53 protein-coding genes and 2 pseudogenes (2 of these 55 cut by a window edge) are annotated in these 57671 nt (G+C 50.9%); 13 read left to right on the top strand and 42 right to left on the bottom strand.

Features of this window, described 5'->3' with window-relative positions; genetic code table 11:
• From QNH46_RS08475 to QNH46_RS08430, 10 genes are all read right to left on the bottom strand, one after another.
• Positions 1 to 241, bottom strand: the start of a protein-coding gene (locus QNH46_RS08475) for a response regulator transcription factor (protein ID WP_283928388.1). Its footprint begins 470 nt before the window's first position; only the first 241 of its 711 coding nucleotides appear in the window; its start codon is at positions 239 to 241; its stop codon lies off the left edge, out of view.
• Positions 242 to 907: 666 nt separating this feature from the next.
• Positions 908 to 1108 carry a hypothetical protein gene (locus QNH46_RS08470; protein ID WP_283927706.1) on the bottom strand — a complete coding sequence of 67 codons (201 nt, stop codon included), beginning with the start codon at positions 1106 to 1108 and terminating at the stop codon, positions 908 to 910.
• Between the two features lie 36 nt (positions 1109 to 1144).
• Positions 1145 to 1714, bottom strand: a complete 570-nt coding sequence (locus tag QNH46_RS08465; protein WP_283928387.1) for a manganese catalase family protein — start codon at positions 1712 to 1714, stop codon at positions 1145 to 1147.
• Positions 1715 to 1769: 55 nt separating this feature from the next.
• Positions 1770 to 2039 (bottom strand): spore coat protein CotJB, encoded by a 270-nt coding sequence (locus QNH46_RS08460; RefSeq protein WP_155609277.1) that lies wholly within the window; start codon positions 2037 to 2039, stop codon positions 1770 to 1772.
• Positions 2040 to 2043: 4 nt separating this feature from the next.
• Entirely contained in the window at positions 2044 to 2274 is a 231-nt protein-coding gene (locus tag QNH46_RS08455; RefSeq protein ID WP_283927705.1) for a spore coat associated protein CotJA, read from the bottom strand.
• Positions 2275 to 2706: 432 nt separating this feature from the next.
• Complete coding sequence (locus QNH46_RS08450; protein WP_283927704.1) at positions 2707 to 4113, bottom strand: hemolysin family protein; 1407 nt, start codon at positions 4111 to 4113, stop codon at positions 2707 to 2709.
• An 18-nt stretch (positions 4114 to 4131) separates the two neighbouring features.
• A complete protein-coding gene (yfkAB, locus tag QNH46_RS08445; RefSeq protein WP_283927703.1) occupies positions 4132 to 5268 on the bottom strand; it encodes a radical SAM/CxCxxxxC motif protein YfkAB in 1137 nt (378 codons plus the stop codon).
• Between the two features lie 110 nt (positions 5269 to 5378).
• Positions 5379 to 6473 carry an HD-GYP domain-containing protein gene (locus QNH46_RS08440; protein WP_283927702.1) on the bottom strand — a complete coding sequence of 365 codons (1095 nt, stop codon included), beginning with the start codon at positions 6471 to 6473 and terminating at the stop codon, positions 5379 to 5381.
• A 95-nt stretch (positions 6474 to 6568) separates the two neighbouring features.
• The gene (locus QNH46_RS08435; protein WP_283927701.1) at positions 6569 to 7399 is read right to left on the bottom strand and encodes an undecaprenyl-diphosphate phosphatase; all 831 of its coding nucleotides are present in this window, start codon (positions 7397 to 7399) and stop codon (positions 6569 to 6571) included.
• A 41-nt stretch (positions 7400 to 7440) separates the two neighbouring features.
• Entirely contained in the window at positions 7441 to 8883 is a 1443-nt protein-coding gene (locus QNH46_RS08430) for a bifunctional metallophosphatase/5'-nucleotidase (RefSeq protein WP_430691927.1), read from the bottom strand.
• A 147-nt stretch (positions 8884 to 9030) separates the two neighbouring features.
• Between QNH46_RS08430 and QNH46_RS08425 the strand changes: the two genes are divergently transcribed.
• Both QNH46_RS08425 and QNH46_RS08420 read left to right on the top strand, forming a co-directional pair.
• On the top strand, positions 9031 to 9771 hold the full coding sequence (locus QNH46_RS08425) for a molybdenum cofactor biosynthesis protein MoaE (protein ID WP_283927699.1): 741 nt from the start codon (positions 9031 to 9033) through the stop codon (positions 9769 to 9771).
• 86 nt (positions 9772 to 9857) lie between these two features.
• Positions 9858 to 10904 (top strand): HD-GYP domain-containing protein, encoded by a 1047-nt coding sequence (locus tag QNH46_RS08420; protein ID WP_283927698.1) that lies wholly within the window; start codon positions 9858 to 9860, stop codon positions 10902 to 10904.
• 69 nt (positions 10905 to 10973) lie between these two features.
• Here the strand turns inward: QNH46_RS08420 and QNH46_RS08415 are convergent.
• From QNH46_RS08415 to QNH46_RS08330, 18 genes and pseudogenes are all read right to left on the bottom strand, one after another.
• Positions 10974 to 11427, bottom strand: a pseudogene (locus QNH46_RS08415) (spore coat protein).
• A gap of 214 nt (positions 11428 to 11641) precedes the next feature.
• On the bottom strand, positions 11642 to 13039 hold the full coding sequence (sufB, locus tag QNH46_RS08410) for a Fe-S cluster assembly protein SufB (protein ID WP_055108885.1): 1398 nt from the start codon (positions 13037 to 13039) through the stop codon (positions 11642 to 11644).
• 21 nt (positions 13040 to 13060) lie between these two features.
• Positions 13061 to 13480, bottom strand: a complete 420-nt coding sequence (gene sufU / locus QNH46_RS08405; RefSeq protein ID WP_055108886.1) for a Fe-S cluster assembly sulfur transfer protein SufU — start codon at positions 13478 to 13480, stop codon at positions 13061 to 13063.
• Positions 13480 to 14694, bottom strand: a complete 1215-nt coding sequence (locus tag QNH46_RS08400; RefSeq protein ID WP_283927697.1) for a cysteine desulfurase — start codon at positions 14692 to 14694, stop codon at positions 13480 to 13482. The genes sufU and QNH46_RS08400 overlap by 1 nt, the downstream gene beginning before the upstream one ends.
• A complete protein-coding gene (gene sufD / locus QNH46_RS08395) occupies positions 14691 to 15992 on the bottom strand; it encodes a Fe-S cluster assembly protein SufD (protein WP_283927696.1) in 1302 nt (433 codons plus the stop codon). Before sufD ends, QNH46_RS08400 begins: the two co-directional genes overlap by 4 nt.
• A 24-nt stretch (positions 15993 to 16016) precedes the next feature.
• Positions 16017 to 16799, bottom strand: coding sequence for a Fe-S cluster assembly ATPase SufC (sufC, locus tag QNH46_RS08390; RefSeq protein WP_283927695.1), 783 nt, complete (start codon positions 16797 to 16799; stop codon positions 16017 to 16019).
• A 368-nt stretch (positions 16800 to 17167) separates the two neighbouring features.
• A complete protein-coding gene (locus tag QNH46_RS08385; protein ID WP_283927694.1) occupies positions 17168 to 18403 on the bottom strand; it encodes an MFS transporter in 1236 nt (411 codons plus the stop codon).
• A 13-nt stretch (positions 18404 to 18416) separates the two neighbouring features.
• Entirely contained in the window at positions 18417 to 19607 is a 1191-nt protein-coding gene (locus tag QNH46_RS08380; RefSeq protein WP_283927693.1) for an ATP-grasp domain-containing protein, read from the bottom strand.
• 24 nt (positions 19608 to 19631) lie between these two features.
• Positions 19632 to 20300 carry an RraA family protein gene (locus tag QNH46_RS08375; RefSeq protein WP_283927692.1) on the bottom strand — a complete coding sequence of 223 codons (669 nt, stop codon included), beginning with the start codon at positions 20298 to 20300 and terminating at the stop codon, positions 19632 to 19634.
• Positions 20301 to 20353: 53 nt separating this feature from the next.
• Positions 20354 to 21793: a circularly permuted type 2 ATP-grasp protein gene (locus QNH46_RS08370; protein ID WP_283927691.1), complete on the bottom strand. Its 1440-nt coding sequence runs from the start codon at positions 21791 to 21793 to the stop codon at positions 20354 to 20356.
• Entirely contained in the window at positions 21774 to 22724 is a 951-nt protein-coding gene (gene ilvE, locus QNH46_RS08365; protein WP_283927690.1) for a branched-chain-amino-acid transaminase, read from the bottom strand. The genes QNH46_RS08370 and ilvE overlap by 20 nt, the downstream gene beginning before the upstream one ends.
• Positions 22721 to 23752, bottom strand: a complete 1032-nt coding sequence (locus tag QNH46_RS08360) for a C45 family autoproteolytic acyltransferase/hydrolase (protein ID WP_283928386.1) — start codon at positions 23750 to 23752, stop codon at positions 22721 to 22723. Before QNH46_RS08360 ends, ilvE begins: the two co-directional genes overlap by 4 nt.
• Positions 23753 to 23784: 32 nt before the next feature.
• Positions 23785 to 24804, bottom strand: coding sequence for a hydroxymethylglutaryl-CoA lyase-like TIM-barrel protein (locus QNH46_RS08355; protein WP_283927689.1), 1020 nt, complete (start codon positions 24802 to 24804; stop codon positions 23785 to 23787).
• Positions 24805 to 24897: 93 nt separating this feature from the next.
• On the bottom strand, positions 24898 to 25638 hold the full coding sequence (locus QNH46_RS08350) for an iron-containing redox enzyme family protein (RefSeq protein WP_155609296.1): 741 nt from the start codon (positions 25636 to 25638) through the stop codon (positions 24898 to 24900).
• A 55-nt stretch (positions 25639 to 25693) separates the two neighbouring features.
• Positions 25694 to 26566 (bottom strand): ATP-grasp domain-containing protein, encoded by an 873-nt coding sequence (locus QNH46_RS08345; protein WP_283927688.1) that lies wholly within the window; start codon positions 26564 to 26566, stop codon positions 25694 to 25696.
• The gene (locus QNH46_RS08340; RefSeq protein ID WP_283927687.1) at positions 26538 to 27875 is read right to left on the bottom strand and encodes a hypothetical protein; all 1338 of its coding nucleotides are present in this window, start codon (positions 27873 to 27875) and stop codon (positions 26538 to 26540) included. Before QNH46_RS08340 ends, QNH46_RS08345 begins: the two co-directional genes overlap by 29 nt.
• Positions 27876 to 28104: 229 nt before the next feature.
• Complete coding sequence (locus QNH46_RS08335) at positions 28105 to 28950, bottom strand: PhzF family phenazine biosynthesis protein (protein WP_283927686.1); 846 nt, start codon at positions 28948 to 28950, stop codon at positions 28105 to 28107.
• Between the two features lie 198 nt (positions 28951 to 29148).
• Complete coding sequence (locus QNH46_RS08330) at positions 29149 to 29622, bottom strand: Dps family protein (protein WP_283927685.1); 474 nt, start codon at positions 29620 to 29622, stop codon at positions 29149 to 29151.
• A gap of 287 nt (positions 29623 to 29909) precedes the next feature.
• Between QNH46_RS08330 and mtnK the strand changes: the two genes are divergently transcribed.
• The 3 genes from mtnK to QNH46_RS08315 all read left to right on the top strand — a co-directional run bounded on the left by mtnK (position 29910) and on the right by QNH46_RS08315 (position 33082).
• Positions 29910 to 31133, top strand: a complete 1224-nt coding sequence (gene mtnK, locus QNH46_RS08325; RefSeq protein WP_283927684.1) for an S-methyl-5-thioribose kinase — start codon at positions 29910 to 29912, stop codon at positions 31131 to 31133.
• Between the two features lie 98 nt (positions 31134 to 31231).
• Positions 31232 to 32239, top strand: coding sequence for an S-methyl-5-thioribose-1-phosphate isomerase (gene mtnA, locus QNH46_RS08320; RefSeq protein ID WP_430691926.1), 1008 nt, complete (start codon positions 31232 to 31234; stop codon positions 32237 to 32239).
• Positions 32240 to 32551: 312 nt separating this feature from the next.
• Entirely contained in the window at positions 32552 to 33082 is a 531-nt protein-coding gene (locus tag QNH46_RS08315; RefSeq protein WP_283927682.1) for a hypothetical protein, read from the top strand.
• An 84-nt stretch (positions 33083 to 33166) separates the two neighbouring features.
• Here the strand turns inward: QNH46_RS08315 and QNH46_RS08310 are convergent, their stop codons facing one another.
• Entirely contained in the window at positions 33167 to 33556 is a 390-nt protein-coding gene (locus tag QNH46_RS08310; protein ID WP_283927681.1) for a DUF423 domain-containing protein, read from the bottom strand.
• Between the two features lie 180 nt (positions 33557 to 33736).
• Here QNH46_RS08310 and QNH46_RS08305 point away from each other — a divergent pair, with 180 nt between their 5' ends.
• From QNH46_RS08305 to QNH46_RS08295, 3 genes are all read left to right on the top strand, one after another.
• Entirely contained in the window at positions 33737 to 34150 is a 414-nt protein-coding gene (locus QNH46_RS08305; RefSeq protein WP_283927680.1) for a hypothetical protein, read from the top strand.
• A gap of 124 nt (positions 34151 to 34274) precedes the next feature.
• Positions 34275 to 35144: a DegV family protein gene (locus QNH46_RS08300; RefSeq protein WP_283927679.1), complete on the top strand. Its 870-nt coding sequence runs from the start codon at positions 34275 to 34277 to the stop codon at positions 35142 to 35144.
• Between the two features lie 26 nt (positions 35145 to 35170).
• A complete protein-coding gene (locus tag QNH46_RS08295) occupies positions 35171 to 36025 on the top strand; it encodes a DegV family protein (protein ID WP_283927678.1) in 855 nt (284 codons plus the stop codon).
• 50 nt (positions 36026 to 36075) lie between these two features.
• Here QNH46_RS08295 and QNH46_RS08290 read toward each other — a convergent pair whose 3' ends face one another.
• The gene (locus QNH46_RS08290; protein WP_283927677.1) at positions 36076 to 39708 is read right to left on the bottom strand and encodes a PAS domain S-box protein; all 3633 of its coding nucleotides are present in this window, start codon (positions 39706 to 39708) and stop codon (positions 36076 to 36078) included.
• 220 nt (positions 39709 to 39928) lie between these two features.
• Here QNH46_RS08290 and yhbH point away from each other — a divergent pair, with 220 nt between their 5' ends.
• Together yhbH and QNH46_RS08280 are read left to right on the top strand one after the other, a co-directional pair.
• Entirely contained in the window at positions 39929 to 41092 is a 1164-nt protein-coding gene (gene yhbH, locus QNH46_RS08285; protein WP_283927676.1) for a sporulation protein YhbH, read from the top strand.
• Positions 41089 to 42522: a SpoVR family protein gene (locus QNH46_RS08280; protein WP_283927675.1), complete on the top strand. Its 1434-nt coding sequence runs from the start codon at positions 41089 to 41091 to the stop codon at positions 42520 to 42522. The genes yhbH and QNH46_RS08280 overlap by 4 nt, the downstream gene beginning before the upstream one ends.
• A gap of 56 nt (positions 42523 to 42578) precedes the next feature.
• On the opposite strand, the gene QNH46_RS08275 is transcribed toward QNH46_RS08280, so the two are convergent.
• Both QNH46_RS08275 and QNH46_RS08270 read right to left on the bottom strand, forming a co-directional pair.
• Positions 42579 to 43598 (bottom strand): globin-coupled sensor protein, encoded by a 1020-nt coding sequence (locus QNH46_RS08275; protein ID WP_283927674.1) that lies wholly within the window; start codon positions 43596 to 43598, stop codon positions 42579 to 42581.
• A gap of 209 nt (positions 43599 to 43807) precedes the next feature.
• Positions 43808 to 45703 carry a PrkA family serine protein kinase gene (locus QNH46_RS08270; protein ID WP_283927673.1) on the bottom strand — a complete coding sequence of 632 codons (1896 nt, stop codon included), beginning with the start codon at positions 45701 to 45703 and terminating at the stop codon, positions 43808 to 43810.
• A 368-nt stretch (positions 45704 to 46071) separates the two neighbouring features.
• Between QNH46_RS08270 and QNH46_RS08265 the strand changes: the two genes are divergently transcribed.
• Positions 46072 to 46839 (top strand): DUF2161 domain-containing phosphodiesterase, encoded by a 768-nt coding sequence (locus QNH46_RS08265; RefSeq protein ID WP_283927672.1) that lies wholly within the window; start codon positions 46072 to 46074, stop codon positions 46837 to 46839.
• Between the two features lie 67 nt (positions 46840 to 46906).
• On the opposite strand, the gene QNH46_RS08260 is transcribed toward QNH46_RS08265, so the two are convergent.
• Positions 46907 to 48208 carry an aminotransferase class I/II-fold pyridoxal phosphate-dependent enzyme gene (locus QNH46_RS08260; protein ID WP_283927671.1) on the bottom strand — a complete coding sequence of 434 codons (1302 nt, stop codon included), beginning with the start codon at positions 48206 to 48208 and terminating at the stop codon, positions 46907 to 46909.
• 175 nt (positions 48209 to 48383) lie between these two features.
• Between QNH46_RS08260 and QNH46_RS08255 the strand changes: the two genes are divergently transcribed.
• Both QNH46_RS08255 and QNH46_RS08250 read left to right on the top strand, forming a co-directional pair.
• Positions 48384 to 48773 (top strand): hypothetical protein, encoded by a 390-nt coding sequence (locus tag QNH46_RS08255; RefSeq protein ID WP_244996346.1) that lies wholly within the window; start codon positions 48384 to 48386, stop codon positions 48771 to 48773.
• Entirely contained in the window at positions 48770 to 49840 is a 1071-nt protein-coding gene (locus tag QNH46_RS08250) for a phosphodiester glycosidase family protein (protein WP_283928385.1), read from the top strand. The genes QNH46_RS08255 and QNH46_RS08250 overlap by 4 nt, the downstream gene beginning before the upstream one ends.
• Positions 49841 to 50158: 318 nt before the next feature.
• Here QNH46_RS08250 and QNH46_RS08245 read toward each other — a convergent pair whose 3' ends face one another.
• From QNH46_RS08245 to QNH46_RS08210, 9 genes and pseudogenes are all read right to left on the bottom strand, one after another.
• The gene (locus tag QNH46_RS08245) at positions 50159 to 50404 is read right to left on the bottom strand and encodes an AbrB/MazE/SpoVT family DNA-binding domain-containing protein (RefSeq protein ID WP_055108985.1); all 246 of its coding nucleotides are present in this window, start codon (positions 50402 to 50404) and stop codon (positions 50159 to 50161) included.
• A 111-nt stretch (positions 50405 to 50515) separates the two neighbouring features.
• Positions 50516 to 50665 (bottom strand): annotated as a pseudogene (locus QNH46_RS24575) (DapH/DapD/GlmU-related protein); the annotation flags it as partial.
• 46 nt (positions 50666 to 50711) lie between these two features.
• Positions 50712 to 51029, bottom strand: a complete 318-nt coding sequence (locus QNH46_RS24570; protein WP_430691895.1) for a maltose acetyltransferase domain-containing protein — start codon at positions 51027 to 51029, stop codon at positions 50712 to 50714.
• 63 nt (positions 51030 to 51092) lie between these two features.
• Positions 51093 to 51557, bottom strand: a complete 465-nt coding sequence (trmL, locus tag QNH46_RS08235; RefSeq protein ID WP_213589050.1) for a tRNA (uridine(34)/cytosine(34)/5-carboxymethylaminomethyluridine(34)-2'-O)-methyltransferase TrmL — start codon at positions 51555 to 51557, stop codon at positions 51093 to 51095.
• Positions 51558 to 51767: 210 nt separating this feature from the next.
• Positions 51768 to 52856: a 3-phosphoserine/phosphohydroxythreonine transaminase gene (gene serC, locus QNH46_RS08230; RefSeq protein ID WP_283927670.1), complete on the bottom strand. Its 1089-nt coding sequence runs from the start codon at positions 52854 to 52856 to the stop codon at positions 51768 to 51770.
• Positions 52857 to 53014: 158 nt separating this feature from the next.
• Complete coding sequence (locus QNH46_RS08225) at positions 53015 to 53902, bottom strand: hypothetical protein (RefSeq protein WP_283927669.1); 888 nt, start codon at positions 53900 to 53902, stop codon at positions 53015 to 53017.
• 112 nt (positions 53903 to 54014) lie between these two features.
• On the bottom strand, positions 54015 to 56744 hold the full coding sequence (locus QNH46_RS08220; protein WP_283927668.1) for a GH36-type glycosyl hydrolase domain-containing protein: 2730 nt from the start codon (positions 56742 to 56744) through the stop codon (positions 54015 to 54017).
• Between the two features lie 80 nt (positions 56745 to 56824).
• Positions 56825 to 57661 (bottom strand): carbohydrate ABC transporter permease, encoded by an 837-nt coding sequence (locus QNH46_RS08215; protein WP_213589054.1) that lies wholly within the window; start codon positions 57659 to 57661, stop codon positions 56825 to 56827.
• A 2-nt stretch (positions 57662 to 57663) separates the two neighbouring features.
• Positions 57664 to 57671: the final stretch of a carbohydrate ABC transporter permease gene (locus QNH46_RS08210; protein WP_155609322.1), read on the bottom strand. It continues 886 nt past the right edge of the window; the window shows 8 of its 894 coding nt (coding positions 887–894); its start codon lies off the right edge, out of view — the gene reads right to left on this strand; it ends in the stop codon at positions 57664 to 57666.

Here is a 57671-nt window from a genome sequence, read left to right as displayed (position 1 = left end):
ACAGCATAATGATCGGCGTGTTCCTTTGCTCTCTGATCTTCATGCAGGCCTCTATGCCATCCATCTCAGGCATCATAATATCTAGAATGATAAGATCTATATCGTGAATTTGCAGAATACGAAGAGCCTCCAAGCCGTTGGAAGCTTTGAAAAGGGTATATCCCTCATTCTTCAGATAGATCTCCATCAATTCAATAATTTCCTTCTCATCATCAACGAGTAGAATCGACTCTCTGGACATGATCGGCACCCCTGCTTTGTTCTGTGTCATTGTTACAACTAACCATGTTGTAAATATACCATACCCCTAGAGATCCCTGCCCGGTATCTCCAGCGGGTGACCTTATTATAATCGTCAGATCTTAACAAGGTTGAACGCAAATGCTTAAGTTTTTCTTAATTTCAGCACAAATCGCTACAGCAGATGAAGCTTTTATCTCTTTTTAGTTTTCCAATAGAGAACAAATATTAGAGTAAGCATCTTTATTAATTAAATACCTGAATAAAAAAATCCCGCCATATAGTACAGCCCCAACAATACAGACATGCAGCAAATGATCAATCTTTCTCATATCGCTATACCTCATTCATAGAAAGATACGTATATCCAGCACATACTTAGCTTTCTTATCATAAATTCCAGATACCTGGAAAGCAATCTTCTCGCTTCCACTGTTTCCATAGGCACATGCGAAGTCTTCTATGAATCCACTGGGATTCTACAAGATTAGGCCCTTGGATAACGGTAGGCGATGGCCAGCCCCCGTTCATGACTCTCACCCTAGAGATGACACCCATGCTAGGCGTAAAATAATAAAAAGACAGCCAAAGACTGTCTTTTAATCGTTTCTTTGAGGGCATAAACAATGCCTATTTGCTCGTTAGAATAAATTTTGCGCTCCCCCTACTACACACCAAGCGCCCCAGCTACAGCGTCGATCTTTTCCTGAGAAGCATGGAAGCAGCGTTTGCACACTTTCAAGACCTGCTCGGAGCCGCTTTTTCTCGTGTACAGCAATTTGATGCGCGTGCTTCTGCATACCGGGCAGGTGCCGCGGCCTCTGGAAGGAAGCGTCCACAACGCTTTCCCGCGTTTCGACTTGGACATCGGATACCACCTTTTATATCCATATTAGAGCGTGACTCAAAAAATCTTCTTCTTACCCCGGTCATCCTTCAAAATTTCCACCGCTTCGCGGAAGCGCAGCGAATGGATAATCTCCCGCTCCCGCAGAAATTTGAGGCTGTCCTGTAAATCGCAGTCATCGGTCATATCGATAAGCCATTGGTATGTAGCCCGCGCCTTCTCCTCTGCCGCGATGTCCTCGTACAGATCGGCGATTGGATCGCCCTTGGCTTGAATATAGGCGGCCGTAAACGGCACGCCGGAAGCATTCTCATAGAACAGTGCGCTGTCGTGCGCAACGTAATGCGGAGCCAGTCCGGCAGCGTCAAGCTCTTCTACCGTCGCATCCTTCGTCAGCTTGTATACCATGGTGGCAATCATTTCCAAGTGGGCAAATTCTTCTGTACCAATATCGTTGAGCAAACCGATAACTTTGTCCGGAATCGTGTATCTCTGGTTCAAATATCGCAGCGCAGCCGCCAATTCCCCATCGGCTCCGCCGTATTGTTCGAGCAGCAGCTTAGCCATCCGCAGATCACATTTTCCTACTCGTACGGGATACTGAAGCTTTTTCTCATAGACCCACATATTTTGCATTTCCCTCCTTAATCAGCAATTTCAGCAGACTTCCGCGGGGCAGGCATTACACCTGCCAAGGCCACGGTACCTTCGACCATTCCCATGGAAATTTCGAATAAGAATGGCCAAAGTTCATCAGGGGACCATAGAGCTGCTGAAAATGGTTGGCAAGCTGAGTGCGTTCCTGGACAAGCTGATTGTATTGCTGAATCGAAGCTAAATCGTCGGGGTGTGTATCGAGGAAGAGGTTTAATTCGACAAGCACGAAATCGAGCGCCTGCAGCTTTTCGAGCATCTCATAAAATTGCGGGTCCAAATTGCCTTTGTGTGACATTATTTCACCTTCCTTTTCCCCACTTGGATTCATAGGGACTGTAGAGTGCAGGCCACAACGTTCCGTGCCTTAAGGCGTCTTTCGGACTGAACTGGGGAAGATTCAGCGGTTGAAAGTGCATAAACAGCTGTGGCGGCGTACTGTACGTCTTGCACAATATCGGCGGACAGGGGTCAAAAGGGCCGACAAAGGGGGCCCAGGCTACCTCTTGGGGATGACTTAACGAATGATTCAATGATCGTTCCTCCTTCTGTCATTCATTGTTCGGCTTTCCAGGGAGACAAGACACCGCTCCCGATCCTCACCATTAACATATGACGTTCGCCCAGAATATGAACCACCAATCGCAGCAATACAGCAAAAAAACAAAAAAAACTCCTGCCAAAGCGATGAAGTGCACCCCTTAGAATGGACATTGGAAAAACCCCCTTGGTTTAACCGATGAATTCTAGGGGGTGCATTTTTAATGGCGATTAAAGGTCAAAAGTTTAAATCTTATTCAGAGGAACTCAAGATGGAGGCCATACCGACGGCGACCACAGCGCAAATTAAATAAACTGACGCCGATAGAGTATCGGCGCCAGTTTACAGCCTAGGTGTTTTTTTCAATGTCCACAAAATTGGGGCTTGACCACGATTCCCTCGCCTTGATAGGAGTTTTTTATTTTTAAACACCGGGCTCGTATTCTTTGGATTTCTCATTCGATTCTGCATCCGTAGCATCGGCAGCTGATTCCTGCGTCCCGTCCTGATCTTCGAGCTGCTTGATATTCACCCGCATGATGCGAAGCGGTTCGGCTTCGGCCACCTCAAAGAGCAAATTCTCGATCCGAATAACTTTCCCCACAGTAGGTGCTCCATCCAACTCTTTAAATAGCCATCCCCCGATGGAATCCACTTTATCGTGTTCGATCGTGACCCCTGTCAAATCATTGACGTCTTCGATGAGCATCCGGCCGTCAACTGAAAAGGTGCCGTCGCTGAGCTTCTCAACTTCAGGTCGATCTATGTCGAACTCATCGTAAAGATCGCCGACGATTTCCTCCATAATTCGCTCCGCTGTGAGCAATCCAGCCGTGCCCCCATATTCATCTACCACGACGGTAAGTTGGGAATGCTTCTTCTGCATAAGACGCAGGACATGGCTGACTTCCATGGATTCAGGCACATTCAGGATCGGCCGCACGATGGCAGCAATATTCTTAGAGCTGCCTCCGTCGGGCAGGAACAGATCGGCCAGATGTACAAATCCGATGATCTGATCCTTGTCCTCTACGGCAACCGGATATCGGGAATGCTTCGTTTCCTCCACGATCCTCATATTTTCTTCCCAAGTGAGATTCGTGTACAAGCAGTCCATATCGGTTCTCGGCAGCATGACCTCCCGCGCCAGCAAGTCTGAGAAATCAAACAGATTGTCCATCAGCTTCATCTCGTCTTGGTCGATGACACCGCTCTTCGCGCTCTGATCCATCAGAATGCGGATTTCCTCCTCCGAATGGGCAGCCTCGCCCTCGCCTGCCGGCTCGATGCCGATCAGCCTGAGCAAACCATTCGCCGCCGAATTCAACAGCCAGATGACTGGCAGGAATACTCGATAAAAGAATAGGAGCGGAGCAGAAAGCCATAACGAAGTCGACTCCGATTTCTGGATCGCAAGCGATTTCGGAGCGAGCTCCCCGATAACGATATGCAAAAAAGTGATGATCGCAAAACCTACTGCAACCGAAACGGTAGCAATCAGCGTCGAATCCGTTACGCCAATTTTATGCATCAACGGCTCGATCAGCAATTCGGATATGGCCGGCTCACCGACCCAGCCCAGTCCAAGTGAGGCCAACGTAATTCCCAATTGTGTGGCTGATAGATAGGCATCCAGTTTTTTATTTACTTTGAGCGCATAGGTTGCACGCTTGTTGCCTTCGCTGACGAGTTGGGTCAGCCTGGACTGACGCACCTTAACGAGCGAAAACTCCGCTGCAACGAAAAATCCATTCAAAAGCACTAAAATAATGACTAGAAACAAATTGAATATCAGCTTGCCAATCTCAAACTCCGTATGTCCATCGGGCATAGGTACAGCGCCTCTTTTCTAAAATGTGATTGCTTTGCGGGATTTGAAGTCGGTGTCCTTATAATACATGTCTGCAACGAGCAGGTTTGGACCGCAGCAGCTGGCCGCCTCGCAATAACAATTTACTTTCTGATTGAGCGGATGTTCGTTCAGCCATTTGGCAAAAATAACATCCAGTCGTTCCTCATGCACGCTGCCGAAAGAAGGTATGTCTGCAAAATCCGTTACGAACACTTCCCCCGTAAACATATTCACGTTCACCCGGTTTCTGCCGTCCGGATCATTCCGTACCGTGACCATCGGTTCCTCGCGCAGCCGCTTCAGCAACGCGGCATCGGCCTCACTGTTATTGCAGGCATAAAATGGGAGGGTCCCAAACAGCATCCATATCTCTTTATTACGCTCATCGAGCAAGGAATGAATCGCCTGGCGCATTTCATCGAGCGATAACACCGGCAGCCCTTTGGCGAAATTGGATGCATACATCGGATGAACCTCATGCCGGCGGCAGCCCATGTCCGTAATCAGCTTATGAATTGCCGGCAGCTTGTCGTGAGTGCGGTAATTGATCATCGATTCGGCCGAAATGTACATCCCCGCCTCGCTCAATTTCCGCGAATTCTCCATCATCGTGTGATACAGCTTGTAGGCGACTTCTTTCTTCACAGGATGCCCGCTATTGGCAAAGCCTATCTCATAGAAATCCTGTTCATTCGTATAGTTGAACGAGATATGCATCACATCCAGATAGGGAATCAGTTTCACATACCGCTCATAATCCAGGGTCAGGTTGGAATTGATCTGCGAACGGATCCCGCGCTCCTTCGCATATTTCAAAATCGGCAGAATCTTCTCGTCCACCATCTGCTTGCGGAAGGTCGGCTCACCTCCGGTAATGCTGATCGTCCGCAAATGCTCCACTTCATCCAGGCGCCGCAGCATCAGATCCAGCGGTATTTGCTCTGGCTCCTTCAGCACCAGGCTGTCCCCGACAGCACAGTGCTCGCAGCGCATATTGCACAAGTTCGTAACCGTCATTTCCACGCTGGTCAGCACATGGCGTCCGAACTCCCGCAGGGAAACGATCGGATCCCAGGGATCATCCTTTGGATTCACCGGTGCTGTCATCGCAGAGTTATGCTTAAGTATTTTCATTATTGGCCCACCTTATTTCTTTTATTAACCTAAAAAAGAAAAGAGTGCTCTAATCCGGCACATCTTCCCTCAAAAGACCTTATTACGCCTAAAGATTCCACCTCAATATGTTAACCAATTTGATTCATTCCGTCTACTTCCGTAATCACCACGGATAATTGCTGCGACAAATCCACATCGTAAGGCACCTTTAGATCCTCCCCGTCCGGGTCGGTCAATACGCGAACGACGGGGCGCTGCGGGAAGATGCCATGAATTTTGGCGACGATGCCTTTTTCTCCCGTGCTGAGCCTGACCGCCATGCCTAGCGGATAGATAGCGACCCGGTCGCGAAATACCTCCAGCTTGGATTTCTCGTACAAATGGCCGCAGCCTGTATATAACACCTCAAGCGCCTGATGAGGCAGCATCGCAGAGCGATACACCCGGTGTGTTGTCATAGCATCGTATGAGTCCGTAATGGCGATCCAGCGGGCAAACTCACTGATTTCCTCTCCCTTGAGTCCCCGGGGGTAGCCGCTTCCGTTCAAACGCTCATGATGCTGGTAAGCGCAGTGCGCGGAAACTAAGGGAATGCCCGGCTCATCCTTAAGCATTTTAAACCCGAACTCGGCATGCTGCTTGACCTGCTCGTACTCCGCATCCGTCAGCTTGCCTGCCTTGGTCAGCAGCTGTAGCGGAAGCTTCGTTTTTCCAATATCATGCAGCAGGGCGCCAAGGCCAAGGAGCGTCAGATCGCTCTTGGAGTATCCATGGATTTGACCTAACAGAATCGTATAAATACACACATTAAGAGAATGCCGATATAAATATTGATCCATGCTGTTGATGTTCATCATCATGATCATGGCATCCTCCCTCGCACCGAGCTCATCCATAATTTCCTCAACGAGGCCGGAGAACGTCTTGCCCAGATAAGGATAGACCAGGCCTTTAACCGCTGGACCAGTCATTTTCCGGAAGTTCGTTCGAATCTCCTTCAATGCCCTGCGCCGTGTCTCTTCCTCGATCATGTCGACGGGAACGACGTCCTCTGTTCGCGGATCGGCCACATACACGAAATTCAGGCCATGACGGCGCAGACGTCGGATGACGGCCTCGGTAAGCTCTGCATTTTCGGATAAAAGAATGATGCCGTCCTCGTTATATATTTTCTTCCCCAATTTCATCCCGGGCTGGAGTGAGTTGATTGGTATTAATCGCATGATAAATCCACTTCCGTCTCTATGGTTAGGTTAGTAATGTATGTCATTGCGAAAAGCGGCTTTATAATGTGATATGACTGGCTTGTCGCCCGAATCTATTGCATGATGAAAGTCCAAAATAAAGCAGCAAGAAGGAAACGATAATATGCGAAATGCCTGAGCTGAATTTTCTGAATGGATTTTAAGAAGACCATGACCACGATATAAGCCACAATAAACGAAACGATAAAACCGACAGCAAATAATCCTATAGTATCTATAGTAAAATATCGGTAGGAATCCAGCATTTCATAACCCGAAACGGCAAACATGATCGGTATCGCGATCAGGAAAGAGAAGTCAGCGGAAGCCTTATAGCTTGCCCCGCTAAACATGCCGCCCGCGATGGTCGAGCCGGAGCGGGAGAAGCCCGGCCACAACACGGAAATGCATTGATACAGCCCGATCAACAACGCCTGCTTATGGGTGAGCTGGTCGATATCTTTGGCAGTTACCCGGGCCTTGTTCTTCGAGTACCACTCGGCAGCGATCATGAATATCCCGCCTACGAGCAGTGCCCAAAGGACGGTTTGGGGACTGAACAGACTTTTGATGAAATCCCTGAAGAAGAAACCGACGGCAAGAGCCGGTACAATGCCCAAAATGACATGCAGGAGATCAAGACGTCTTGCAGGTATTTGGTTCCGAAATACAGGCACAGGTTTCTTGCTCAACCCTAGCAAACGAATAATCCGTTCCCTGTATACCCATGAAATAGCCAAAATTGCCCCCAGCTGAATCACAATCATGAAAGTTTTCATCTCGGGAGTAGAGTCGTCATAACCCAACAGCTTGGCTGTCAATATCATGTGGCCTGTCGAAGATACCGGGATAAATTCGGTCAAACCCTCTACAATCCCCAAAATAACCGCGACAATAAAATTCATGGCCTCCTCCTCTTCATCAAGCGGCCTGGCCGCTTTTCAATTCAGCCCACGGTTCGGCTTTTCCAGCGGCGATAGAAGCAGCTCTCAACGGCGCCTGCCGTCTGAAGCTCCATCCGCAGCAGATCCCTTAAGAACTCCGGCAGCAGAAATTCCTGCTCGCTGCCCTGCTTCAGGCATTCATAGCCGATGCCAAACGTAAACATGTCAAGCGTGCCCACCGAATAAATGCCTTCTGGAACAATCGGAACGCCCTGTACGCTCGCTTCGATGACTTTATGAAATGGCTCGCCTTCCGGGTCATAGATGATTTCCATGCCATCAACACAGATGCCGCCGAGCTGCTTGCCGCGAAAGCCAAACCCGAAGATCGCCTTGTCCGTAAAATCAGCTAGCAGCGATTCCTCCAGGCTGTACAATATATGCTTGCCCAGCAAATTCATGCGGCAAGGATTGATGGGCGAGGGACAGCGCTCATGAAGCATGCCTTCGCTAATTTCTCCAGCAGGCAGTCCGGTGAGCAGTTGGCCGCTATTGACGATCGACAAGTCGCTTCCCGTAAATCGCCTTACCGCTTGCGCCAGCAAATTGCCAAACGGAGATTCGGCATCGTAACGAATTGGCAATTCCTCTTCGATTACCGCTACCGTTCGAGCCATTCGCTCTACAGCCCGGTGCTTATGTATTTCCAGCGCTTTAGCTACCATTGGATCTTCCGATCCGCTCTCGGTTGGCAGGCAGATGCCAGAGATGACCTTCGCTGCCCCGGTAAGTTCGTCCCGTCCAATTGTAATTTGCCCGAGATGCCGCCCGAATTTCCCAGCCGCCGCAATCGCCGTCTGCCTGATCCACAGCGGCTCCTCCAGCAGATGATGGGTATGGCCGCCAAGAATCAGGTCGATCCCGGGAACCTGCTCTGCAAGCTGGCGATCAAAGGACAGGCCTAGATGCGACATCACTACGACGAGATCAACTTCGCTGCGCAATTCATTGACCGATTTCGCTATCGAATCTAGCGGATCGAGCACAGTCAAGCCCAGCAGCTTGTAAAACTCGGCATAGGCTGCCGTTGCGCCGACCAAACCGATTTTGAAGCCTCCCCGCTCAAGCACAGTTTGCTTCTTCATCCATACAGGCGGTTTGCCTGTCCCGGCATCCAGCATGTTCGCACATACAACCTCGCACGCCAATCCTGCATAAGCCTGCCCCAGTTGATCCGGTGTAAAGGTCAGTCCCTCGTTATTGCCTATCGTGACGGCGTCATACCTCATCAGGTTCAGAACATCCACGTTGGCTTGTCCCATCGTGCCTTCTGTCTCGGGAGCAGCCCGGTCCATATGATCGCCGATATCCAGCAGCAGCAGGGCCCCATTTTCCTGCTCGCGAAAGCCGTTCACTATTGAGGCAATCCGCTTCATGGCACCGAAATGGCTGTGCAAATCGTTGGTATACAGTATCGTTAAAATATCCTGGTTCGTATCCGGCAGCATGATTGTCCCCCCTCGGTCTCTGCCTGTTCAGCCGTTCTGGTAAAACGATTAGATGTAAAATATTATATACCTCAAATTTAATCATTGTCTCCCTAAATATGATATATTATAAGGGTTTATTAAGTATTACGAGGTGAGATAGAAATGATGCTGACAATTTTTCTATTCGCGGGGCTCGCTGATCGTATCGGCGCTTCGCAAATCGAAATCACATATCCTCAGAACGCTATAACCGCTGACCGTTTAAAACAGGAAATCGCCAATCAATATCCGGAGGCCGCGTCTTTGGTAAGCCTGTCTTTTCTGGCCGTCAATCAAGAATATGCGCCAGGCGAGCTCCTCATTACCGAGCAGGACGAAATTGCTCTCATCCCTCCCGTGTCCGGAGGCCTAGAGGATCAGGAGCAGGACTTCCTCGGCCCCGAAGACCAGATGTACGAAATTAGTTCGCAGCCCCTCTCGGTTAGCGCAGTGACCCAAAAAGTTAACACGGCTAACCATGGCGCATCGCTAGTCTTTGTCGGAACGACGCGGGAAATGACCGGCGACCAGCGGACGATCCATCTGGAATACGAAGCCTATATTCCTATGGCCCTGTCCAAAATGAAGCAGATCGGCGAAGAAATCGCTGCAAAGTGGCCGGGCACCCTTTGCGCCATCAGCCATCGGATCGGGAAAGTCGATATCGCCGAAAACAGCGTCATCATCGCCGTTTCCACACCTCACCGCGATGATAGCTATGCTGCAAGCCGTTATGCCATCGAAAGACTGAAGCAAATCGTTCCTATTTGGAAGAAGGAAGTCTGGGAGGACGGCACAGAATGGAAGGGCCATGGACAGGGTCCATGGAATCCAGCAGCGCCAGGACAAATATCGCAGCTATAGCATCCAAAGACCTATAATTTCATTGCCAATCCAATTATTCCCTGCTATCATTAAGAAAAACTGCGGATTAAGAGGTGTCATCGTTCTTGAAATTACATGTGATCGAAATCAGCCCCGGCGACCGTCTTAAGCATGATATTTTCAATCAATTCGGCGTATTAATTCTGCATAAAGGAACAGAACTGACCAATGATGCGATCGTGAAGCTAATGCAGCACGGAATCGACTACATCGACATTGAACCTCGCACCATAGACATCGAACGTACTACAAACAACGCCCACCAGGATCCCGTCATGAAAGTTGCACCGCTATTCAACGAAGCTGTTGATGGTTACGAAGACATTTTTCTGGAAGCGCTATCCAGCGGTACCTTCGATGAATCCAAAGTCGATAAACTGCTTCAGCCCCTGGTAGATGAACTGGTCGGCCAGAAGGATGTCGTTTCCCTCTTACTGATGCTGAATAACGGTGATAATTATACATATAATCATTCCATGCAAGTCGGAATGCTATCTTATTATATCGCAACTTGGCTTGGTTATCCTAAAGAACAGGCTTATCAAGTCGGCAAGGCCGGCTATTTGATCGATATCGGCAAATGCATGATTTCCCAAGACATTCTCGGCAAGCCCGGCAAGCTGACGCCAGAGGAATTTGATGAGGTCAAGCGTCATACATTGTATGGCTCGGAAATCATTCTGAATTCTACGGGAGACAAAATCTCTGCAATGGTTGCCCTGCAGCATCATGAACGGGAAGATGGAAGCGGATACCCTAAGGGGCTGCGCAAGGATGAGATTCATCCTTATGCCAAAATAGCGGCAGTAGCGGATGTCTATACGGCCATGACCTCCAACCGCGTCTACCAATCCAAGCAGGAGCTGCTCACTGTTTTGCGGGAATTGAATTCCCTTAGCTTTGGCAAATTGAGTCCTGAGCCGACCCAAGCCCTAATCAGTCACCTGCTGCCGAACTTTATCGGCAAGAAAGTGCTGCTGAATTCAGGGGAAGTTGGTTCAATCGTGATGACGAACCAGACAGATTTCTTCCGCCCGCTCGTTCAGACAGATGACAGGTTCGTAGACTTGTCCAAAGAACGGGAGCTGTCGATTACTGAGGTTTATATTTAACAGAACATTTTCCCGACATACATATCCGACCCTTCCGCATGAGTGCGGAAGGTTTTTTCGTAATTTCGTTTACAAAGCTAGTACCCGATTGGCATTGGCAACATCGTTCGCCAGCAGCTTCGGCAAATCATAGGCTGGATAATATCCTTTTTCTAGCATGAAATTAAATGTCTTCGCATCCAGTTGGATTGCGGCATTCAATTGCTTCGTAAAGGCCTCTCTCAGCTGAGGTGTAGCTGTCTCCGTAATCGAAGCCGCGTAAGTACGCACCGCTGTCTTGGCGAACCCGAGCAGCTGCCCCGCATAAAATGGCGTTAAATCCATGCCCGGATTTTTACCATGTCTCGTTCCCTGCGGCCATTGCGGCGCTTTCGGGTAAAATTGCAGCAGCTCCTTCAAATTGTGCTCAAGGCACTTGATCGCTTCTAAAGTATAGGGCTCTAAGCTGAGGGTTCGCAACGTCGTCCACCACCATCTTGAAATTCTCGAGCTGGTTAGTTTGAGACGCTGTTAATTCATGCAGCTCCCTAGTCTCATGCCGCGCTAAATGCGGTGTTGATACATTTGGTTATTTTTAGACAATTCGAAATCCCTTCTAGGCGGTATGCTATAGCCTATTCAGCAGCCGCCCAAAGAGTGACGCCAACACAGGAGCAATCCTTGGACAAAAAAACACCGCGGGCTTATCACCCGCGATGTTTGTAAAGGTTATTCCATGTGAGATCAAAGATCTACGATTAACCGATCGAGCCTTCCATCTCGAACTTGATCAATCTATTCATCTCAACCGCATATTCCATCGGCAGTTCCTTCGTGAACGGCTCGATGAAGCCCATAACGATCATTTGCGTCGCTTCGTCCTCGGTCAAGCCGCGACTCATCAAATAGAAGAGCTGATCCTCGGATACCTTCGATACTGTTGCCTCATGCTCCAGAACGATGTTATCGTTCATAATTTCGTTATAAGGAATCGTATCGGAGGTCGACTCGTTATCCAAAATAAGCGTATCGCATTTGACGTTCGATTTAGCGCCCTCTGCCTGACGGCCAAAGGATGCCAGACCGCGGTAAGTTACTTTTCCGCCGTGCTTACTGATCGACTTGGAGACAATCGTGGACGTTGTGTCCGGAGCCAAATGGATCATCTTCGCGCCGGAATCCTGGTGCTGGTTCTTGCCGGCTACAGCGATCGACAGCACGCTGCCTTTCGCGCCGCGGCCTTTCAGTACGACTGCTGGGTATTTCATCGTCAGCTTCGAACCGATATTGCCGTCAACCCATTCCATATTCGCATTCTCTTCAGCTACAGCCCGCTTGGTAACAAGGTTGTAGATGTTCGGAGCCCAGTTCTGTATCGTCGTGTAACGAACGCGCGCGTTCTTCTTACAGATGATTTCAACAACCGCGCTATGCAGAGAATTCGTGCTGTATACAGGAGCCGTACAACCCTCAACATAATGCACGAAGCTGTCTTCATCGGCAATGATCAGCGTTCTTTCGAACTGCCCCATGTTTTCGGAGTTAATCCGGAAATATGCCTGCAAAGGAATTTCACATTTAACGCCCTTAGGAACGTAAATAAAGCTTCCTCCCGACCACACCGCACTGTTCAATGCTGCAAACTTGTTATCCGTCGGCGGAACGATCGTACCGAAATACTCCCGGAAAATTTCCGGATGCTCACGCAGCGCTGTATCCGTATCGCTAAAGATAACGCCCTGCTCTTCCAATTCCTTCTGCATGCTGTGGTATACAACCTCAGATTCGTACTGGGCGGATACGCCGGCCAGGAACTTCTGTTCCGCTTCCGGAATGCCGAGCTTATCGAAGGTTTCTTTGATTTCTGCCGGAACCTCTTCCCATGTCTTTCCTTGCTTCTCCGACGGTCTTACGTAGTACTGGATATCGTCGAAATCAAGCTCATCCAGATCGCCGCCCCAACGCGGCATCGGCATTTTCTCGAACTGCTCGAGCGATTTCAGGCGGAAATCAAGCATCCACTGCGGTTCGTTCTTAATTTTCGAAATTTCCTCAACGATTTCTCGAGTCAAGCCTTTGCCTGACTGGAAAATAGATTTATGCTCGTCGCGGAAACCATATTTGTATTCCCCTATATCGGGAGCCTTCTTAGCCATGGTGGATTACCTCCTTGTAATTTATGACTCTTGAATCCCTTTCTTCAATGCGTTCCAAGCCAGTGTCGCGCATTTGATCCGGGCAGGGAATTTATTGACCCCGGATAGAGCTTCGATATCTTCCAGTTCGTCAAATTGGACGTCCTCGCCCTTCATCAGCGAAGAGAAACGGTCGGCTAGTTGGAGGGCATGCTCGAAGGTAAGGCCTTTAACGGCCTCCGTCATCATCGATGCCGATGACATGCTGATCGAGCAGCCTTCCCCCGTAAACCGCGCATCCTTTACGATCCCGTCCTCGACGATAAGCTGAAGAGATATGCGATCCCCGCATGTCGGATTGTTCAGATCCACTGTCAAGACGTCATTGTCAAACTTCCCGCGGTTGCGCGGGTTTTTATAATGATCCATAATAACGCGCCGATATAAGTCGTCAAGTTGCATTACTTGAAATACTCCTTTGCTTGGATTAAAGCGTCGGCCAAACGGTCGATGTCTTCTTCCGTATTGTACAAGTAGAAGCTTGCTCTCGCCGTTGCACTCGCTTCAAGCCAGCGCATGAGCGGTTGGCAGCAATGATGTCCCGCCCGGATTGCAATCCCCGATGCATCAAGCACCGTGGCTACGTCATGAGGATGAACATCATCCAGATTGAACGTAATCAATCCGACTTCTCTTTCCCGTGGTCCGTAGATCGTTACGCCATCGATTTCCGACAGGCGCTGAATCGAGTATGCCGCGAGCTTCGTCTCATGGCGATGGATTTCATCCATCCCGATCTCCTCGAGGAAATCAATAGCTGCCGCCAATCCTACCGCCCCGGCAATAATCGGTGTGCCGCCTTCGAATTTATAAGGAAGCTCCTTCCAGGTGGACTCGAACATCCCTACATCATCGATCATTTCTCCGCCGTATTCGATCGGTTCCATGGCTTCAAGTAGACGCTTCTTACCATATAGTACCCCAATCCCCGTCGGAGCGCACATTTTATGACCGGAGAAAGCGTAAAAATCGCAGTCCAGGTCTTGGACATCGATCTTCATATGCGGCGTGCTCTGAGCTCCATCAACGACCATGACGGCTCCATGGCGATGAGCGATTTCGGCGATCTGTTTTACGGGATTCACCACGCCCAGTACGTTCGAAACGTACGCCATAGCAACGATCTTGGTCTTAGGAGTTACAGTCTTCTCCACATCATCCAACAAGACGCTGCCGTCGGGTTGAAGCGGAATATATTTCAAGACAGCTCCGGTCTTCAAGGCCAGTTGCTGCCAGGGTATGAGATTGCTGTGATGCTCCATCGGCGTAATGACGATTTCATCGCCCTCGCCGAGCACGGAATGCCCGTAGGAGGAGGCGACGAGATTCAATGCCGTCGTCGTCCCCCGGGTGAAAATAATTTCTTCCGTATGCTGCGCATTGATAAAACGGGCTACCCTTTCGCGTGCGGATTCATAATCATCCGTTGCGCGACTGCCCAGCGTATGAACGCCTCGATGCACGTTGGCATTATCCCATTCATAATAATGCTTCAGCGCATCCAGCACCTTGCGGGGCTTCTGAGAGCTGGCGGCACTATCAAGATAGACGAGCGGATGCCCGTTGATCTCCTGATTCAGAATCGGGAACTGCTCTTTGATCAGCGCCGGGTTCATTGTCCTAGCTTCCTTTCAACCAGTGCCTGCAATTGCTGCTGCAGCTGCTCCAGCGGAATATCCGCAACGACAGGAGCAAGGAAGCCGTAAATAATGAGGCGTTCCGCATCCTCTTTACGAATGCCGCGAGAAGTCAGGTAGTAAATATGCTCAGGATTTACTTGGCCTACAGAAGCCGCGTGACCCGCTGTAACATCGTCCTCATCGATGAGAAGGATAGGGTTTGCGTCTCCACGCGCTTTCGGGCTGAGCATAAGCACTTTCTCAGTTTGCTCGCCGTTCGCCTTCGTAGCGCCATGCTCGATCTTAGTTACGCCGTTGATGATCGCCGTAGCCTGCTCACGCATAACCGCACGCGTAATCATTTGGCTGTCCGAGCTCTTTCCAAAATGAACGGCTTTCGTCGTATAGTTCATTTTCTGGGAGCCGGAACCGATGGCGATGACTTTGGCATCCGATGAAGACCCGTTACCTTTCAGCACGGACAACGTTTCGCTCATCGTATCGCCAGAGCTCATCTCGCCGACGATCCACTCGATCCGCCCGTCATTTTCGATCACAGCGCGGCGGTACGTCAAGTCCGTCGTCTTCTCGCTCAAATTATGCACGGACGCAAATTGAACCTTTGCCCCCGCTTGAACGAACACTTCAGCCACCCCGTTATGCACGATAGGGTCAGCGAGGTCGCCGGAGATATAGTTATCCACGTAGGTAACGCGGCTGTTGGCTTCAGCAACGATCAGCACGTGCGGCGCAAATACCGTCTTGCTGTCATCCACAAGATAGATGCTTTGCAGCGGAACCTCGATTTCTACGTTCTTCGGAACATAGAGGAAGATGCCGCCGCTCCACAGAGCGGAATGAAGCGACGTAAGCAGGTTCTCATCACTCTTCACGGCATTATGCAGATATTTCTGCACCAGGTCGCCATGCTCGCGGGCTGCCGTTTCCAGGTCCGTAAAAATAACGCCCTTCGCAGCCAAATCTGCGGATAGTTTCGTAAATACGCTCGCCGAGTTCCGCTGAACGATCAAATTGCTCTGATCATTCAAATCGACCAGACCGGACACAGTCTCAGGAATCTCCTGAGCTGCAACGGCTTGCCCTTGGCGCAGCGTTCCGTAGTTTTGCAAATTCCAACGGTCGATTCTCGTCTTCTCCAGCTTCGGCAGTTCAAGCTCTGCCGCAAGCTTCAATGCATTCATGCGACTTTCCGTCAACCAAGCCGGTTCTCCGTTGCTCACGGAAGCGGTCTTCAATACATCCGGTTCTACCGGTAGAACGGTTTGTGTAGTCATCTTAGCTCCTCCTTCCTCCTTCCGTTAAACTTGCTCTCCCACTGTCTCGTCAACGATGCCAAGCTCATCTTTAATCCAATCGTATCCGTCCTTCTCCAGGCGCTCTGCCAGCTCAGGGCCGCCGGATTTCACAATGCGCCCTTGCATCATGACATGGACGAAATCTGGCTTGATGTAATCCAGAAGACGCTGGTAGTGAGTGATGATCAAGAATCCGCGATCTTCGCTGCGCATGGAGTTTACACCCTCGGCAACAATGCGCAATGCGTCAATGTCAAGTCCGGAGTCGACCTCGTCAAGAATAACGATTTTCGGGTCAAGCAGCATCATTTGCAAAATTTCGTTCCGCTTCTTCTCACCGCCGGAGAAGCCTTCATTCAAGTAACGGTGCGCAAATTCAGGATTCATTTCAAGCTCCTTCATTTTGCTCTCCATTTGACGAATAAATTTAATAAGGGATACCTCGTTGCCTTCACCACGGCGGGCGTTGATCGCGCTCCGCAGGAAGTCCGAGTTGGTCACACCGCTGATTTCACTCGGATATTGCATGGCAAGGAACAGGCCTGCGCGAGCGCGCTCATCCACTTCCATTTCCAGCACATCTTCTCCGTCAAGCAGCACCTTGCCGTCGGTAACTTCATATTTGGGATGACCCATCAGCGCGGAAGCGAGCGTACTTTTCCCCGTACCGTTCGGTCCCATGATGGCGTGGACTTCCCCACCCTTTATTTCAATGTCGATTCCCTTGAGAATCTCTTTGTCCTCGATTGTCGCTTTAAGTCCTTCAATAACGAAATGTGTAGCCATGTTTACTGCTCCCTCCATTAAGTCGTTAAAATCATAACGTATATTATAAAGGGACGCCTCCCTTTGCTCCCTGCATTATAGCACAATAATTCTCACTTTAGAATTATTCTAAGTGATTCTCACTGATTCTCATTTTATTCTAACCTACTTCGGATGCTTAAGCAACGTGCCACGGCTGGATAGAAGGCTAATCTCCTGCCCAAATCCTCAGCCTGCCAAATTCAATGCAGCATTCAAAATTCGACATAACCCCAACACAGTGATTCCTTTTCGACAAAAATGAAGACTAAAAAACCTCTTACACGGGCGCCTTAATTCTAGCCTGCCCGCAAGTAAGAGGTTCTTATTTATCATTCGAATATATAAATTCAGTGGAGACCTGATTGACTTTGTTCCTTGGCTTGATTTGCATCCTTGAAGCCATGCCAGGACAGCAGCGCGGCCGCTGCGCCGATTCCCGCCACCGCAAGATATATGGCCTGGTAGCTCAATACACTGGCGGATACGCCTATGAGGAGGCCAGCCAATAAAATCATGAGGGAGTTCATCATATTTACAACGCTCTGAATTCGCCCGCCGAACACGTCCTCCGTTTCCTCCATAATCTTGGTGTTGATCCAGCTTCGCGACATCACCACAAAAAAACCTACTAAAAATACGGCCGAAGCCGAAGCCGAAATATGATATGTATTCCCGAACCATCCCTGCGCGGCGGACAGCAGCAGCAAGGCGGCAAAAATTGTTTTGCGTCCCGTACCGATCTTTTTTGCAGATACCAGGAGTACCCCGGACAGCATCGCTCCTGCTGAATACATGATACTGACCAGGCTGAAGCTATCCGCGCCAAGATGAAGGATATCTTTGACATATGCCCCGATAAGAATATTATTGACCTGTACCACGAGTGAGGGAATCAATATAAACAAAATAGCGGTTAACAGCGCTCTGCGCTCCCAGATATACCTAGCCGTTATGGAAAGATTCCTTCGGCCGGGGCGTTCACGTGAAGCATGCTGGTCAACATGCTGCTGCCCTTTCATGCAAATGACTAACACAGCGGACAACAAGAAGGCGCCTGCCCCGATAGCCAGCGTATTGGCCGCGTTCACAAGAGCAACCAGGATGCCGCCCAGTCCGGTGCCAATAATATTCCCCGCCTGGGATGTAGTTTCATGAAGGGAATTTGCCTTCATGAAATAAGGAGCTTCAATCATTCCCTGCATATACGCCCGGATGGCGGGCACAAAAAACGTGTTTCCGACCGATAGAAACAGCGTAATGGCATAAACGAACACATATCCCACAGCATCTTGTCCAATTAAATAGGATATAATCAGCATCGGCACAGCCTGCAGCAGATTCATATAAAAACAGATCCTGCGCCGGTCGTAACGGTCAGCCCAGTCTCCGGCCAGCCCCACCAGAAAAATACCGGGCAGCGCCCGGATACAGAGCATGATTCCCACCGAAAGGGCTCCTCCGGACTGTTCGAGGAGCAGCCAAGGAATAGCAATTCCCTGAATTCCTATCCCCATGAAAAACATGGTATTCACTGCCAAATAAATAACAAACGGCGCGGAGAACAATGGCTTATTCTGGCTCATACGTGCACACCCTTCATGCTTCAACCTGAATTCGATCTCTGAACCATTGATCCAGTTCCGTGATGCGCGCCTCAACCTCCCGTTCATCAGCGCCTTCCACGACGAAGCTCGCCATATGGTCTACGCTCGAAACTGCTCCTCTCATTTGCTCGCCCTTCTGCAAAGCAGGTACATAACTGACCACCCATTCAAATGGCGTAGTTTCCGGAATCGAGCGAAGGACCCCCTGTCCCGGCGGAACGATCAGCCAACCTGCCGTGCGTCCGGTATTTCCGCTAGTAATTCCTATATCGGCGTCCAAACCGCATTGCAGACGAATCCACTCCCGGTTCAAATGGATGCCGAACGCCGCTTCGTTGGCGTCCACTACGCGAGCGCCGCCCGTCCGGCTCGCAATCTCACATAGCAGAATGCGATTGTCCTCCGTTAAGAAGTACTCCGCATGAAAAGCGATCACCGGAGCGGCAGGCAGCGCATGCAGCGTACGTTCCGCTTCGCGACGCAGCCTTTGGATGCGGGAGGAATCCGAGTTCAATATGACGCTGCCAAGGCTCGTGCCCGAATGAAAGGAAAGGCATCCGTTCATATAACGGGAGACACTGGAGAACAGCATTTCCCCCTGGTGCATTAATCCGTCGACATGATACATTTCGCCTTCAACAAACGATTCGATCATCATTCCTTGAGGTACGCCTTTTTCCAGAAATGACCGGCATTCCCCGCTGTCCCGCAGTACGGCGGTATGGCGGGAGCCGCCCCCGTCGACCGGCTTGATAACCACCGGATATCCATATTGGCGAATAAATGCGGCAATGTCGGCAGGGGTCGTGATCTCCAGGTAATGAGCAACTTCGATGCCCGCCTTCCTGGCCCAGTCCTTCATGATCACCTTGTTGCGGTAGGCGAGGGCGCTTTCTGCATTTTGTCCGGGCAAACAGAAGTACTCGCGCAATTTGGCGGCACGGAGGAGGTCATATTCCGAGTGACATACGACAGCTTTTACAGGGTGCCGTTCGCTTAGCTCGATCAATTCCCATTCCATGAGCGCATCCTTGTCCAAGGCTTCTTTTTTGAATACAAAATCATATCCGTCCGCTCCGGGTATATCAAGCTGTGTAAACAGCGTCAGCTTCTCAGTGATTTCAGGAATCCAGCTTTTGAACGGAAATGATTTGCTCCGGTTCAGAAATACGATTTGTCCCATGGCGCAGCTCCCTCCGACCTAAAGTTAAACGTTGACCCGCAGCGCGTACTGATTATAGCGATGCTTGATTCTCGCCTCTTTCATCGGCATGCCGTTTTGCAAATCAAGAAGAATCCGCTCCTCCATCGCTTCAATTTCCTTGACCCGGCGGTATGCCTGCTCCGCCACATCCTTAGGAATCACGATCACGCCAGAGTCATCCGCAGCTACAATATCGCCAGGGCAGACGACAGTACTGCCAATTGTTACCGGTACCTGCCTGGCTGCAAGTCTGACCCTGTTCTTCCCTGATTTCATATAGCTTCCGAGCGAAAATAACGGATAACCAGTTTGCAGGATCGCTGTTGCATCCCGGCAGCAGCCGTCGATAACAGTTCCTCGCAGCCCCCTGATCTTCGCAGCATACGTCAGCAGATCTCCCCACACAGTACAGTACTGCCTGCCGCCATTAGCAATCACAACGACGTGTCCCTCCGGCACCTCGTCAATAAACTCGCCCGCCTGAGCCGCCTCTCCTTCCGGGACCGGTTCATACTGCAGCGTATACGCAGGTCCCGCAAGAGCCATGCCGGGGCCCAAAGCCTTCAGTCCCTCCAGCCCCCCGTTGATCCCGAAGGTGTCCAGGGCATCGGAAATACATGCCGTCGGTATTCCTTTGAAGGCTTCAGATCCCGGATAATGGGATGCACTCATCAACAATCCCTCCTAATGATTTTTTTGCAGCCAAAATACTAGATTTATAACGATCAAGAGCACCGTTCGCCGGTATTTGTACAGTTGCGGCAGGAGGTGCAAGCTGTCTGCTCGCTCCCTCGCGATTCAGCAGCGCTGTTATCCACGGAGAAGATCGCCTGCTTGCTCCCTCCCTGAAAGACGTTCACCTTCAGCTCATCGCTCAATTTCGAGCCAAAGCCTTGAAATGATCCGCCAAACATGAACAGATCCGCGCTGAATTTTTTGTGGACCAGGGAGTGATCCGGGCCGGTAGGAACCGGGATTTCCGGTGCGGCTACCAGTTCCTGTACGATAAAAGGTTTGTTCCAGCATTGATCGATCAGTTCTTCCCATTGCTCCTGCGAGGTGGACAGACCAATGACGACCCCTTCACCTCTAATGTCATAGGCGGTCTTTAACACCAGTTTCTTCCGGCGAAGCTTGAACAGCTTGCGCATACCCTGCCCTTCATGATCTTCAGGGGACACGGCCGATAGCTTGCGTGCCCAGGGGATATGCTTATCGAGTATTTTGCATTCTTCATCCGTGAAATGCTTGCGGAAGGCTGGATCCGAAAGATAGGCCAAGCATAGCTTGCTCTCTGTAATGAAGCGGGCTTGAAAAGAATTGACATGGCAGACGGCCAGGTCGTCGCATGCCCATATCAGGTCGGACAGCGCTGCGGAATCGTCAAGAAGAGGGATAAAATCGGCGGTGTTTATTTTATTCCAGATGAGCTCTATGCGCTGATTTCCGGCATAAAGCTTGCCTTCCCGATAAGAAAGCTGCCGGGGATCCGTGACGACGGCTTCGACTCCTGATTTGCGGAGAAGTTCAACCATCTCCTTCACCTCTAGGCTGACCCGGTTTTCCAGCTGAAGGATCGCCATGCTGCGAAGCCTTGAACCGGGAGAGAACTCGGCGAAGACAGAGACTAATTCATTGATAAAAGCATCGGGCTTGTGGATACCTTCTTCGTATAGCGGAGGGATATTCTCCAAATAGGTGGAGAGTGACGGAATTTGCCTGAGCACCTTATTGACGCGCCCTGTAAAGATGACACCGGCCGGGCAATCTGTATTGTTTTCCAAAACCTTAAAGCTCTCATTACCCGGCACAAGATAGGTATCGAACCGGGAAATACGGATTTTGCGCTGATATCCAGGATCTATCCGTACCAGGCGGGAAGCGGCTTCATCCAGCATAAAATACTGCCTGGTGGCCGGATCTTCTTCATAAAGACGGATCACCTTCTCCAGTATGTCGATCAGCTGCTCGGCTTCTCTTCGGATCCATTCGCGGTCGGAGGAAGAAAGAATGACGACTCTCGGGTAAAGCTGAAACGGCTTGTTCCGGTACACATAACCATCGTTCTCCAGCCGGCCTTCCAGCTCCTTGATCTCCTCGTCCAGCCGATTCCCGGAGCTGGCAACCATCCGGCGATAATCCTGTTCATATAGGAAGCGCTGCATTTTCGATCTCCTCCTTCGGATAAGTAACAATATCCTCCAAATTGGGTTCCAGGCCTTCTTCTTTGGCATATGCCGTATTGAAGTATTTATTCATCAGCAGCGCCGTGACCGGCCCGATACTCCCGCCGCCAAGCTTGTAGCGGTCAACACTAATTACAGGGAGAATCTCCGCCCCCGTACCGCAGAGGAAGGCTTCATCGGCCAAATAACACTCCGTGCGATCGAGCTCTCGCTCTTCGGCAGTCAGGCCCATTTCCTTGGCCCAACTCAGGATATGCCTGCGGGTGATGCTTTCCAGTATGCCGGACGTGACGGAAGGGGTGATCAGCCTGCCGTTTTTTACGATAAAAAAAGCCGCTGTCGGAGCTTCCGCGATTTTGCCGTGCTGATTCAGCAGAAGAGTATTGTCATAGCCGTCCGATTTGGCCTGCAGCATCGCCAAGCGGCCGTTCTGGTAGTTGGCGATGCACTTGATCCTTGGCGGCATCATTTGGTCGGAAATACGCTGCCAGGAAGAGACCGATATATGAATGCCCCGATCAGAATGCGGCTTGCGCTGCTGCGGAAAAGCAGCCACGCTGAGCAGAACGGGCCCTCTCGCCTCCAATGAACCGTCTGCTTCCACGGAAGCGGCGACGCGGACATAACAGTCCTCCTGCAATTGATTGACGAGGATAATATTGCGGATATTCCCAATCACCCGCTTTTTATTCCAGGAATGCTCCATCCCCATAATTTTCATGGAATCCAAAAGACGGTCCACATGCTCGGATAAGGAAAATAAGTGCATTCGATGCCGATCAGCATCCCAATAGCCGCGGATCCCTTCAAATACGGACGCTCCGTATTTCATCGCTGCCGATCCTACATGGATCGTCGCCTCTTCATAGGGAACGGCCCTATCATTTAATTGAATGAAACATTCCTTCATGCCATACAACTCCTTTCCAGCCGGTAGTCATGGAATGGCTCTGTGCAAGGATAGCCTTTGCAGGCCCTCAGCCTCCCTTCGGACGGCTCCATAATTACAGAAGCGACGGTGGCGACTTTGCGCGGGTCCCCGTCTTGATGAACACAGAGGCTTCCCGCACCATTTTCGTGGTAGCCGAGCAGTTCCTCCATCTGCTTCACCGAAGGCCTTCTGCCGTAGTGCCGCAGCCTTTCATGGGTCCGTTCAAGACGGGGATACGTTGAGGTGCCGGGCTTAACCAGGTCACAGTTTATGAAATCCTTATGCAAATAATGGTTGGTATGCACCAGAAGGTCATTTTCGATTAAACGCGCTTTATCCACGGTCATTTCTACATTGATCAGCCGAATGCCGTCCGTCATCAGCAAGTTTCTGGAGGATGCTCGGCGAATTCGCCCGATTTCAAGTAAGCATCGCTCCAGCGTTCGCTGATGAAGCAGGTGGCGGATTAGCAAATACGGGGGGACACCGGCACGCCATCCTGAACTAAGCACCATATTCAACCCAACGCCAAGTCCATAGCTGTTGATGCCCAAATATCCGATTAGTCCTACATGCGTATACATCAGCAAATCAGGAGCATTCTCAGGCGTGCGGACTTCCAGTATAATTCCCAAGTCCGTTAACTGGCCCGCCAAATCGATATTTTGCGCAATGACGGCACGGCCTTCTTGGTTAAAGCAGGCAAATGCAGTGCATTCAAGCCCAGCAGCGATAATCTCACGCCGAAGCTGAAGCAGCATGCCCTCCCGGTAGCTGATTCCGGCCCCTTGCGCCAACCCTTTGATCTCCTCGGCGAGTTCGGGAGTGCAAGCTTCAATATGCGGAATGTAGCTGTCGGTCATGCTTAACGCTTCTTTCAAGGTTAATGGCTGGCATCTGACGCTGTTGATCCGTGCGATATTATCATCCAAAAAATCTCTGATTTCTCGCCGGAACTCCTCCCCGTATTGCGCTCCCCGCTGGAGCGGCTGGCCGCTGACAACCATATGCTTCAAGAGGCTACTCACCTGGAATCACCTCACAGATGCTGCAGCTCCCGATTGTTTTTTTTGATTCGGGAAGCAATAAAAGCAATATCCTCGCCCGTGATTTTATCCGGGGGGTATGTGCCGAGCCCATATGCAAGCTCCTTCCAGTACACGTTGTGCTGTAGAGCTGCATCCATAATCAACTGTTTTAAATCTGTCGAGAAGTTCATCATGCCAAACAAAATATCTTTGGTCATCGGTGTCATATATTGTTCAGACAGAAGGATTTCTTCCTGTACAAATTCCGCAGTGTCCATCATTTCAATCAGCTTATAGCGGGCGGCTCCGAAGCAGCGCTCCATATAGGCGGCAAACACTTCTGTAGCCAGGTTCCCGCCGCTTCGCCCCATGCCGCGCAAGGAGCTGTCTACCCAATCCACGCCACACTCCAGCGCTGCTACCGTATTGGCCAGACCCATGGACAGGTTGTTGTGCGCATGGAAGCCAACCGGAATCGTCAACGTGGACTTCAGGACATCGGCAATCGATTTCACCTGATCTGGTACCAAGTGCCCATTGGAATCGGCAAAGTAGACGATGTCTGCTCCGGCTGCCTCCGCTTTCAGCGTCATTTGCTTTATTTCTTGGCTCGTAAAATAAGTGATTCGCACAAAATTCGCCGAGGTAGACAGCCCTATCCTTGTGCATTCCCGAATCGTATCCAGCCCCTCTTCTAAGAGGTCCTGCCTAAGGCATACGCGCACGAGCGACACGCCCAGCGATTTCATAGACCGAAGATCTTCGGCTTGAATGTTGTGCGGATGAAGCATGACGACCAGGTTGGCGAGCGGCGCAAACTCCTTTAATGCCGCTATATAATCATCATTCGTAGCTGCCGTCATGCCCAGTCCCGCCGTTCCCTTGGCCGGGCCGTTCCTGTAGCCGATCTCGATCCAGTCCACACCCGCCTTTTGCAGCCCGCTTACAATGTGTTTTGCAGCCTCTAACGAAAAATCAAAACCGTTAACGTATCCGCCGTCTCGCAAGGTTACATCTATCAGCTGGGCCATAAAATCCTCCTTCGTATATGAGGGATTCCTTAGATAAATCAGTTAATAGGAAACCCTTATCGCAAGGACTTCCTATTAACTGTCTGGAACGGTCTATCCAAGAACGGGCTCTGCTTCCGCTTCAATTCCGGTTACGCGAAGGATCGCACTAAAATGCTTCATACGTACTTCAATCGATTTATACAGGGCTGCGATTGCCTTCTCCTGCAGCTCCTCGGTTATTGCATATTTGCGGAGAATATTGTATCCGGCTTCCGCATGATCCTCCTCCACCTCCATATCATTGGAGCTGTGGATCGTAAAATACTGCACGCCTTCCTGGTTCAGGTTATAAAAATGCTTCATCGCTTCATTCATCGTTCGTCCATCCCAAGTAACTGGCGGCTGTCCTTCCATATATACGATCAATGCAGCTACAGCCTCTACCAAATGATGATCCGGCCCGCAAACCTTATTGTTCCATTCAATGACTGCCTCGGATTCGGGGAGAATATCGCAGTTTTCAATGTCCTCCCACGTCAGGCCGAATTGCTCGCCGATTTTGAAGAACAGTTCAAGATGCCGCATCGTTCCAGTAAGCTGGCCGGTCTCCTCCTCGTAAATGTTCTCGGCGAGCTCCTTGCGTACTTCGACATCTGGAGTTTTTGAATGAATCGCCGAAATATTGCGGGTCCAGAAGCTTTTGATATGATAGCGGTGCAACACAAAGTTTTTCAAAAGCTCCGGTGTTGCTTCCCCTTTCATAATAATCTGATAAAGCGGATGGGTAATTTTCTTGTTTTCCTCGACAATAGTTTTGAGCTTCTCCACAAACTGATCCGGACTTAGTACCACTTCAATCACTCCTCATCACGAAATTTTAAATTTATGATGAACTACCATCCCGGACCTAGCGCCCGAATGATAAGTGCACCCTCTGTTCGATTAAATCAGCCACATGTCTGACGGTTTCCATGTGCGGCCAAGTAATCGCGGGCGTGGTGTTCACTTCAATGACAACATAATCGTCATCGTCCACTTCCAGTAAATCGACACCTGCCACGGGTGCCTGAAATATGCGGGAACACAATTCGGCCAGCTCGATCATCCTCGGTGTAAGAGGACAAGCCTCCCAGGTTCCCCCGCTGGACAAATTCGTCAAAAAGCCCCCATCGACTGCATAGCGAAAAAAAGCAAATTCTGCTCTGTAATCCACAACTCTGACACGAATATCCCTGCCCGGCTTGTCCAGGCACGCCTGGACGTATAGCGCCTTATGATCCCGCAGGTAATAAGGGGCCAGGTTTCTCAGACTGTTTATATCATCAACTCGCACCACCTGCTCGCCTTTTGCACCAATTACAGGTTTCAGTACGAGGGGAAATTCTAATATTTCCGCTGTTTCCTCCAATTGCTCACAAGAGCCGATAAACCGGGTGGGGATATGCGGAATTTGATGCACTGTAAGCAAAACCGAGTTCAGGAACTTATTTTGGCCGCTGCCGAGAACATCTGAGCCGTTAATTACCGGGATCCCGCATATTTCAAAAGCCTTCAGCAGCCACAGCCCATACTCGCGCTGAGACAGCGACACCCAGCCCAGCACGCAAGCCAGATTCAGCGTCTGGTCATTGAATTTAAAGCGGGTGCCTGACATATCCATGTCTACCGTAATTTCATAGGGCCTTGCGCAAATCGTATCAAGTCCCCTTCCATTTAAAGCGGCGGCCAGTTCAGTGACATCCGGCGTTTCTTCACGGCATAAAATCAGTATCGATTGCACGGGCATCCGTCCTTTCCTTCTCTTCGCTGTAAAAGACCGGACCTATCGCTGCTCCGTTCGCGTAATTGATCACAGAACTCTCCTTGATCTCTTTTGTCCGTAAAACATGCCCGATATGCCGGTTTCCAAACAGATAGCATCCCCATAAAAAACTAGCCTGTTCCTGATAAACGGCACCTCCCGGCTTCGCTATAACAACGGGACCGGTAGAAGGCGCAATTCTTTCCTGGACGACGGCCCTTGCTACCTGAGATGCCGAGGACAAATAGGAATCAATACGGGTGCCCCACTCGGCTTCAGACGCCTCCCAGCCGCAGATGATGCCTGCCCCACCGTATCCGTCTGCAGGTTTGATGAGCAATCGTTCCCTCTCGCGCAGAGCATAAGCTCTATTCCTAGTGGTTAGCAGTCTGGTTTCGGGTATATGCCGTCTGACCCATTTGGTGTCTTCCACTGAAAGGCCTGTCTGATATGCAGGATCGGACAGAAGGGCAAACAATGCCTTGCTGCCGGCAATCCGGCAGGAGAAACCCATCGGCATTTCTACGAGGCGATCCTCCAGCGCGTCAAGTATATGTTCAAACTCAGAGGGGGACCGCTGCAAATCCTCCAGTTCGAATAGTCGGTAAATGACATCTACCTTCTCGCCCCTGGCATAAAGTCCATCCTTCCGGCGCTCAAGCTCCTTCGGCGTGCATACCGTTACCCGTGTCTTGGTGATCTCATGAAACCGGTCAGCGATGTGCTTCAGCGTCGCCTGCATGGCGGGCATCGAGAAGTCACTTTCGACAAAAGCCATCAGCGGATTTGCGTGATGCGAGAGAAACGACCCTACCACATGCCAGGCCCATTCGCTTAGCGTCTGCAACCATTCAGCCTCCTGCTTGCGAACGGCCTCACGAACCGATGGCAGCTTAAGCAGGATTGAATGAAAGGAAGCTTCCAGCAGCCCGCCTACACTGCTTCCCAAGTTTAATTCCAGCAATTTGGGCTCACCGTGATCGTCATATATGTCACTGCGGACCAGTACATGCCGTCTGTCCAGGCGCGGACTGGCTTGAACCCAGCGCAGCACCGTATCCGAATAGCCTAGCCAGCGGGCTACCCGCACCATATCCCCGCCGAACAATCGCTCGATCGTTAACTCTATCAGATCCAGCAGCTTCTCCGTCGCAGCGGCGTCCTGCTTCATCTTTGCGGCGCTCCGGATTTGCGGCGATACGATGATTCTTGGCCTGGCGGCTAGAACTTGTCCTGCTTGGCTAAACATATCGTCTACTTCATTTGACGTTGGAAGAATCGTATTCATCTGTTTCCCCCGATCCATTTTTAGCCATATTATCTATTTCTTGTATTTAATATATCATATTTTATTGTAAAATGTTGTTATTTTTTGAATTATTTAAAATCTAATTTATATATTTATAGATAAAAATAGAATTAAACAAAGAAAAACAGTGCTTTTGAAAGAATAAAGATTTCCCTTTCGAAAACACTGTTTTTATATATCGCTAACTATCACCTAGTAAGCCGTTATACTATAATTTCAGCACAGAGCCGCCAATTTCCACACTTTCGGCCGCGACCATGACGCGGATTTCGCTTTCGGCGCCAACATGCTTGCCCTGTACGAAAACATATTTTGACGGCCCTCCCTCCTGAAACAAAAGATCGCCAAGCGCCCCGGCTGCTACGCCAGTGGCAGCATCCTCCGGAATGCCAAACAACGGATTAAAGCCGCGGGCGTGGACATACAGAGCCCCCGCGTCCTTCGCCTCCTCTTTCGTTTGCTGAAAGGCATATGCATAGACTCCGTTTACACGGTGCTTCCGGCTCCATTCCTTGATCTCCTCGAACTTAGGGGCCATTGCATCCAGATCCGTTAAATGACAAAGCGGAACCAGCAATTTGGGAGAGCCGATGCTGGCGGCACCAAAAGGCGCATGATCAGAAATAATAACGCCAGGTTCCACCCCAAGCATATGAGCTATTTCGATCCGGTCCGGTATCATATCCAGACGGCGTACCCGTTCAGTCTTAAAATAATAATGGCCCTGGGGAGATTTTGTTATGACGATAGGCGTCCCCGACCCGGTAATGACTTGCAAACGATCAAATTGGCATTGCTGCATCATATAGGCGCCGGCTGCCAGTGTCCCGTGTCCGCAAAACGTCATTTCCTTCTCAGTGGAAAAATACCGCAAGACAGCGTCCCGCTCCTGGGCGCTGCCAAACTGCACGAACACCGTAACAGGCGCACCGGAACGCCTCGCTAATTCAAGTAGTTCTGCATCCGACCAGCCATCGTACTCGATAACGGCAGCCGCATTTCCCTGGCTGGCATCATCAGTAAATACCCTGTATGTATGGACATCCTGCGCCATATCGATCCGCCCTCTCCTTTCACGCTACAAACAATCGTAGTTCAATACTACCTTTTCTTCATAATCTGTCAACCTTATTTTTCAATTTTTAGATCATTATGGGCTGTATATTCGCAGGGGAAATGCCTGTTGGACGATCAAATCAAACAGGGCTGGATCGCTAATCGATCCAGCCCTGCTTTGTACCCCATCGTGCAATTATCCTAAATACGTGCGAAGCATCCACATCTGCTTCTCCAAATCGCCTTTGAAGCCGGTCAGCAAATCAGCTGTCGCTTCATCGCCTTCTTTGTCGGCCAGTTCAATGCCTTCCTGGAACGACTCGGACAAGGTAGCGAAGTCCTCAACCAGTGCCTGAACCATGGCGCGTTCGTCTTCCTTGCCGGAAGCCTCTTGAATCGTGGCAATTTCCAGATACTCCTTCATTGTTGCAGCCGGGCTACCTTTAATCGTCAGCAGGCGCTCGGCTATGGCGTCCATTTTTTCCGTAACGTCATTGTAGAGCTCCTCGAATTTGACATGCAGCGTGAAGAAGTTTTCCCCCTTCACATACCAATGATAGTTGTGTATCTTAACATACAGCACGTTCAGGTTGGCGACCTGCTCGTTTAAAACCTGCTCCAAACTTGTTTTGCTCGCCTTGCTTGCAGACTTGGAATCAGCTTTAGCCATAATACAGTCCCTCATTTCTTTCGTGATTGTTTATATATTCACCCTAGAGCATGCAAATCATGCCTGAAGTGAATGTAAGTTACATACCAGGCTTCCAGGTACCATATAAGTATCATACCCGACCCTGGCTTAGGCGAAACAATTTAAATCACACCTCTTTGAAAAAAAGAATGATAATATCACACTTTTCCGATATACTAACTTTAAACTAAGTTTAATGATATTTTCTATAATTAAATATAGAAACAATTTAAAAACATATTTTTATCATCTGGAGGTGCTTTACCATGTCCTCATACCGTCCCTTTTCCCTAGAAGATGCCACTGCCTATGCCAAGTCGATTCCTGGCTTTTTCGCGGCTGATGCCGCGCTGTCCTGCGAGGAAATCGGTGATGGCAACTTGAATCTGGTATTCAGAGTTGCCGACCCGCAGCAAAACAAGAGCCTGATTATAAAACAAGCCCTGCCTTATGCCAAGGTGGTTGGCGAATCCTGGCCGCTCAGCCTTGATCGAGCCCGCATCGAACGCAATGCGCTGGAAATTCAGCACCGGTTGTGCCCGGATCTCGTTCCGGCGATTTATGGAGGCGATGACGAGCTGGCCATCACGGTTATGGAAGACTTGTCCGGTTATACGATTATGCGTCAAGGTCTGATCGCCGGAAACACCTATGACCGTTTTGCGGAGCATATCGGCCGATTTATTGCCACAACCCTGTTCTACACCTCCGACCTCGGCATGAACCAACAGGAAAAGAAGCTTCAATCCGCAAGGTTCATCAATCCGGATTTATGCAAAATTACCGAGGACTTGATCTTCGAGGATCCATACAGGGATGCCGCAAATAACAGCTTTACCGAAGACATTCGGGCAGAAGCCGAGAAGCTGTGGCAGGATCATGCTCTGCACCTTGAAGTAGCCCTGCTCAGAGAGAAGTTTCTTACGCATGGTCAAGCGCTGCTGCATGGTGATCTGCATACCGGCAGCATCTTCATAACGCCCGAAGCAACCAAGGTCATTGACCCTGAATTCGCCTATTACGGTCCAATTGGCTTCGATATCGGCGCAGTCATCGCCAATCTATTGCTGAATTATGCAGCGCAGCCCGGCTGGAGCAGCAATGACGAAGTATTGCAGGAGCGCCGTTCTTGGCTTCTCACGACAATTGTCGGCGTGTGGAATCATTTCGAACTTAACTTCCGCAAGTTTTGGGATGCGGACGGCATAGATATCATGTCCAAGACACCTGGCTATCAGGATCTCTACATCGACCAAATCCGCAAGGACGCTATCGGATTTGCGGGCTGTAAGGTAATCCGCCGAATCGTCGGATTATCCCATGTGGCGGACATTGACACGATCGAAGACGAGTTCTCCCGCCGTCAGGCCAAGGTTACAGCCTTGGAAATCGGCAAACGGCTAATCAAAGGCAGCAGATCAGCAGCTTCCATCACCGAAGTGATCGAATGGGCTAAAGCAGCCGCAGCCAAGGAGGGCGCTAACGTATGACCACCGGACAGCATAGTGGAATATCGAATTCCAGCCCGGCAGCCCGGCAAAGCCGAGAGCCGCTGCTTAGTCTCCGCTGGAAAGACGGCAAGCTCCTGATGCTTGACCAGCGGCTGCTTCCTGAAGAAATCGTGTTCTTGGAGCTGACAACGCCAGAGGAGGTATGGGACGGCATCCATGCCATGAAGGTGCGTGGAGCACCGGCGATCGGCATTGCAGCAGCCTATGGCGTAGTCTTAGGAGCAAATGCCTGCCAGGGAGACAGCGACAATTGGCTCGGGCATGTAACGGCAGTAGCTGAACATTTGGCCACCTCGCGGCCAACCGCAGTCAACCTGTTCTGGGCGCTTGACCGGATGAAGGCTCGGGCAGCGCAGCTCGCAGCCCAACATGCCGATCAGGCCAAGCGCAATGAAGGGTTGCTGGCCGAGGCGATAGCGATTCACCGGGAAGATGAGGAAGTATGCCGGAAAATCGGAGAGCATGCGCTGCCGCTTTTTGCTTCTGGAATGGGCGTCCTCACCCACTGCAATGCCGGAGGACTGGCGACTGCCAAATACGGTACGGCTCTTGCCCCGTTCTATCTCGCCCAGGAGCAGGGCATTGATCTGAAAATCTATGCCGACGAGACTAGACCTGTTCTTCAAGGCGCAAGACTGACCGCATTCGAGCTGCAGCAGGCGGGAATCGATGTTACCCTGCTCTGCGACAACATGGCTGGACTCGTGATGTCCAAAGGCTGGATTGATGCCGTCATCGTCGGAACCGACAGAATCGCCGCCAACGGAGACGTTGCCAACAAAATCGGAACATACAGCCTTGCCGTCCTGGCCAAGGCACACAACATTCCTTTCTATGTCGCATCACCGTTGTCAACGATTGACCTTGAAACGGAAAGCGGCCAGCTGATTCCGATTGAGGAACGGCCTGAGTACGAGGTGACGGAAGGGTTCGGCAAACGCACAGCTCCATCTGGCGTCAAAGTGTTTAATCCTTCATTTGACGTTACTCCGCATCATCTGATCACAGCGATCATAACGGAAAAGGGAATCGTCAAACCGCCGTTTAAAGACAATTTAGCCGCCCTTTTTGAAAAGGCCGATTAAGAATTTTCACAGTTTTTCAGAAAACGCATGTTCTCTAGCGGGGAAGACCACTATTCATAGTGGTTTTTCTTGCCTTATCCGTAAGCAGAACTCATTTCAGTTTTTTATCTTTCTGATATTTTCATAAAAAAAGTTTCATTTTGATTCTTTAGGACTATTATTGTCCTGCGAGCGATGCTATGATTAATGGGTAATTTTTATTATCTTGTAGCTAGGAGTGAACGAGACTTAACATGTCTATCTGGGGGAACTATGGACAATAATAATAATGATCATGAACAATTGGGATATTTATTCAATGTGGAAATCCTAGTGAAAAGTAAATCCAATGCCGTTGCACTCCAATCGCTGCTGCAGATCCTTAACGGCGGAGAAGAAATTATCGATTATCGGATCAATTCGGGGATAGAGCTTGGGGAAATCATCGAGTCCCTGCTCGCTGCCAAAAAGCAGTCCTTCATCTCCAAAACATACAAACGGCTTGGAACGAATACGCCAGACAAGCAAGGTGCGGCCGACAACAAATCATCCGGTCAACAACCTGATAAGGCGAAGCCTGCCGAGAAATCAAAAGCTGCAGATAAACCAAAAATAGCACCGACCGCCAAAGACAGCTTCGCAGCCGTGGCTTTGAGCGGGGATTTTGGGGATTGGATCCAGAAATATATTTCAGAGAATCGGCTGGTGCGCATATTGGTCAATCGCAATGGGGAACGGATGAGCATCCCCTGCCGCATACTGAATTTCCAATCAGAGAACTATGCCATCAACGTATATCATGTGGACGAGAAACAAGTATATACGTTCATGCTCAGCGAAGTCATTGATTTCATGGAAACGTAGAATAAAGGCCTTTTTTCTAATTAAATGCCCAATCATAATGAATGCTGCGCCGTCCTGACAACGGCGCAGCATTTTGCATTCATGCTATTTGCTGATTTGAGCACTGGATTGTTCCCAGGCGGACAACGCAAGCATAAGCCACCCTGCAATAAAAGATACCCCTCCAAGCGGAGTAATCGGACCAAGCCATTTCCATCCCGTTACCGCCAGCAAATAGAGACTGCCTGAAAATAAGATAATCCCGAGCAGAAATAATCGAGCAGACCAGCGCAGCTTGCGGCTGTCACCCCATAATCCGGCCGCCAGAGCAGCGAGGATCATTCCCAATCCATGAATCATATGATATTGGACCCCTGTCTTGTACGTATCCATCGAATCTGCAATGATCGGCTCCAGCACATGAGCGCCAAAGGCACCGAGGGCTACAGCAAGTAACATGATGATTGCCCCGATTCCGGCCATTCTTCGCTGCATATCCTTACCCCTCCCCACATAAAAATAAGCGATTCAGTACTCGCTTACCTATCATAACCCAGTCCGCTGCCCGATTGCCAGAACTGGGACGATCATGAATTTTTTTCTTGATTCTTTGCCGAATCTATGGAAGATTATACGTTAACATAACCAAATTTCTACAAAGGAGCTTGATTATTAATGAATTATCAACCCGGGGCACAACCTGGCCCTAATTATGAGCATCCGGCGGCGGCTCAGCCCCTGGCCCCTCTGAAGCATTCCGGCCTCGGCATCGCCTCATTCATTATGAGTATTCTTGCACTGCTCGGTTATTTCGCAGCTTTCTTTCTAATTATCGCGGCCATTGGCCAGGCTATTGATAATCCGGCTAACATCGAGGAGGCTTTGATGGATAGCTCGGCAGCGATTCTTGGCATCATTGCCATCTTCGGGGCAGGAATCATTAATTTAATCGCCCTCATTCTCGGTATCGTAGGACTCGTCCTCAAAAACCGCAAAAAAGTATTCGCCATCATCGGAACGGTGCTATCCTCACTATCTGTGGTGATGATCATCTTCTTTTATATCGTCGTTACTTTGCAGCAGGTTTAAGTTATAACACAGCTTGCCCCCACGGTAATCTTCCAAGTTATCGCGGGGGCAATTTATTGGAGATGTTAAACGTGCAAGCTTTTTGTTAAAATAAAGCTGGACTATCTGAAATAAGGGGATACTTATGGCACAAGTTAAAATTTTTGCGGACAGCACGTCCGACCTGCCGGCGTCTTGGATCGATGAATACGGCATCGGCATTATTCCGCTATATGTCGTTTTTAATGACAAGACGTACCGCGACGGCATCGACATTACACCGGTCGGCATTTACGAAAGAGTCGCAGCCGCAGGGAATCTGCCGAAGACGACGGCTCCCTCTCCCAAAGACTTTATGGATGCGTTTGCTCCATATGTCGAGCAAGGGCAGGATATTGTCTATATCAGCATTTCCTCCAGCCTGTCATCAACGTATCAGAACGCGCTTATTGCCGCAGGCGAATTTCCTGAAGGACGGATCCATGTCGTAGACTCGCTTAATTTGTGCAGCGGGATTGGCCTGCTCGTGATGAAAGCGGTCAGGGCTGCCCAGCAGGGCTACAGCGGTCCAGAAATTGTAGCTTTGCTTGAAAGTTCCAGAACGTTGGTCAACACGGAGTTCGTCATCGATACGCTGGAGTACCTGTACAAAGGCGGCCGGTGCTCGGGCATGCAGAACTTTATCGGCAGCCTGCTCCAGATTCGTCCCGTGCTGAGAGTCGTAGACGGGAGCATTATTCCAGCTTACAGAGTCCGCGGCAGAAAAGAGAAGGCTGTTCAGCAAATGCTCGATAACGCCCTTGCCAAAAAGGAGCAGATGGACGATGATTTAATTATCGTGGCCCATACCCTTGCCGAGGAAGAGGCTCGCCGGCTCGCCGCCATTCTCAGGGAACAGACCCCGGTACGGGAAGTAGCGATTGCCGAAGCAGGCTGCGTCATTTCCAGCCACTGCGGTCCTCATACCGTGGCGATCATGTATATGCACAAGGGCTCCGAAGACCGGATCGGATAATCCGAAATTCATTTGGAGGGATCACTTTGCGAACCATTAGAATATTTGCGGACAGTACCTGCGATCTGCCTGCAGCATGGGTCCAAGAGTACGGGATCGGGATCGTTCCGCTGTATGTTACGTTTGACGACGAGATGTACAGGGACGGGCTTGACCTGACGACCCCCGAGCTATATAACAAAGTTGCGAAAAGCGGGCGCTTGCCGAAGACGGCGGCTCCATCTCCAGCTGACTTTATTCAGGCTTTCACTCCTGCGGTTAAGGAGGGTCAGCAAATTATATACATAAGCCTGTCGTCCGAATTATCTTCCACTTACCAAAACGCCTTGATTGCTGCCGCAGAGTTCGAAGAGGATCAAGTCACAGTATTCGACTCGCGCAACCTGTCGACCGGAATCGGTCTGCTTGTCATGAAGGCGGTGAAAGCCGCTGACGAAGGGCGCAGCGTAGCTGAAATCATTGACCTGCTGGAGAAAACAAGACCCCTGGTGGAAACGGAATTCGTCATCGACTCGCTGGACTACTTATATAAGGGCGGGCGATGCTCGGGCATGCAGAACCTTGTGGGAAGCCTGCTGAAAATCCGGCCGGTTATCAAGGTCATCGATGGTAAGATGACTCCTGCCTCCAAAATCCGCGGCAGCCGGGAGAAGGTGCTCGATCAGCTGCTGAACAATGCGCTGGCACAAGTCGATGCCATGGATAAAGACATTATCTTCATTACTCATTCTTTGGCCGAGGATGACGCCATTCACCTGCAGCAAATATTAAAGTCGAAGACGAAAGCCCGGGAAGTGGCTATTTCGGATGCAGGCTGTGTTATTTCCAGCCACTGCGGCGCCAAGACGATTGGCATTTTATATACGAAATCGATACAATAACCAACAGCAAACAAGCCGGCGACCCATCATCCGATCGCCGGCTTGTTCCTCTATTCCTTTAATTCAGGGCATGCTTTACCAAGCCTTCTGCTCCATTCCAGGAGCAGAAGGGCAACCTCGTGATCGCAAAGCGGCTTCTGCAAGAGGTTCGCCATACCGCTGGCCAGACAACGCTCGCGCTGCTGCTCAATGACTTCACTGCTGCTCATGCCTACGATGACCGGCATTTGATCCACCGGCAGCCACTGCCTGATCAGACGGGCCGCCTTGATCCCATCCATCACCGGCATTTCGATGTCCATAAATATGAGATCATAGGGTCTTGAGGATAGAGCCTCCATGGCTTCAACGCCGTTATGGGCTACATCAGGCGCAAGCCCAAGCTTCTCAAGCATGTGGACGAAAATTTGGCAGTTCACCGGGTGATCTTCGACAACAAGCACCGAGAGAAGATCTTCCTGCTTCAGGGGAAAGGCCGGACGCTCCAAGCCCGCTTCACGCGCTGCAGCCGTTTCGTTCACAGCCACGGTGGCGGAGATCCCCTGTCCCGCTCCGTCTGGGCAGAAATTCGGCCCGGAGGACGATTGCTTCTCCGGACAGCCTAGCAGCTCCAGCTGCTGTCCCAGCGCAAGCCCTTCACAATCCGGCTCTACTTCCCGCTCTCCGCTGATGAGTGTAAAGCGAAAGGTCGAACCATACCCTTCCTTGCTCTCCACAGTAATAGATCCGCCCATCAACTCGACCATTTTTTTGCAAATAGCCAATCCCAGCCCAGTTCCTCCGTATTTTCGGTTAATGGCGGGGTGAACCTGGGAGAAGGATTGAAACAATTTATGCCGCTGATCCTCCGATATGCCGATCCCCGTATCGCTCACGCTGACTTCCAGTAACACCGCAGGGGGCGTCAATGTCTCTTTCTTGACAATACTGATGCTTATTTCACCCTGCTCCGTAAACTTCAAAGCATTGCCGATCAAATTCACGAGAATTTGCCGCAGTCTTACGGGATCGCTTACGATATGCTCGGGCACATCCGGAGCGATATGATAGGTAAGCTGAATTCCCTTCTTATCCGCACTGGGCAGAAACAGCTCGACAACATTCCATACGCAGGCGTTTAGATCAAACTGCTCATAGTCAAGCGCCATCTTTCCGGCTTCGATTTTGCTGAAATCGAGCACATCGTCCAGAATAGCCAATAACGCATGGCTGCTGCTGGAGATAATGTCGGCGTAATATCGCTGCTCCTCGTTAAGCTCCGTTTCCAGCAGCAGATCCGTCATGCCGATAACGCCGTTCATCGGAGTGCGGATTTCATGGCTCATCGTGGCAAGAAATTCTGATTTTGCGAGCGCCGTTCGTTCAGCCGACTCTTTGGCCCGTAAAATCTCCCTCTCCCCCGTAATGTCTTGAAAGACCACAACAGAACCCACGATCTGCCCTCTTTCGATCATCGGATTTACCGTATACTCCACCAGGAAGCTGGAGCCGTCTCTTCGCCAGAACACATCCTCTTTTACCGCCCGCGAAATACCGTCCTGCATGGTCTGAAAGATCGGGCACAGCTCTGCCGGATAATCCGACCCATCGCTGGTCGTATGATGAATCAAGGAATGGTTGGACTTTCCGATAAAATCCTTCTGTTCATATCCAAGCATATCAGCTGCTGCTTTGTTGATAAAGACCGTCCTGCCGCTCTCATCGAGACCGTATATCCCTTCGGACACCGATCCCAAAATCAGCGAATGCAGATAGCTGAGCTTCTCGATCTGTTCCACATAACGCTTTCTTTCCGTAATGTCGCTGGCTAAACCGTACACCCCGACAACGCGCTTATCGACCATGATCGGCACGTTTGTCACAGCGATCGCTATATGGGTTCCGTCCTTGTGAATGACTGCGGTCTCATAGGTTTGCGGTTTTCCTTCCTTCGCCAGCTCGAAATGGTGAACAGTCTTGACCAGATCGGCCGGATCGATGAGATCATGGAAACACATCATAGTAAGCTCTTCCCGGCTGTAGCCCGTCAGCAGCTCAAAATTGAAATTCAGCGTGAGGTAACGCCCGTGCAGATCCATGGAATATACGCTGGCCGGACTGTATTCAAACAGAGATTTGTAACGCTGTTGACTTTCCTGCAGACGCCGCTCGCTTTCTTTACGCTCCGTCACGTCGCGGGAGATGACAATCATCTCGTCGATTTCGCCGGTGAGCTGGTCATACCTGTACCTCCCCGTGCTTTCAAACCAGATGTAGCGGCCGTCCTTGCAGCGTATCCGGTAGGTGACTGTGTATACTTTGCGGGACTTCATCTGCGTCTCCAGGTATTCCTTCACCATCGGCACGTCCTCCGGATGGTAAAATTCATACGCGCTGCGGCCTGTCATTTCCTCCGGCTCGTAGCCCAGCAGGCTTACCGAGGACTGCGAAGCGAATAAGTATACGGCTTCCTCATCCGCCGTATGACGGGAAATCAAGTCCATGGAATATTCGGATATGAGCCTGAACTGGCGCTCGCTCTCCCTAAGCGCCGCCTCGATCTTCTGGCGGTCGGTAATGTCCTGTACTACCCCGATTATTCGGGCAGGTGCGCCGCTTGAATCGCATTCTATCGTCGCTTGGGAACGAATCACCTGCAGCTCATCCGATTCAAGCATGATACGGTACGTAATTTCGTAAGGAACACCCTGTAATATATCGTTCATCGCTTGTTCATAGAGTGGAACATCCACGGGATGAAGCCGTTTGCGCAGCGCCTCATTCATTTCCGGCATGGTGCGGAATTTCTGCCGGAAGATTCGGTTGAATTCGTTGGAGGTTGAGAATCGCCCGGTCAGCATGTCTAAATCCCACGAACCTATAACGGCAAGCCTCTGGGCTTGCGCCAAAGTCTCTTCGCTTTTGCGCAGCTTGATTTCAGCCTCTTGCCGGGCCGTGACATCCCGCGCTATTGCAAGCGCTTTCGCAGGAACGCCATGTTCATCGTAAATGATTCGTATTCTTGTTTCGGCCCATACTTCCCCGCCGTTCTTATGCTGGACCAAATTAATTAGTACGGAGCGGTCATTGTCCCAGCTGCCCTCCTCTTCTGCTGATTTGCTTTCATTCTGTATTATAAGATGCCGAAGATTTTTTCCTATCAGCTCATGGGGCTCATAGCCTAGCAAATTCCGGATCGCCGGTGAGATCGATAGGCAATTGCCCTCCAGATCGGTAGAGGCTATGACATCCTCCGCATAGTTCGATACCAGCTCGTACAGCTGCCGCGACTGCTCCAGACTTTCCTGAACGGCCTTGACTTCCGTAATATCCTTCGAGATCAAAAATACCCCGACCACTTCATCTTGATGAACGATCGGAACATAAGTGATGCAGGCATCGCAAGTATGACCGTCCCTGTGCTTGAAGGAGGCTTGAAAGCTCCCGGACTTGCCTTCCAGTGCCTGCCTAAAGTATGCGTCCTTCTTCTTCCTTCCTTGCTCGCAAAGCAGCCATCCGATCGACTGCCGCAGAAATTGCCCAGACGGATAACCTGTAGCCCTTTCGGTTGCCGGATTGGCATCCACGTAATTCCCTTCCACATCAATGACACAAATGGCATCCGGGTGATTGACATACAAGGATTTGTACGTCCCCCCTTCTGATAGCAATTGACGAAGTAGTCCATTTTTATCGTTGATCACAGTGAGGGCTCCTTTTCTCACATTTTGTCGATCTACCAATTTTAACCCATTGTATTGGAGGATGAACAGGGTCCCAGCACCTATCCCGCCCGCAGGTATGATCCACCTGTCGATTCAAGCAAACTAAACTTTCTCCCTCACATATCGTTCCCTCTCCTGAATATACTTTAGTTACATCCACTCTCACTGTTTCCAACCATTTTATTGGGAGGTGTTCATCATGTCACATGCACCTGGCCCGTACTCATTTATTGTTTCCAAAGAAGACTGGTCGCTTCACCGTAAAGGCTACCAGGATCAGCAGCGCCATCAGGAAAAGGTACGGGAAGTCATCCGACAGAATCTCCCCGATCTAGTCACCGAGGAGAGCATAATTATGTCCGACGGTAAAGGAATCGTCAAAATCCCGCTCCGCAACTTGGAGGAATACCGATTTATCCATAACTATCAAAAACATAAGCACGTTGGACAGGGTAACGGTGACAGCCAAGTAGGAGACATACTCGCTGAGGACAGTCCGAAGGATGGCGACAAAGGAGGCAAAGCGGGCGATAAAGCCGGGCAAGACGTTGTCGAAGCCGAAATCAGCATCGAGGATTTGGAGGAATTGCTCTTCGACGAGCTGGAGCTGCCGTTTATGGAGGAGAAGGACAAGAAGGAGCTGGATAGTATCGCCGTCCGCTTCAACGATATCCGTAAAAAAGGGCTCATGTCCAATATTGATAAGAAACGCACCATTCTCGAGAACCTTAAGCGCAACGCTACCTCTGGGACACCCGGAATTCATGGCATTTCTCCCGACGATCTGCGTTACAAAACCTGGGAGGACGTCGTCGTGCCCAGATCAAGCGCCGTCATCATCGCGATGATGGATACCTCGGGATCGATGGGAACGTTTGAAAAATACTGCGCCCGCAGCTTCTTCTTCTGGATGACCCGGTTTCTCAGACAGCAGTATGAAAAGGTCGAAATCGTATTTCTAGCCCATCATACCGAAGCAAAGGAAGTTACCGAAGAAGAATTTTTCACCCGGGGCGAAAGCGGAGGCACCATATGCTCATCCGTATACCAAAAGGCGCTGGAGATCATTGACTCCCGCTACCCTACTTCCAGCTACAATATTTATCCCTTCCACTTCTCCGACGGCGACAACCTCACCTCGGACAATGACCGCTGCCTCAAGCTCATCGGCGAGTTGCTGGAGCGCTGCAACATGTTCGGCTATGGGGAGGTCAATCAATATAACCGTGGAAGCACTTTGATGTCGGCCTATCGCCACATTAAGCAGGAGAAGTTCATGTATTACGTCATCAAAGATAAGGGCGAGGTCTACAGCGCGTTGAAGCGGTTTTTCCATCGCCGGGAAGGAGGCAAAGCCAGTTGAGCGAGGATATGAAGCAACTGGAGCATGCTATTGCCGAAATCATGGAGATCGCGGACGGATTCGGACTCGACTACTATCCGATGCGCTACGAAATCTGCCCGGCGGATATCATCTATACCTTCGGCGCGTACGGCATGCCGACGCGGTTCAGTCACTGGAGCTTCGGCAAAATTTTCAACAAGATGAAGATGCAATACGACTTCGGCCTGAGCAAAATCTACGAGCTGGTCATCAACTCCAACCCCTGCTACGCATTCCTGTTGGAGGGAAATTCCCTGATCCAGAACAAGCTGATCGTAGCTCACGTGCTCGCTCATTGCGATTTCTTCAAGAACAATATGCGTTTCTCGGCGACGAACCGGGATATGGTGGAGAGCATGTCGGCGACTGCAGAGCGCATCAGCAAATATGAGCTCATACATGGCGCCCAGACGGTAGAATCGTTCATTGACGCCGTGCTCGCCATACAGGAGCATGTCGATCCGCAGCTCATCCGCCCTTTCCGTTACGATAAACGGCAGCAGACGGAGGAGAAAATCCGCAGAGCCAAAGAAGCTGGCCAGCAGACGGAGCCTCAAGGCCCTTATGAGGATCTCTGGGGACTCGAGGAGGGCGGCAGTGCCGGGAAGGCTGAAGGCAGCCAGGCCAACTTTCCGCCAGAGCCGGAGAAGGACGTCGTATGGTTCATCCAGGAATACGCTGAATCATTAGAGGATTGGCAGAGGGACATCATGAGCATGCTTAGGGAAGAAATGCTGTACTTCTGGCCGCAAATGGAAACGAAAATCATGAATGAAGGCTGGGCCTCCTACTGGCATCAACGCATTCTGCGCGAGCTGAACCTGACCAGCGAGGAGACGGTGGAATACGCCAAGCTTAACGCCTCAGTCGTACAGCCGTCGAGGCACAGCTTGAACCCCTATTATTTGGGCCTGAAAATATTCGAAGATATCGAACGGCGCTGGGACCAGCCGACCGAGGAGGAGCGGCGGCGGTTTGGCCGCGAGGGCGGCAAAGGCCGCGAGAAAATTTTCGAGGTTCGCGAGCTGGATTCTGATTCCTCCTTTCTTCGCAGCTATTTGACCAAACAGCTCGTGCAGGACCTCGACTTGTATATTTTTGAGAAGCAGGGACCGGAATGGAAGATTACCGATAAGTCCTGGGAGAACGTCCGGGACCATCTGGTGGAATCCAGAATCAACGGAGGAGCGCCTTACATCGTCGTACAGGACGGCAATTTCAACCGGGCCGGCGAGCTCGTGCTCAAGCATCAATATGAGGGCATCGAGCTGAACCTGAAATACCTGGAGCGGACGCTGCCGTACGTCCAGCGGCTCTGGGGCCGCACGGTACATCTGGAAACGGTTGTCGAAGGCAAGAAGGCGATATTCAGCTACGATGGCGAGAAGCATTACCGCAAGCTGATATAGCACAAATGACCCGTCCCTTTCAAGGGACGGGTCATTTCATGCCCATAAGCGGGAATTCAAGCCTCGGCCTGTTCCCCCTTCTGAAGCCGGGCTAAATCATCTGCCACCTTCTCGATCATTTGCACGAACATGGAGAGCTCGCCCGAGTTCATCGCCTGCTGCTTGGCGCTGACTGCCATTCCCTCGGATTCCTGCTGGATGTGATCAAGCTTGCTCTTGATGCCTTCCACCAGGCCTTGAATGTGCAGCAGCGTCTGCTTCGAGCTTTGAGCCAGCTTACGGACCTCCCCGGCCACAACTTCAAACCCCCGGCCGTTCTCCCCGGCATGCGCAGCTTCGATCGCAGCGTTAAGCCCCAGCAAATGCGTACGGTCAGATATTTCGCGGATCGAAGAGCTCATTTCATCGATTTCCCCGATTTCTTGGTGAAGCTGCTCAACCAGCCCATGTGCGGTCTCTTGCGAAGCTGCCGTAGCCTCAGCTGCCGCAGCGATGATTCGCGAATTTTCGCTAAGCTCGGCGATCATTCCCGTAAGCTCCTGCGTTACTTCCGTTACCGCCTTAAGCAGGTTGTCCTTCTCGGCTGCGACGACCTCCAGCTTGTTCTTCTCCTGCTTCTCATAAGCTTCCAGCACGAGCTGGGAGTCCAGATTGAACATTTTGGACAAAGCATGCGTTACAGCTGTCCAGCGCTCTCCTGCAAGCGGCTTCAAAAGCTCGATAGCCAAATCCAGATAGACCATATAGCTTCCCAGGTAATAATCCGTGGACAAGCCGATATGGGAATGGATCTTTCCGATGCGGATACGCTGTTCGATAAACGGCTCCGTCAATATTCCTTCAGCAAGGGACAGCCAGTATTGGCGCTGTGTCTGCTTTAACCGCTCAATCGTGCTGTGGCGATTAATCAGGTCTAGCAATTCCGGATCCCGCTGCAAATGCTCATAGAAACGAGTCACTATTTCTTCGACTACTTTTTCAAATATAGGTCTGTAGTCCCTTAATAAGTCGAGATCACTTTCGGTTATGCCGATGAATGCAACCTGTTTAGCTCTTGCTGGAGAAAGATCAATCATGTTAAAATATACTCCTTCTATTAAGTGTTTTTTATTTGTGATATTTCTAACAGCGACTTTTTTACTAGTATAACCCTCTACTCCCTAATAATGAAAGACCAATATTAAATAATTTAACAATAAAATACCCAGCACAAAAAAACTCTGCTAGAATTGATCCCCATCCAATTCTAGCAGAGAGTTACGAATTCATCAGCCTATTTGCTGAATCAACGGTTCAGCAGGCTGCCTACATAACGCAGCAGTTCATTCGCGCAAACCGGGCAATAGCCGTGCTCATCGATCAGCCGCTTACTGACCTCGTTGATCCGTTTGAGCTGATTTTCGTCCGGGGTTTTTGTGGACGTCGTAATTTTGACGATATCCTTCAGGTCAGCGAATAGCTTCTTCTCGATCGCTTCCCTCAGCCGGTCATGGTGATTGTATTGAAATTTACGCCCTTTCCGTGAATAGGCCGAAATCCGGATCAGGATTTCCTCACGAAATGTTTTTTTCGCATTTTCGGAGATGCCGATCTGCTCCTCGATGGACCGCATCAGCCGCTCGTCGGGATCCAGCTCCTCATCGGTCAGCGGGTCGCGGATTTTGCTCCAGTTGCAGAATGCCTCTATGTTGTCAAGATAGTTCTCGAACAGTGTTTTTGCCGACTCTTCAAAAGAGTAGACAAACGCCTTCTGCACTTCCTTCTTGGCCAGTTCGTCGAATTCCTTGCGGGCGATGCTGATAAAATTGAGGTATCGCTCGCGCTCCTCCTTTGTAATTGAAGCATGCTGATCAAGTCCATCCTTAATCGCTCTGAGGATATCCAACGCTCCCATGCAGTGCAAGTCCTGTTTGATGAGCGCGCTGGATATGCGATTGATGACGTACCGCGGATCGACGCCGGACATGCCCTCCTCCAAATATTCATTCTGTAACTCCTTCAGATCGGCATCCTTATAGCCCTCGACTTCTTCCCCGTCGTACAGGCGCATCTTCTTCACGAGATCGACGCCCTGTTTTTTCGTCTCCTTCAGCCGGGTCAAGACCGAGAATATGGCTGCCGAGCGGAGAGCATGGGGAGCAATATGCACGTGCCTCATGTCGCTTTGGCCGATGAGCTTCGCGTAAATCTTCTCCTCCTGCGACACCTTAAGATTGTAAGGGATCGGCATGACGATCATCCGCGACTGCAGCGCTTCATTTTTCTTATTCGCAATAAAGGCCCTGTATTCCGATTCGTTCGTGTGAGCAATGATCATTTCATCAGCGCTAATCAGCGCAAACCGGCCAGCCTTGAAATTCCCTTCCTGCGTCAGGGACAGCAGATTCCAGAGGAACTTCTCGTCGCATTTCAGCATCTCCTGAAACTCCATAATCCCGCGATTAGCCTTGTTTAGCTCCCCATCGAAGCGATAGGCCCGCGGGTCGGATTCGGAGCCGTATTCCGTAATGGTAGAAAAATCAATGCTCCCCGTCAGGTCGGCGATGTCCTGCGACTTCGGATCGGAGGGGCTGAAGGTGCCAATGCCGACGCGCCCTTCTTCCGTAAGCAGCACCCTCTCCACGGCAACAGGCTCGATATCTCCGCCGTACTCCGTCTTCAGCTTCATCTGGCAAACGGGGCATAAATTGCCTTCAATCCGAACGTTCAACGCCTGCTCCACCTCGGGGCGCAGCTCATGCGGGACAAGATGCAGCGGGTCCTCATGCATAGGGCAGCCCGAAATCGCGTAAACCGCACCTTTGTCGGTTCGGGAGAATTTCTCCAGCCCTCTTTTTAACAAGGTGACCAGTGTAGATTTCCCGCCACTTACCGGTCCCATCAGTAATAAAATCCGCTTGCGCACATCAAGACGCCGGGCCGCCGAATGAAAATACTCCTCAACCAGCTTTTCGATCGCCTGATCGAGACCAAAGATTTCCTGTTCAAAAAATTTATACCGCTTGTGCCCGTTTACCTCTTCGATTCCGTATGACTCAATCATTTCATATACTCGGGCATGGGCAGTCATAGCAGGGGAGGGATCCTTGGCCAACAGCTCAATATAATCCTTAAAAGTGCCGCTCCATGCCAGTGAATCGCTTTCCGCACGGTAAGCTGCAATACGTTTGAAAATGTCCATGTTCGGTACCTCCTGTACTTCCGCTTGGGGCAAAATGCCTCCCCGACCGGTGATCCTTGCTGAACTAACGGGAGCCTCCATGTAAAATGAAATGTCTATCTCAACGCGTTTACTCCGTGGACAGACCGCGTTGAACTGCTTTTGCTTGCGTAAAGCAGCAGATCAGACTGGAGATGGATCAATCTATGTTTTTAGAAAAAGCGTATTACATACCTATGCGGATCGAAGGAAGAAGTTGACCATTTTCAGCGCCAAAAAATATTCTCATCGGAAAAATGGGAATTGTTGACTACCTTCTATAGCAAAAGCTGGGTTATGATATAATTTAATCCTAGCACCCAGCAACCTGCAGAAAGGAAGATCGGATCATGGCCGTTCAGCATGAGACCGAATTGTATGCTCCGCTGAAAGCCTTTTTTGAGGCGCGGGGTTACGTCATTCGCAGCGAGGTTCGCCACTGCGATCTCGTCGGCATCCATCCGGACCAGGAGGAGCCGCTAATCGTCGAATTGAAGAAGACGTTCAATCTTTCGCTGCTGCTTCAAGGTCTGGAGAGACAAAAGCTTAGCAGCGAGGTATATCTGGCCGTAGAGCGCAATCGCCCTAAAAAGGGAGCGCATAATCAGAAGTGGAACGAGATCACCCTTCTGTGCCGCAAGCTTGGGCTCGGCCTGATCACGGTGACCCGCTATAAAACAAAAAGCCCGTTTATCGAAGTGTTATGCTCGCCTGGCGATAAAGTATTTGTCCCCGCCCCAAAAGTTGTCAAGACACGTGCAGCACGCCTGCTGCATGAGTTCCATGAGCGAAGCGGGGACTACAATGTCGGCGGCAGCCATGGGAAGAAGCTGGTGACAGCTTACCGCGAACGGGCCCTGAGGGTCGCCAGCGCGCTGCGGGACGGCGGCATCATGGCGCCGCGCGAGGTTCGCGCCAGCAGCGGCGTTGGCACGGCGGCGGATATTCTGCAGCGCAACTACTACGGCTGGTTCGACCGGGTAGCGCGGGGGCGCTACGCGTTGTCACCGGCCGGCGTCAAGGCGCTGCAAGAGTATGCCGCCGTCATTGAGGGCATGCCAGCGGGCGCGACGGCGGCAGCGGCGGCGGTGGACGCCTTGGAGCCGGTGGACGGTTAAGCAGGGCCTTAGCCCTGCCAGCACCGCAGCCGGGCACGGCCAAGCACCGCCGGAGCTTCGCCTGCGCTCAGCCCAGGCCGCGCGCCGTGAACTCCGCGATCGCCTCCGCGATCCGCGCCAGGCCCCGGCGCAGCCGCTCTGCGCTGTGCGCCGCGTACGTGAGCCGGATGGCGTCCCCATCCGGCGGCGCCTCTGCCCCGGCGGCGTAACAGCGCGCGCCGGGCATGAACGCGGCGCCCTTCGGCAGCGCCGCGCGGAGCAGCGCTTCGGAGCACAGGCCCGGCGGCAGGCGCAGCCAGAGGAAGAGCCCGCCCTGCGGCTCTTCAAAGCTGGCGCCATGCCACGCGGGCTGCTCCCGAAGCTGCTCCAGCATGGCCGCGCGCCGGGCGGCATACTCCGCCGCCAGCCGCGCGGCATGCTCCGGCCAAGAGAATGCCGGAGCACTGAGCAGCGCATAGAGACGCTGCTCATAGGCCGCCTTCTCCAGAGCCGGAGCCTTCAAGCGTTTTCGCATGGCGGTCCGGATATGGGTCAATGCCTGGATCGAGCGCTCGCTGCCCCGGATCCAGGCAACAGGCAAAGACGGGAACGCCGTAGCCTGGAATGACCCGATGCCCACCACCTCAGCCCCGGAGTATAAGGGAGCCTCCTTCTGTCGTAGCCGATACAGCGTTTGCGGTTCAGCTGCAGCTCCTGCCTGTTCCTCTGCGGCCCTATCCCCGGCAGCCTTGCCTCTAAACGGAATGGCCCCCGCACAGTCATCTTCAACCACCAGCAGGGCATGACGGGCTGCCAAACGCAGCAGGTCCTCCTGACGTTGCTCGCTCCATACCCGGCCCGAAGGATTGGAGTACCGGGGCGCGACATAAATAAGCGACGGCCGCTCTCTCTCAATTTCACGCGCTAGCGCTTCTATCAGCATCCCTTCTTTATCGCACGGTATGAGAATAGCCTGACCGCCCTGCTGGCGAACCGCTTCCAGCATCTCCGGCGACGCCGGCGTCTCCAGCAGCACTGTGCCGCCGATGTTCAGGCACCAGCGCAGGATAATATCCATCGCTTCAGCACTGCCGCCAGTCAGCAGCAGCTGGCTTGAATCCGTACGGCAGCCCTCTTCTTCTGTATAGGCGACCGATAGCCAATCCCGCAGCGGCTGGCAGCCTTGAGGATCGCCTCCGCTTTCGGCACCAGGAAGCTCCGGCTTCATCCTTGCCCTTCGCAGCACTGCATCCAGCTCCGCGATGCCTTCCCCGCCGTCGCCTCCACAAAGCGCGAGGGATATCATCTCCGTCCCGTCGCTCCATCTGCCGAACTGCTGTCCAAAAGGCAATAGCTGCTTTCTTTGCCCCAAATCCAACCAGCGTTCCAATGTATCCGCCTCCATGACTCATCGTTTCAGCCATTGTACAGCAGGACAAATTTTCCATTCAACAGGAAGCAAATACAGCAATCTATCGTTTTTTGCCATTAAAAAGTGCTCGTGATAGAATGTAAACTTGAACTACTAAGTTGAGGTGATGAAATTGTCTTATTCTACGGAGCCTATGACCACTTCCGAACCACTCCCCAGCAGGAGAACGCGAAGGCCTTCCGTAAAAACCGTTCTGCTTATTTGGATTCTACTCATTGGCGCTGGTGTCACCGCCGCTTATATGTATAGCAATCATTTGAAGCAATCGATGCTGGATCAGCTCGATGCCCGCATACAGGCCCAGACGAAGATCATGAAAGCCGATTATACGACCCAGCTGACGGCGTTATCCGAGCAAGTGGAGCAGTTGAACAGCAAAGTGGAGACATTCAATGAACTGCTTACCTTCACCAAGGACAACGCAAGCGATAAGACCGATAACAGCAATAAATTGTATTCTCAGCTCAGCGAAGTGAAGAACCAGCTGGCCAAGCTGCAGAAACAGATGGAATTGTTGAAATAATGGCCGAAATCAAAGGAATAAACCGGTTCTTTCTGCTTGTGACCGCCCCTCTGTTCGGTCTGCTTATCGCGTTGATCCTGAGCGGGCCCAAGATCAGCTGGACGACCGAGCCAGAATTAATTACTGCCGATGCTCAACAGATGGATCAGGCCTTCGGCTCCATTTCGTCCGGTCTCGAACAAGCCGAGGAGACAGCCAAATATACCATCTCCTCCATTCGCGAGACGGCTGAGCTTTATCACAAAACGACAAATACGATGACAACAATCGTACAAACGGCCCAGAATACGGCAGCCAAACCGGAAATCATTTATAACAAGCGCATTACCGCGAAGCTCGGCAGCCCGAAGGAAACGATCAAGAGCGAGCGAATCATCCTTGAGCTGTATAAAGTGAACCCCGGCAACTATAAAGGATATGCAGTGAAGGTGAAGCTGAAGTCTCCGGAAGCTATGAAAATGACGCTCGGCGGCGACAAGCTCGGCGGCTCGGAGACGACAAAGCAAGCCGTTTCACGGTACGGAGCCATTGCGGGAATCAATGCCGGCGGTTTTGCAGATTCCAAGGGCAAGCGCTACCCGCTGAGCACGACCATGCTCAACGGGAAATACCTGAACGGCTTTGAGCCCTCCTATAAGGATTTGTTCTTCGTCGGAATGGATAAGAACGGCAAACTGATCGGCGGGAAATTCAAGGACAAGGCGCAGCTGGACAGGCTCGAACCCTCCTTTGGAGCATCCTTCGTGCCGATTCTGCTGAAGGACGGACAAAAAACGGCCATTCCATTAAAATGGCAAACCTCTCCCCTGCGGGCACCGCGAACCGTCATAGGTAACTATAAGGACGACCAGTTGATCATTCTAGTTATTGACGGCTACAACGAGAATGGCAACTCGGGAGCCACGCTGCAGGAATTACAGGACAAGCTGTATAACATGGGGGTAGTGAACGCTTATAATCTGGACGGCGGCGGATCCTCATCACTCGTATGGAATGGCAAAGTGATCAATAATCCTTCTGATGGCCAGCTGCGTCCCGTGCCTACCCATTTCCTGTTCTTTAAATAAAAGGCCATTCCAGCCATTATCTATGAAATATATCATATAAGCATTTATTTTTTGGGCAGAGGCGGGTATAATAAGAGGCAGTTAAATGTGGAGGTGTCACCTTTGTTTTCATTTTCGATGACATTTTGGATCGTGACTTTGGTGTTTGCTTTGTATCTTTGCGGTATTTTGACCTCGTCGTATAATAACGATAAAACAAAAGGACTGTAAGCAAGACCTTAAATGAGCTTCCCGCAAGGGAAGCTTATTTAAACGGAGAGAACAACGAAAAATAGACATCTGCATTGCGCAGACGCCTATATTCCTTGACTACGTGACTTATGTGAGGCGGTTCATCTCAACGAGACATTGATTGCAGATGCAGCGTTCCTTGAAGTCGCTGACGCTCTCCATAGAGCCGCAGAACACGCATTTTGGACGATAGCGTTCCAAAATGATATGGTCTCCCTGTACTAAAATTTCAACAGGGTCTCCCTCATTCATTTGATACCTCTTACGCAGCGACTTGGGCAAAACGATTCTTCCCAACTGATCCACTTTACGGACCACACCAGCAGGTTTCATATTTACTTACACCTCTCCTAAAAATGGTATGTACATTGTTGAACGAAAATACTACTTCCCTCTCTATATCTTTCGCTCTTTTTCCGAGAATTCCTGCTTTAATTCGACATATTTTAATATTTTTGCTGGATTTCCTCCTACAACAGCACCAGGAGGAACGTCTCTAGTCACAACGGCCCCGGCTGCAATGACTACGTTGTCACCGATTGTTACCCCGGGAACGATGACAGCACGGCCTCCAATCCATACAATGTTGCCGATGGTTACCGGCTTGCCGTATTCCAGCCCGGGATTCCGCTCTTGCGGGTCAAGCGGATGGGTTGCCGTGTAGATATGCACGCTCAGGAGCCATGAAGCAGTAATCCCCGATTCTCACTTCGCAAATATCCAAAATAACGCAGTCGAAATTTGCATAAAATTGACGGCCCACGTGAAATGTTCTAGCCGTAATCACAGCGAAAAGTCGGCTCAATATAAGCATTTTCCCCAGCAGTTCTCCCAGCAACTCTGTTCTGCGAGGCAGTTCATCCTCATGCGTGTTATTAAACAAACGGGTTAATCTTCTGGCCCGCAGCCTGTCCTCTACCAGCTGCGCGTCCGAAGCATCATACATTTCTCCTGCCACATTTTCTCTCGTTCTGTTCTTGGCATGGTCAATTCCTCTCTTCGTTCTTGGTGTCCATTGCTCTTATTGCATTCCCGGAAAATCCAACTGCCGCAGCGCTTCAAACACAATGATCGCCGCTGAATTGGATAAATTTAGGGAACGTACCTTATCCGTCATCGGCATCCGGATCAGCTGATCCGGATGAGCCTGCAGAATTTCGTCCGGAAGGCCTTTCGTTTCTTTACCGAACACGAAGAAATCGCCGTCTTGGTATGCGAAATCAGTATAGCGCTTCTGCGCCTTCGTCGTCGCAAAGAAGAAGCGGCTGCCGCTGTATTTCTCTTCGACCTCTCGAAATGAATCGTGATATTCGATATTTACCGCATACCAGTAATCAAGCCCGGCACGCTTTAAGGTGGCATCATCCGTGCGGAAGCCGAGCGGCCGCACCAAATGCAGATGAATGCCCGTTGCCGCGCAGGTGCGCGCGATATTTCCCGTGTTTGCTGGTATTTCCGGTTCAACAAGTACAATATGCAATGTCATACATCTATTTCCTCACTAGTTTCAGTTTTAAATTTCTCTCACATATTTATTATAACAATGAATTCAGTTTCCTAAAAATAAAAAAGCCTCCCGCCATAAGCATGGCGAGAGGCCTCCTCCATGTTCAGCGGGAAGCCCGCTTAGACGAGCCCGCTTTGGAAATCCTTGCGGGCCTATCCAGTAACAAAATGCGGGATGCTCCTCTGCTGCTTATCCGTTCGACTTCTGGAATTCTGCCATGAAATCAACCAATGCCTTGATGCTGTCGTAAGGCACCGCATTGTAGATCGATGCGCGCAGTCCGCCGACGCTGCGGTGTCCCTTCAGGCCGACGAAGCCTTCTTTCTCGGATTCCTTCACGAACTGCTTCTCCAGCTCCTCCGAAGCCAGACGGAAGGTAACGTTCATCAACGAGCGGCTGCCTGTGTCTGCACATCCGCGGTAGAATCCGCCGCTATTATCGATCGCGTTGTACAGAAGCGCAGCTTTCTCCTGGTTCTTCTTCTCGATGCCTTCAAGCGAGCCTTGCTCTTCGATCCATTTCAACACTTGGTTTACCATATAGATCGAGAAAGAAGGCGGTGTGTTGTACAGGGAGTTGTTGCCTGCGTGTGTGTCGTAGCGCAGCATCGTCGGCAGGTGCTTCGGCGAATCCTGAAGCAGCTCCTCGCGGGCGATGACAACTGTTACGCCGGACGGCCCCAAATTCTTCTGCGCACCGGCATATACCATGCCGAATTGCGTAAGATCGAATGGACGGGACAGAATGTCGCTGGACATATCCGCGATCAGCGGAACGCTGCCTGTGTCCGGGAAGCTCTTGAACTGGGTTCCTTCAATCGTCTCATTGGAAGTTACATGCAGATACGCGGCATTGTCCGGCAATTTCAGATTGCTTAGATCCGGCAGGTCCATGAACTTGCTCTCTTTGGAGGATGCGGCCTCGAACACTTCGCCGATCAGCTTCGCTTCTTTAATTGCCTTGCCGGCCCAGCTTCCTGTCATGACATAGCCGGCTGTCTTACCCTCCGTGAGGAAGTTCATCGGAATCATCGAAAATTGTGTCGAGGCGCCGCCTTGCAGGAACAACACCTTGTATCCCTCCGGATTGCCGAGCAGCTTCAGGAGGCGGCTTGCCGCTTCATTGTGAGTCTCCTCATAAACCGCTCCGCGGTGCGACATTTCCATAATCGACATTCCCGTACCGCGATAATCTACAAATTCCGCCTGAGCCCGTTCCAGTACTTCCAACGGAAGCGCTGCAGGTCCTGCGTTAAAATTATAAGCTCTCTTACTCATTTCTCCCCCGTCCTCTCTTAACACTTGTTTATAGGCTTTCGAAGTTTTGATAAGGTTTATCATAGCAACTATTCTTTTTTCCAGCAAGCTGATATTTCATTGGATTTTGATATTTTGCAGAATTGACACATTAACGCTTCATCTGGACAAAGAAATGATCAAGGCTCACGGTAAAATTCATATACCCGCGACCATTTTTTGCTTTCTCCAGGCTGAAGCTCGATACGGATAAACATCTCCGGGGATACGACATGCCCCATTCCCCATACCGCGGCGGAATAGACCGGGAAGGAGCTTATTTCCCGAACGCCGGCCCCGCTTGGCCGATGCTTTAAATCCCACAGCCAAGGGGACGCACAGGTTGAATAACCGCCGATATGAAAATAAAAGGGCTTATCCGGCACGCGCTCCCAGGCAACTGCTCCTCCATCAATCCTTAACCCATCCATCGTTCCAGGTTCATCGGTCCATGCTTCAATCGCAAAAGGAAATTGCAAATCATAATCAGGTCCGATTGGCTGCCCATCAATACCCAAGAAATTATGGTTATATTCCTCCGTACGGATTTCGCGTGTGCCCGTATTGCTTAGTTGATATTCGATTCGCAGCCTGTTCCGGTCAAGGGAGATGGACTTCTCCAGCCGCGCAGCGTACCCGCCACAACTCTTGGGATGAACCGTAAATACGATGTTCTGCTCATTTCTTATTTCAGCATCGATCCGGTAAGGCTGCAGCGGATAATTCCGGTAAAATTGATAAGGCGCAGCATCCGTTCGCGTGAGCAGCCCTACGCCGAGCTTCGGAAACTGTCCCCCGACCGGGGCATCCTCATACCCGATGGCTTCCTTTAAGGAAAACTCGTTGCATAGTCCCGATCCGCCAGTGCCCTCTCCGCTCTTCAGGCTCTCTGGCACGCAAAAGGAGTGATTTCCTTCGCGCATAGTGATGCCCGTAATAAAGCCGCTCCAGTCGAAGCGTGTGCCCTTGTAATCGCCCACAGCCGCGATGTCTACGATTAAATGTTCATTCCTTAATTGAAATCCCATTATTGTCCCCTCTAATATTCAAGCGATCTATCGCTCTTTCTCTCTAGCGGAATAACTTCGTTAAGCCAGAAAACCCCGGCTCACTGCTTCGGAGCAACAGGGTTTTCTATAGTTACTTTTGTTCCAGTACGATTTCGATCCGCTGCGTGCCCTCTCTCGGCAGCGCATCCAGCACGGACCGCTGGATCAGAGCGCCAGAGCCCGAAGCGTCGAATTGCACGCTTTCGCCGTTTATGGCAATCGAACCGATCCGGTATTGTCCGTAATCGAGAAGAGCGGTATTGCGGTATACGATTTGCAGCATGCGATCCGCAAACAACGTCTCCACCGCAGCCTCGCCCTGACCGTCGAACTGCTCTTTGACCAGTTTAGGCTCAAGATGCAGATGCCCGTAGCTTCCCTTCACCCCATAAACCTCCGTCAGCTCTGTCAGCAGCAGCCAGCTGGCCGAACCTGTCAGGAACGTATACATGCCGCGGCCCTTTTCATTGATATATTCAGGCACGCCCGGGTACATGCGGCTCAGCTCAAAATCGGTGGAAAGGTTATAAATGGAGTTCAGCACCTCGTAGCCTTCCTTGACGAACCCGCGCTTATAAAGCGCGTTGGCGTACATGACCGTCATATGGCTGAACATCGCGCCGTTCTCTTTATGACCGAACGCAAACCCAAAGGCCCGGCCCAGGTTCTGCTGGATGCCCCCAAAGTTCGAGTTTAGGCGGTAGCCGATTTTCGCATCCTTCAGATAGCGGTCTACAGCCTTGGAAATTTTGCCGACCTGCTCATCCGTAGCCACGCCTCCCATAATGCTGAACACCTGGCCGGTCAGCGTCATCCGCACGCCTTGCGGGAAATCTCCCTCAACCCGCTGGGCATCGTCATTGTAGTAGCCGTTAAACCATTCATAGCCTTCCTTGCTGGAGATCCACTCATTGCTGCGCAGATGGCTGATGGCCCATTCTGCCTTGCTTCTTAAATCGCTTGCCACCTTCGCGATATCCAGCTTGAGCTTCTTGCCGCTTACGGCAGGAGTAACGGCGTCATAGTAGCGATTCAGCAATGCAAGCTTTGCATCCACGCTCTCGTAATCCACCGGCCCTGTGAGCGAATCCAGCAGAATGCCCATTTCCTCGGCCAGCTCGATCGTTTCGATGCCCGCATTGTCCTTGAGATGGGTTAAAAGCTCGGCCAGTTCCAGCAAGTTGCTGGCATAGAATGCCGTAAACGCCACGCTCTCGCCGCGATTTGGCGCAAGGTCAAGCCCGTCGTTCCAATCTGCGCCCTCCAGCTTGATATTGTTATGCTCGCCGACATGGAAGAACGGAACGATATTTTGCAGCAAAATATGCTCCAGAATGGTGCCTTCATAGATGCTGCCATCTACAGTAGTCAGCTTGTTTCCGCTGTCCGCGCTCCAGCTTAAATCCCGTTCGCCACAGCGCTTGACAAAGATATCCCGGAAATACGTCTGCGGCTGCAGGAGAATATCCAGATCGCCGCTTTGATGCACATACAGCAGTGTCGTCAGAAGAGGCCAAGCACCGTGATCCATCCATACTCTCGGAATGTTGTTACGGTCTGCGATGAACTCGCCCGGCTTGGAACCGATAATCGTGGCATTGCTGCCGTCGATGCGGACCCCTGCATAGTTGTTCACCAGCAAATGTCTTACTTCGTTCGGCTCCATCACCATCAGTGCCAGGCAGTCCTGCCACAGATCGCGCCAGCCTCTGCCGCCGCGGCCGTAGTCATGGTATGGCAGGAATGAGTTGCCGTACAGGCGGCGCAATATCGGCTGCAGGGTAACCCACTTCATCCAAAGATCCTGCTCAGCATCGCCGGACTTGAATTTGATCGTATCCAGCTTTTCCCGCCAGTACGCTTCATTCTCCTGCAGCAAAGCGTCGAACTGCGCTTCGGACAAGTATTGGGCCGCATAGTTCCCTTGCTCCAGCCGATCATCCGAAATAACCATGGCTACGACATAACACACCGATTGCCCGGGCAATAATTGTACAGGGGCGAATCGCAGTGCGCCGACCGCCTCATAGCCTTCAAGCTCAGTGCCAGCGGTCGCCAGCGGTTCGCGGTTGCGAACGACAGCCTCCGGCCAATCGAGCGCCCCGCCTTCCCCTATGAATTCCTCGTTGATCGGGAACATGCCGATAGGCGCCTTGCCGCTGCCTTCCGCCCCGAGTACGCTGTAAGTCACTTTATTTACACGGTGTCCCCGCTCGTCAAAAGACAACGCAGGCTGGACTTCCATGCCATATTCAGCCACGTAAATGCGATGCAGCAAAGAAGTGACATGACGGTGATCCCGGAGGTCATCCGCAGAACGCCCATACAGTGGAATCGCCGCTGTGGGGGTGAATTCAAGCGGAGCGGTTCCAGTGTTGGTGATTTTCACCTTCATCAGCTCGACCTTGTCATCCTTAGCAGGTACAAAGCTGGTCGTTTCCGCTTTTACGCCAAGCTTGGCATAATGACGGGTAAGCTTGTGCCACAAGAAGCCCGCTTCCATTTCGCTCTCCTCTTCATCAGACACGAACTGAGCCGCATTCTGCTTCGCCGAATTTCCGCTAACAGACCAGGCGCCGTAGCCTTCAATATAAAGCCAGAAATTCCGTGAAGCCTTGGAATTATGTAAATCATCCACCGATACCGGCTCCATCAGAAATGTATTGTGTCCTGACGTAATTCCCCCGTGTAAATTTGGCGTAATGGCCGACATCATTCCCGCTTCATTGACTAAGGGAAAATACAAATAACTGTTCTTCTCTGGATGCTTGAGTTTAAATACGCCCTGTTCTCCTTGAAACTGCCAACCGGACTTTGTCATATCGTCTCTTCTCCCTCTCCTAAATTCCTTTATTCATAACGAATCCCGCTCCATGTAAGGCAGGCGCGGGATTCACCAGGTTACGATTTAACGGCGCCTGCAAGAGCTCCGTCTACAAGATATTTCTGGATAAATGTATACAGTATGATGAGCGGAGCCGCCACGATGGTAATTCCGCAGGCAAGCAGCGGCCAGTTGTTGCCGTACTGGCCTTTAAACTCTTTCAATCCGAATGTTATCGGATAGTTTGTCTGACTCGGTAAATACATAATCGGTCCAACAAAGTCATTCCAGATGCCGATTGCCGTCAAAATAACCCCGGTCGCGATAACCGGCTTCATCAGCGGAGTTACCATTTGGAACAAATAACGGACGTATCCGGACCCATCGATCCCTGCGGCTTCATCCAGCTCGCGGCTGATCGATTTGATATAGCCGACGAACATCATGAATACTACGCCGGTGCCCGTCGTTTTCAGAACGATATAACCGAGCTTCGTATCATATCCGAAGATGCCAAGGGATTCCTTGAAGCCAAGCATCAGCTTGTACTGCGCAACCATCGGGTTCGGCAGGAACTGCGACAGCAGGAAGAACATGTAGATGAAACCGCTCCACTTCACGTATTTGCGCGCGACCGGAAACGCGCCCATGACCGACACAATAATCGTCAGCACAGTAGCGACACCGGTATAAATCAAACTGTTGATGAAATAGTTGGCGAAGTTCCCTTCCGTCCATGCGGTGATATAGTTGCTCCACTGGATTTCCTTAACGAAACCAATCGGGTTGATCAAATATTCAGGATACGACTTCAAAGATACGTTTAGCACCAGAATAAGCGGTACTAGATACAGAACTAGCAGCACTGCAACAACGGCGTAAGAAAGGATTGCAAATGATCTGGAATTTTTCATAATTAATATT

Source organism: Paenibacillus woosongensis (genome assembly GCF_030122845.1).
GTDB lineage: Bacteria > Bacillota > Bacilli > Paenibacillales > Paenibacillaceae > Fontibacillus > Fontibacillus woosongensis_A.
The sequence above is the reverse complement of the archived record's forward strand: the minus strand, read 5'-3'. Positions and strand labels throughout refer to the sequence as shown.

Excerpts from the sequence above, each read along its gene's own strand:
- QNH46_RS08470 (WP_283927706.1), bottom strand. The coding sequence starts at position 1,108 with ATGTCCAAGTCGAAACGCGGGAAAGCGTTGTGGACGCTTCCTTCCAGA.
- QNH46_RS08465 (WP_283928387.1), bottom strand. The coding sequence starts at position 1,714 with ATGTGGGTCTATGAGAAAAAGCTTCAGTATCCCGTACGAGTAGGAAAA.
- QNH46_RS08460 (WP_155609277.1), bottom strand. The coding sequence starts at position 2,039 with ATGTCACACAAAGGCAATTTGGACCCGCAATTTTATGAGATGCTCGAA.
- QNH46_RS08450 (WP_283927704.1), bottom strand. The coding sequence starts at position 4,113 with ATGCCCGATGGACATACGGAGTTTGAGATTGGCAAGCTGATATTCAAT.
- yfkAB (WP_283927703.1), bottom strand. The coding sequence starts at position 5,268 with ATGAAAATACTTAAGCATAACTCTGCGATGACAGCACCGGTGAATCCA.
- QNH46_RS08440 (WP_283927702.1), bottom strand. The coding sequence starts at position 6,473 with ATGCGATTAATACCAATCAACTCACTCCAGCCCGGGATGAAATTGGGG.
- QNH46_RS08435 (WP_283927701.1), bottom strand. The coding sequence starts at position 7,399 with ATGAATTTTATTGTCGCGGTTATTTTGGGGATTGTAGAGGGTTTGACC.
- QNH46_RS08425 (WP_283927699.1), top strand. The coding sequence starts at position 9,031 with ATGATGCTGACAATTTTTCTATTCGCGGGGCTCGCTGATCGTATCGGC.
- sufB (WP_055108885.1), bottom strand. The coding sequence starts at position 13,039 with ATGGCTAAGAAGGCTCCCGATATAGGGGAATACAAATATGGTTTCCGC.
- sufU (WP_055108886.1), bottom strand. The coding sequence starts at position 13,480 with ATGCAACTTGACGACTTATATCGGCGCGTTATTATGGATCATTATAAA.
- QNH46_RS08400 (WP_283927697.1), bottom strand. The coding sequence starts at position 14,694 with ATGAACCCGGCGCTGATCAAAGAGCAGTTCCCGATTCTGAATCAGGAG.
- sufD (WP_283927696.1), bottom strand. The coding sequence starts at position 15,992 with ATGACTACACAAACCGTTCTACCGGTAGAACCGGATGTATTGAAGACC.
- sufC (WP_283927695.1), bottom strand. The coding sequence starts at position 16,799 with ATGGCTACACATTTCGTTATTGAAGGACTTAAAGCGACAATCGAGGAC.
- QNH46_RS08385 (WP_283927694.1), bottom strand. The coding sequence starts at position 18,403 with ATGAGCCAGAATAAGCCATTGTTCTCCGCGCCGTTTGTTATTTATTTG.
- QNH46_RS08380 (WP_283927693.1), bottom strand. The coding sequence starts at position 19,607 with ATGGGACAAATCGTATTTCTGAACCGGAGCAAATCATTTCCGTTCAAA.
- QNH46_RS08375 (WP_283927692.1), bottom strand. The coding sequence starts at position 20,300 with ATGAGTGCATCCCATTATCCGGGATCTGAAGCCTTCAAAGGAATACCG.
- QNH46_RS08370 (WP_283927691.1), bottom strand. The coding sequence starts at position 21,793 with ATGCAGCGCTTCCTATATGAACAGGATTATCGCCGGATGGTTGCCAGC.
- ilvE (WP_283927690.1), bottom strand. The coding sequence starts at position 22,724 with ATGAAGGAATGTTTCATTCAATTAAATGATAGGGCCGTTCCCTATGAA.
- QNH46_RS08360 (WP_283928386.1), bottom strand. The coding sequence starts at position 23,752 with ATGGTTGTCAGCGGCCAGCCGCTCCAGCGGGGAGCGCAATACGGGGAG.
- QNH46_RS08355 (WP_283927689.1), bottom strand. The coding sequence starts at position 24,804 with ATGGCCCAGCTGATAGATGTAACCTTGCGAGACGGCGGATACGTTAAC.
- QNH46_RS08340 (WP_283927687.1), bottom strand. The coding sequence starts at position 27,875 with ATGAATACGATTCTTCCAACGTCAAATGAAGTAGACGATATGTTTAGC.
- QNH46_RS08335 (WP_283927686.1), bottom strand. The coding sequence starts at position 28,950 with ATGGCGCAGGATGTCCATACATACAGGGTATTTACTGATGATGCCAGC.
- QNH46_RS08330 (WP_283927685.1), bottom strand. The coding sequence starts at position 29,622 with ATGGCTAAAGCTGATTCCAAGTCTGCAAGCAAGGCGAGCAAAACAAGT.
- mtnK (WP_283927684.1), top strand. The coding sequence starts at position 29,910 with ATGTCCTCATACCGTCCCTTTTCCCTAGAAGATGCCACTGCCTATGCC.
- mtnA (WP_430691926.1), top strand. The coding sequence starts at position 31,232 with ATGCTTGACCAGCGGCTGCTTCCTGAAGAAATCGTGTTCTTGGAGCTG.
- QNH46_RS08310 (WP_283927681.1), bottom strand. The coding sequence starts at position 33,556 with ATGCAGCGAAGAATGGCCGGAATCGGGGCAATCATCATGTTACTTGCT.
- QNH46_RS08305 (WP_283927680.1), top strand. The coding sequence starts at position 33,737 with ATGAATTATCAACCCGGGGCACAACCTGGCCCTAATTATGAGCATCCG.
- QNH46_RS08300 (WP_283927679.1), top strand. The coding sequence starts at position 34,275 with ATGGCACAAGTTAAAATTTTTGCGGACAGCACGTCCGACCTGCCGGCG.
- yhbH (WP_283927676.1), top strand. The coding sequence starts at position 39,929 with ATGTCACATGCACCTGGCCCGTACTCATTTATTGTTTCCAAAGAAGAC.
- QNH46_RS08275 (WP_283927674.1), bottom strand. The coding sequence starts at position 43,598 with ATGATTGATCTTTCTCCAGCAAGAGCTAAACAGGTTGCATTCATCGGC.
- QNH46_RS08270 (WP_283927673.1), bottom strand. The coding sequence starts at position 45,703 with ATGGACATTTTCAAACGTATTGCAGCTTACCGTGCGGAAAGCGATTCA.
- QNH46_RS08265 (WP_283927672.1), top strand. The coding sequence starts at position 46,072 with ATGGCCGTTCAGCATGAGACCGAATTGTATGCTCCGCTGAAAGCCTTT.
- QNH46_RS08255 (WP_244996346.1), top strand. The coding sequence starts at position 48,384 with ATGACCACTTCCGAACCACTCCCCAGCAGGAGAACGCGAAGGCCTTCC.
- QNH46_RS08245 (WP_055108985.1), bottom strand. The coding sequence starts at position 50,404 with ATGAAACCTGCTGGTGTGGTCCGTAAAGTGGATCAGTTGGGAAGAATC.
- trmL (WP_213589050.1), bottom strand. The coding sequence starts at position 51,557 with ATGACATTGCATATTGTACTTGTTGAACCGGAAATACCAGCAAACACG.
- serC (WP_283927670.1), bottom strand. The coding sequence starts at position 52,856 with ATGAGTAAGAGAGCTTATAATTTTAACGCAGGACCTGCAGCGCTTCCG.
- QNH46_RS08225 (WP_283927669.1), bottom strand. The coding sequence starts at position 53,902 with ATGGGATTTCAATTAAGGAATGAACATTTAATCGTAGACATCGCGGCT.
- QNH46_RS08220 (WP_283927668.1), bottom strand. The coding sequence starts at position 56,744 with ATGACAAAGTCCGGTTGGCAGTTTCAAGGAGAACAGGGCGTATTTAAA.
- QNH46_RS08215 (WP_213589054.1), bottom strand. The coding sequence starts at position 57,661 with ATGAAAAATTCCAGATCATTTGCAATCCTTTCTTACGCCGTTGTTGCA.